Origin of the sequence: Citrobacter sp. S55_ASV_140 (assembly GCF_018919505.1) — a bacterium.
GTDB lineage: Bacteria > Pseudomonadota > Gammaproteobacteria > Enterobacterales > Enterobacteriaceae > Citrobacter > Citrobacter werkmanii.
In genome coordinates this window covers 1-41,874 of sequence record NZ_JAHLQZ010000021.1, presented here as the reverse complement: position 1 = coordinate 41,874, position 41,874 = coordinate 1, and the positions used below count along the sequence as shown (strand labels likewise).

43 protein-coding genes and 2 pseudogenes are annotated in these 41,874 nt (G+C 50.3%); 30 read left to right on the top strand and 15 right to left on the bottom strand.

Annotated features, from left to right (window positions below):
* The first annotated feature begins 140 nt into the window (after positions 1–140).
* The 4 genes from KQJ18_RS05945 (at position 141) to mtgA (ending at position 5,213) form a co-directional block, all read left to right on the top strand.
* Positions 141–1,070: a TIGR01212 family radical SAM protein gene (locus KQJ18_RS05945; protein WP_114140335.1), complete on the top strand. Its 930-nt coding sequence runs from the start codon at positions 141–143 to the stop codon at positions 1,068–1,070.
* Between the two features lie 207 nt (positions 1,071–1,277).
* Complete coding sequence (arcB, locus tag KQJ18_RS05940; protein ID WP_216421642.1) at positions 1,278–3,614, top strand: aerobic respiration two-component sensor histidine kinase ArcB; 2,337 nt, start codon at positions 1,278–1,280, stop codon at positions 3,612–3,614.
* 229 nt (positions 3,615–3,843) lie between these two features.
* Positions 3,844–4,497: an isoprenoid biosynthesis glyoxalase ElbB gene (gene elbB / locus KQJ18_RS05935; protein WP_038634284.1), complete on the top strand. Its 654-nt coding sequence runs from the start codon at positions 3,844–3,846 to the stop codon at positions 4,495–4,497.
* Positions 4,494–5,213, top strand: a complete 720-nt coding sequence (gene mtgA, locus KQJ18_RS05930; RefSeq protein WP_038634281.1) for a monofunctional biosynthetic peptidoglycan transglycosylase — start codon at positions 4,494–4,496, stop codon at positions 5,211–5,213. Before elbB ends, mtgA begins: the two co-directional genes overlap by 4 nt.
* A 66-nt stretch (positions 5,214–5,279) precedes the next feature.
* On the opposite strand, the gene npr is transcribed toward mtgA, so the two are convergent.
* The 11 genes from npr to KQJ18_RS05875 form a co-directional block, all read right to left on the bottom strand.
* Entirely contained in the window at positions 5,280–5,552 is a 273-nt protein-coding gene (gene npr, locus KQJ18_RS05925; RefSeq protein ID WP_003025086.1) for a PTS phosphocarrier protein NPr, read from the bottom strand.
* Positions 5,549–6,403: an RNase adapter RapZ gene (gene rapZ, locus KQJ18_RS05920; RefSeq protein ID WP_003025085.1), complete on the bottom strand. Its 855-nt coding sequence runs from the start codon at positions 6,401–6,403 to the stop codon at positions 5,549–5,551. The genes npr and rapZ overlap by 4 nt, the downstream gene beginning before the upstream one ends.
* Before the next feature lie 45 nt (positions 6,404–6,448).
* Complete coding sequence (gene ptsN / locus KQJ18_RS05915; protein ID WP_038634278.1) at positions 6,449–6,940, bottom strand: PTS IIA-like nitrogen regulatory protein PtsN; 492 nt, start codon at positions 6,938–6,940, stop codon at positions 6,449–6,451.
* An 83-nt stretch (positions 6,941–7,023) separates the two neighbouring features.
* Positions 7,024–7,311: a ribosome hibernation promoting factor gene (gene hpf / locus KQJ18_RS05910; protein ID WP_038634275.1), complete on the bottom strand. Its 288-nt coding sequence runs from the start codon at positions 7,309–7,311 to the stop codon at positions 7,024–7,026.
* Between the two features lie 22 nt (positions 7,312–7,333).
* Positions 7,334–8,767: an RNA polymerase factor sigma-54 gene (gene rpoN, locus KQJ18_RS05905; protein ID WP_085048639.1), complete on the bottom strand. Its 1,434-nt coding sequence runs from the start codon at positions 8,765–8,767 to the stop codon at positions 7,334–7,336.
* Positions 8,768–8,813: 46 nt separating this feature from the next.
* Complete coding sequence (gene lptB, locus KQJ18_RS05900) at positions 8,814–9,539, bottom strand: LPS export ABC transporter ATP-binding protein (RefSeq protein WP_003025073.1); 726 nt, start codon at positions 9,537–9,539, stop codon at positions 8,814–8,816.
* Positions 9,540–9,545: 6 nt separating this feature from the next.
* On the bottom strand, positions 9,546–10,094 hold the full coding sequence (gene lptA / locus KQJ18_RS05895; protein ID WP_038634270.1) for a lipopolysaccharide ABC transporter substrate-binding protein LptA: 549 nt from the start codon (positions 10,092–10,094) through the stop codon (positions 9,546–9,548).
* Positions 10,063–10,638, bottom strand: a complete 576-nt coding sequence (gene lptC / locus KQJ18_RS05890; RefSeq protein ID WP_038634267.1) for an LPS export ABC transporter periplasmic protein LptC — start codon at positions 10,636–10,638, stop codon at positions 10,063–10,065. Before lptC ends, lptA begins: the two co-directional genes overlap by 32 nt.
* A complete protein-coding gene (gene kdsC / locus KQJ18_RS05885; protein ID WP_079225927.1) occupies positions 10,635–11,201 on the bottom strand; it encodes a 3-deoxy-manno-octulosonate-8-phosphatase KdsC in 567 nt (188 codons plus the stop codon). The genes lptC and kdsC overlap by 4 nt, the downstream gene beginning before the upstream one ends.
* Before the next feature lie 20 nt (positions 11,202–11,221).
* On the bottom strand, positions 11,222–12,208 hold the full coding sequence (kdsD, locus tag KQJ18_RS05880; RefSeq protein ID WP_038634261.1) for an arabinose-5-phosphate isomerase KdsD: 987 nt from the start codon (positions 12,206–12,208) through the stop codon (positions 11,222–11,224).
* A 13-nt stretch (positions 12,209–12,221) separates the two neighbouring features.
* A complete protein-coding gene (locus tag KQJ18_RS05875; protein WP_038634258.1) occupies positions 12,222–13,199 on the bottom strand; it encodes a calcium/sodium antiporter in 978 nt (325 codons plus the stop codon).
* A 215-nt stretch (positions 13,200–13,414) separates the two neighbouring features.
* Here KQJ18_RS05875 and mlaF point away from each other — a divergent pair, with 215 nt between their 5' ends.
* The 7 genes from mlaF to murA all read left to right on the top strand — a co-directional run bounded on the left by mlaF (position 13,415) and on the right by murA (position 18,263).
* Positions 13,415–14,227: a phospholipid ABC transporter ATP-binding protein MlaF gene (gene mlaF, locus KQJ18_RS05870; protein ID WP_038634255.1), complete on the top strand. Its 813-nt coding sequence runs from the start codon at positions 13,415–13,417 to the stop codon at positions 14,225–14,227.
* A gap of 7 nt (positions 14,228–14,234) precedes the next feature.
* The gene (gene mlaE, locus KQJ18_RS05865; protein WP_085048643.1) at positions 14,235–15,017 is read left to right on the top strand and encodes a lipid asymmetry maintenance ABC transporter permease subunit MlaE; all 783 of its coding nucleotides are present in this window, start codon (positions 14,235–14,237) and stop codon (positions 15,015–15,017) included.
* Between the two features lie 4 nt (positions 15,018–15,021).
* Positions 15,022–15,579 (top strand): outer membrane lipid asymmetry maintenance protein MlaD, encoded by a 558-nt coding sequence (mlaD, locus tag KQJ18_RS05860; protein WP_038642894.1) that lies wholly within the window; start codon positions 15,022–15,024, stop codon positions 15,577–15,579.
* A gap of 18 nt (positions 15,580–15,597) precedes the next feature.
* Positions 15,598–16,233, top strand: coding sequence for a phospholipid-binding protein MlaC (gene mlaC / locus KQJ18_RS05855; RefSeq protein WP_038634253.1), 636 nt, complete (start codon positions 15,598–15,600; stop codon positions 16,231–16,233).
* Positions 16,233–16,526, top strand: coding sequence for a lipid asymmetry maintenance protein MlaB (gene mlaB / locus KQJ18_RS05850; RefSeq protein ID WP_038634251.1), 294 nt, complete (start codon positions 16,233–16,235; stop codon positions 16,524–16,526). The genes mlaC and mlaB overlap by 1 nt, the downstream gene beginning before the upstream one ends.
* 169 nt (positions 16,527–16,695) lie before the next feature.
* Entirely contained in the window at positions 16,696–16,950 is a 255-nt protein-coding gene (gene ibaG / locus KQJ18_RS05845; RefSeq protein ID WP_032940719.1) for a BolA family iron metabolism protein IbaG, read from the top strand.
* A 53-nt stretch (positions 16,951–17,003) separates the two neighbouring features.
* Positions 17,004–18,263 (top strand): UDP-N-acetylglucosamine 1-carboxyvinyltransferase, encoded by a 1,260-nt coding sequence (murA, locus tag KQJ18_RS05840; RefSeq protein ID WP_047026390.1) that lies wholly within the window; start codon positions 17,004–17,006, stop codon positions 18,261–18,263.
* Positions 18,264–18,319: 56 nt separating this feature from the next.
* On the opposite strand, the gene sfsB is transcribed toward murA, so the two are convergent.
* Entirely contained in the window at positions 18,320–18,604 is a 285-nt protein-coding gene (gene sfsB, locus KQJ18_RS05835; RefSeq protein ID WP_038634246.1) for a DNA-binding transcriptional regulator SfsB, read from the bottom strand.
* Positions 18,605–18,828: 224 nt separating this feature from the next.
* Positions 18,829–19,800: an octaprenyl diphosphate synthase gene (ispB, locus tag KQJ18_RS05830; RefSeq protein ID WP_003025033.1), complete on the bottom strand. Its 972-nt coding sequence runs from the start codon at positions 19,798–19,800 to the stop codon at positions 18,829–18,831.
* A 258-nt stretch (positions 19,801–20,058) separates the two neighbouring features.
* On the opposite strand from ispB, the gene rplU reads away from it, so the two are divergent.
* The 5 genes from rplU (at position 20,059) to opgB (ending at position 25,376) form a co-directional block, all read left to right on the top strand.
* On the top strand, positions 20,059–20,370 hold the full coding sequence (rplU, locus tag KQJ18_RS05825) for a 50S ribosomal protein L21 (protein ID WP_003025032.1): 312 nt from the start codon (positions 20,059–20,061) through the stop codon (positions 20,368–20,370).
* Between the two features lie 19 nt (positions 20,371–20,389).
* On the top strand, positions 20,390–20,647 hold the full coding sequence (gene rpmA, locus KQJ18_RS05820; RefSeq protein ID WP_003025030.1) for a 50S ribosomal protein L27: 258 nt from the start codon (positions 20,390–20,392) through the stop codon (positions 20,645–20,647).
* Positions 20,648–20,774: 127 nt separating this feature from the next.
* Complete coding sequence (locus KQJ18_RS05815) at positions 20,775–21,740, top strand: DMT family transporter (protein WP_006687874.1); 966 nt, start codon at positions 20,775–20,777, stop codon at positions 21,738–21,740.
* A gap of 15 nt (positions 21,741–21,755) precedes the next feature.
* Positions 21,756–22,928, top strand: coding sequence for an Obg family GTPase CgtA (gene cgtA / locus KQJ18_RS05810; protein ID WP_038634240.1), 1,173 nt, complete (start codon positions 21,756–21,758; stop codon positions 22,926–22,928).
* A gap of 123 nt (positions 22,929–23,051) precedes the next feature.
* Positions 23,052–25,376 carry a phosphatidylglycerol--membrane-oligosaccharide glycerophosphotransferase gene (gene opgB, locus KQJ18_RS05805; RefSeq protein ID WP_216421641.1) on the top strand — a complete coding sequence of 775 codons (2,325 nt, stop codon included), beginning with the start codon at positions 23,052–23,054 and terminating at the stop codon, positions 25,374–25,376.
* Between the two features lie 36 nt (positions 25,377–25,412).
* Here the strand turns inward: opgB and dacB are convergent.
* Positions 25,413–26,839 (bottom strand): annotated as a pseudogene (gene dacB, locus KQJ18_RS05800) (serine-type D-Ala-D-Ala carboxypeptidase).
* 248 nt (positions 26,840–27,087) lie between these two features.
* On the opposite strand from dacB, the gene greA reads away from it, so the two are divergent.
* Positions 27,088–27,564, top strand: coding sequence for a transcription elongation factor GreA (gene greA / locus KQJ18_RS05795; RefSeq protein ID WP_003025019.1), 477 nt, complete (start codon positions 27,088–27,090; stop codon positions 27,562–27,564).
* 153 nt (positions 27,565–27,717) lie between these two features.
* Here greA and yhbY read toward each other — a convergent pair whose 3' ends face one another.
* Positions 27,718–28,011 (bottom strand): ribosome assembly RNA-binding protein YhbY, encoded by a 294-nt coding sequence (gene yhbY, locus KQJ18_RS05790; RefSeq protein ID WP_003025016.1) that lies wholly within the window; start codon positions 28,009–28,011, stop codon positions 27,718–27,720.
* Between the two features lie 125 nt (positions 28,012–28,136).
* On the opposite strand from yhbY, the gene rlmE reads away from it, so the two are divergent.
* The 13 genes and pseudogenes from rlmE to KQJ18_RS05725 form a co-directional block, all read left to right on the top strand.
* On the top strand, positions 28,137–28,766 hold the full coding sequence (gene rlmE, locus KQJ18_RS05785; RefSeq protein WP_006687879.1) for a 23S rRNA (uridine(2552)-2'-O)-methyltransferase RlmE: 630 nt from the start codon (positions 28,137–28,139) through the stop codon (positions 28,764–28,766).
* A gap of 99 nt (positions 28,767–28,865) precedes the next feature.
* Positions 28,866–30,800 (top strand): ATP-dependent zinc metalloprotease FtsH, encoded by a 1,935-nt coding sequence (ftsH, locus tag KQJ18_RS05780; protein ID WP_003025013.1) that lies wholly within the window; start codon positions 28,866–28,868, stop codon positions 30,798–30,800.
* Positions 30,801–30,899: 99 nt separating this feature from the next.
* Positions 30,900–31,748 carry a dihydropteroate synthase gene (gene folP / locus KQJ18_RS05775; RefSeq protein WP_038634231.1) on the top strand — a complete coding sequence of 283 codons (849 nt, stop codon included), beginning with the start codon at positions 30,900–30,902 and terminating at the stop codon, positions 31,746–31,748.
* Positions 31,741–33,078: a phosphoglucosamine mutase gene (glmM, locus tag KQJ18_RS05770; protein WP_038634228.1), complete on the top strand. Its 1,338-nt coding sequence runs from the start codon at positions 31,741–31,743 to the stop codon at positions 33,076–33,078. The genes folP and glmM overlap by 8 nt, the downstream gene beginning before the upstream one ends.
* Before the next feature lie 444 nt (positions 33,079–33,522).
* Positions 33,523–34,239 (top strand): type IV pilus major pilin, encoded by a 717-nt coding sequence (locus tag KQJ18_RS05765; RefSeq protein ID WP_216421636.1) that lies wholly within the window; start codon positions 33,523–33,525, stop codon positions 34,237–34,239.
* A gap of 116 nt (positions 34,240–34,355) precedes the next feature.
* A complete protein-coding gene (locus KQJ18_RS05760; protein ID WP_216421633.1) occupies positions 34,356–36,239 on the top strand; it encodes a type II secretion system protein in 1,884 nt (627 codons plus the stop codon).
* 30 nt (positions 36,240–36,269) lie between these two features.
* On the top strand, positions 36,270–36,701 hold the full coding sequence (locus tag KQJ18_RS05755) for a TcpQ domain-containing protein (protein WP_085048649.1): 432 nt from the start codon (positions 36,270–36,272) through the stop codon (positions 36,699–36,701).
* 1 nt (position 36,702) lies between these two features.
* A complete protein-coding gene (locus tag KQJ18_RS05750; RefSeq protein ID WP_253297458.1) occupies positions 36,703–38,172 on the top strand; it encodes a type II and III secretion system protein in 1,470 nt (489 codons plus the stop codon).
* Positions 38,173–38,184: 12 nt separating this feature from the next.
* On the top strand, positions 38,185–38,727 hold the full coding sequence (locus tag KQJ18_RS05745; RefSeq protein ID WP_038634220.1) for a hypothetical protein: 543 nt from the start codon (positions 38,185–38,187) through the stop codon (positions 38,725–38,727).
* A 3-nt stretch (positions 38,728–38,730) separates the two neighbouring features.
* Positions 38,731–39,627: a hypothetical protein gene (locus tag KQJ18_RS05740; RefSeq protein WP_150345482.1), complete on the top strand. Its 897-nt coding sequence runs from the start codon at positions 38,731–38,733 to the stop codon at positions 39,625–39,627.
* On the top strand, positions 39,615–40,223 hold the full coding sequence (locus KQJ18_RS05735) for a hypothetical protein (RefSeq protein WP_051594486.1): 609 nt from the start codon (positions 39,615–39,617) through the stop codon (positions 40,221–40,223). The genes KQJ18_RS05740 and KQJ18_RS05735 overlap by 13 nt, the downstream gene beginning before the upstream one ends.
* On the top strand, positions 40,220–41,758 hold the full coding sequence (locus KQJ18_RS05730) for an ATPase, T2SS/T4P/T4SS family (RefSeq protein WP_137347336.1): 1,539 nt from the start codon (positions 40,220–40,222) through the stop codon (positions 41,756–41,758). The genes KQJ18_RS05735 and KQJ18_RS05730 overlap by 4 nt, the downstream gene beginning before the upstream one ends.
* A pseudogene (locus KQJ18_RS05725) lies at positions 41,742–41,874 on the top strand (type II secretion protein F); the annotation flags it as partial. The gene KQJ18_RS05730 and the pseudogene KQJ18_RS05725, both read left to right, overlap by 17 nt.

The following is a 41,874-nucleotide window of genomic DNA, read 5'->3' as shown; positions in this document are numbered from 1 at the left end:
TTTTAGTGAATGAAATTTCGATTATTTTGATTTGTTATGCAATAAATAAAGGCTCGCCAGGGCGATTGATCCAGGTCATCGCCGACTGGGGCAAAAAATGGCAGGCTTTGGCCTCTTTTCAAGGCGCGGTCTACCAGATTATGCAGTTACAGAAATTAGTCAATATGTTTGGTGGGGATCTTTCTCGCCGTTATGGACAAAAGGTTCATAAACTCACGCTGCACGGCGGCTTTAGCTGTCCAAATCGCGATGGCACCATCGGGCGCGGCGGATGTACTTTCTGTAATGTCGCCTCGTTTGCCGATGAAGCGCAGCAGCACCATTCCATAGCCGAGCAGCTTGAACATCAGGCGCACCTGGTCAATCGCGCAAAACGCTATCTGGCCTATTTCCAGGCCTACACCAGCACCTTTGCTGAAGTACAGGTGCTGCGTTCGATGTATCAACAGGCGGTCAGCCAGGCCAGTATCGTTGGGTTATGCGTTGGGACACGCCCCGACTGTGTGCCGGATGCGGTGCTTGATCTGCTTTGCGAGTATAAAGACCTGGGCTATGAAGTGTGGCTGGAGCTCGGTCTGCAAACCGCGCATGACAAAACCTTGCACCGAATTAACCGCGGCCATGATTTCGCCTGCTACCAAAACACCACGCGGCTGGCGCGCGAGCGCGGGCTGAAAGTGTGCTCGCATCTGATCGTTGGTCTGCCGGGAGAAGGGCAGGCAGAATGTCTGCAAACCATGGAACGCGTGGTGGAGACGGGCGTTGACGGTATTAAGCTGCATCCGCTGCATATTGTGAAAGGCAGTACGATGGCAAAAGCCTGGGAAGCCGGGCGGCTGAACGGGATTGAACTGGACGACTACACGATTACCGCAGGTGAGATGATCCGCCATACGCCGCCGGAGGTGATTTATCATCGTATTTCCGCCAGCGCGCGTCGCCCAACGCTGTTGGCGCCGCTATGGTGTGAAAATCGCTGGACGGGGATGGTCGAACTGGATAAGTACCTTAACGAGCACGGCGTGCAAGGCTCGGCGCTGGGTACGCCGTGGGTGCAACTGGGGAGCTAGTATGTAGGCCTGATAAGGCAAAGCCGCCATCAGGCAATCTGCGCCTGCTTGCCTGATGGCGCTTCGCTTATCAGGCCTACGATGAACTTATCCGGCCTACCGCCTACCCGGTCATTTCACCGATAACCGCCGCATTTCTTGCACAATCTTCAACGTCACGCTGAGAATTGAGTATTATTGTGCCAAGTTGTCGTGAAGGAACCCTCTATGAAGCAAATTCGTATGCTGGCGCAATATTATGTCGACCTGATGATGAAGTTAGGTCTGGTGCGCTTTTCGCTGCTATTAGCGCTGGCTTTGGTCGTGTTGGCAATTGTGGTGCAAATGGCTGTCACCATGGTGCTGCATGGCCAGGTAGAAAGCATTGATGTCATCCGCTCTATCTTTTTTGGTCTGTTAATTACCCCCTGGGCCGTCTATTTTTTGTCAGTGGTGGTGGAGCAACTGGAGGAATCCCGGCAGCGTCTGTCACGGCTGGTGCAAAAGCTGGAAGAGATGCGCGAGCGCGATCTCAAGCTCAATGTGCAGTTGAAAGATAATATCGCCCAGCTCAATCAGGAAATTGTTGAGCGCGAAAAAGCTGAAGCGGAGCGTCAGGAAACGTTTGAGCAACTGAAGGTCGAAATCAAAGAGCGCGAAGAAGCGCAGATTCAGCTTGAGCAACAGTCTTCATTTTTACGCTCTTTCCTTGATGCCTCGCCGGACCTGGTCTTTTATCGTAATGAAGATAAAGAATTTTCCGGCTGTAACCGCGCCATGGAGCTGCTTACCGGCAAGAGCGAAAAGCAACTGGTGAATTTGAAACCGGCTGACGTTTACTCCCCAGAGGCGGCTGAAAAAGTTATTGAGACCGACGAGAAGGTGTTTCGTCATAACGTCTCGCTCACCTATGAACAGTGGCTGGACTATCCGGATGGACGCAAAGCCTGCTTTGAAATTCGTAAAGTGCCTTACTACGACCGCGTTGGTAAACGTCATGGCCTGATGGGCTTTGGTCGCGATATTACCGAACGTAAGCGTTATCAGGACGCGCTTGAACGCGCCAGCCGCGATAAGACCACGTTTATTTCTACCATCAGTCACGAGCTGCGTACGCCGCTGAACGGCATCGTTGGCTTAAGCCGGATCCTGCTGGATACGGATCTGACCGCCGAGCAGGAAAAATACCTGAAAACTATCCATGTCTCTGCCGTGACGTTGGGCAATATTTTCAACGATATTATCGATATGGATAAGATGGAGCGGCGTAAAGTCCAGCTCGATAACCAGCCGATCGATTTCACCAGCTTTATGGCGGATCTGGAAAACCTCTCTGGCCTGCAGGCACAGCAAAAAGGGCTGCGTTTTGTGCTTGAGCCAACGCTACCGTTGCCGCATAAAGTGATTACCGACGGCACGCGTTTGCGCCAGATTCTGTGGAATCTGATCAGCAACGCCGTGAAGTTTACCCAGCAGGGGCAGGTGACCGTGCGGGCGCGCTATGACCAGGGGAATATGCTGCATTTCGAGGTAGAAGATTCCGGGATCGGCATTCCGCAGGATGAACAGGATAAAATCTTCGCCATGTATTATCAGGTGAAGGACAGTAACGGCGGCAAACCGGCAACAGGAACCGGGATTGGTCTGGCCGTATCAAAGCGTCTGGCGAAAAATATGGGCGGCGATATTACGGTCTCCAGCCAGGCTGGTAAAGGCTCTGTCTTTACGCTGACTGTGCATGCGCCTGCGGTAGCGGAAGAGATTGAAGACGCTTTTGAAGACGATGACATGCCGCTGCCCGCCCTGAATGTCCTGCTGGTGGAAGACATTGAACTGAACGTCATTGTCGCGCGCTCAGTGCTGGAAAAACTGGGTAATAGCGTGGATGTCGCCATGACCGGGAAAGCCGCGCTGGAAATGTTCACGCCGGGTGAATATGACCTGGTATTGCTGGATATTCAGCTACCGGATATGACCGGGCTGGATATCTCCCGCGAGCTTACGCAAAAATACGCGCGTGAAGATCTGCCGCCGCTGGTGGCCCTTACCGCCAACGTTCTGAAAGATAAAAAAGAGTATCTGGATGCGGGAATGGACGACGTGCTGAGTAAGCCGCTGTCAGTCCCGGCTTTAACCGCCATGATCAAAAAATACTGGGATACCCGAAACAAAGAGGAGAGCACTGTGACATCTGAAGAGAGCAGTAAATCGCAAGCGCTGTTAGATATTCCTATGTTGGAACAATACCTCGAGCTGGTGGGACCGAAGTTAATTACCGACGGGCTGGCGGTGTTTGAGAAGATGATGCCGGGATATTTGAGCGTGCTGGAATCCAATCTTACTGCACGTGATAAAAAAGGCGTGGTTGAGGAAGGTCATAAAATTAAAGGTGCGGCAGGTTCGGTGGGGCTGCGCCATCTGCAACAGTTAGGTCAGCAAATCCAGTCGCCAGATCTTCCAGCCTGGGAAGATAACGTTGCTGAATGGATTGAAGAGATGAAGCAGGAGTGGCAGCACGACGTGGCGGTACTAAAAGCTTGGGTGGCGAGTGCGGAAAAAAAATGACCCCGGCTTGACCGGGGTGCGCGAATACTGCGCCAACACCAGGGAAATCGTGGCTGCGCCGTAACTTATTGTCATTGTTTACAAAGGCACAGCCCTATTTTTCAGGCCGCACGCAGTTAAGATAGCAAATCTTAAATAATTTGTTACATGAATCAGTTAAATGTGTGAAGCGTAGCATTTAAATCATAATAACTAATATGTTTCAGCCAGTTGAGAAAGGAGTATCACGATGAAAAAAGTGGGAGTCGTGCTCAGCGGATGCGGTGTGTATGACGGTGCAGAGATCCATGAAACCGTACTCACGCTGCTGGCCATTGCCCGCAACGGCGCGCAGGCCGTCTGCTTCGCACCGGATAAACAACAAGCTGATGTGATTAATCATCTGACCGGCGAGCCGATGCCGGAAACACGCAATGTCCTGATTGAAGCCGCTCGTCTCACACGCGGCGAGATTCGCCCGCTTGCTCAGGCGGTTTCAACGGAACTGGATGCGTTGATCGTGCCGGGTGGGTTTGGCGCCGCCAAAAATCTGAGTAATTTTGCCAGCCAGGGCAGCGAATGTCGGGTTGACAGTGATTTAGCCGCGCTGGCAGTTGCCATGCATCAGATGGGGAAACCGTTGGGATTTATGTGTATTGCGCCCGCCATGTTACCCAAAATTTTTGATTTTCCGCTGCGTCTGACCATTGGCACGGATATCGATACGGCAGAGGTACTGGAGGAGATGGGCGCTGAACATGTGCCTTGTCCGGTTGATGACATTGTCGTTGATGAAGACAACAAAATCGTTACCACGCCCGCCTATATGCTGGCGCAGGATATCGCTCAGGCCGCGAGTGGCATCGATAAACTGGTCTCGCGTGTGCTGGTGTTGGTTGAATGAGAACAGGCGTTACCGCTTTTCTGCGGCGTATCTTTCTACGGGCGGTTATCGTCCTCGCCGTATTCTGGGGCGGGGGTATCGCCCTTTTCAGCGTGATGCCGGTGCCGTTCTCGGCGGTGATGGTCGAGCGGCAACTGGGCGCATGGTTATCCGGTGATTTCGGGTATGTGGCGCATTCGGACTGGGTGAGTATGGATGAGATCTCACCGTGGATGGGACTGGCGGTGATTGCCGCCGAGGACCAGAAGTTCCCTGACCATTGGGGATTTGATGTCTCTGCCATCGAGAAAGCGCTGGCGCATAATGAACGTAATGAAAACCGTATTCGCGGGGCGTCAACGTTATCGCAACAGACGGCAAAAAACCTCTTTCTGTGGGATGGACGTAGCTGGGTGCGTAAGGGCCTTGAAGCCGGGCTCACGCTGGGGATGGAAACGGTCTGGAGCAAGAAACGTATTCTGACCGTCTATCTGAACGTTGCGGAGTTTGGCGACGGCATTTTTGGCGTGGAGGCGGCGGCGCAGCGGTATTTTCATAAGCCTGCCAGTCGCTTGAGTATGTCTGAAGCGGCCTTGCTGGCGGCGGTCCTACCTAATCCTTTACGTTTTAAAGCGAATGCGCCTTCGGGTTATGTGCGTAGCCGTCAGGCGTGGATTATGCGCCAAATGCGCCAGTTAGGCGGTGAGTCGTTTATGCGGGAAAATAAGCTGTATTAGCGGAGTTATTTCCGGATGCGGCGTAAACGCCTTATCCGGCCTACTGGCTACGTTCTGTGTACTCGATTAATCTTCGTCAAACCCTGAATTAAACAGGGCAACCACCGCGGCCAGAGCTTCAACTTCCTGCGGGCCTGTGGCTTCAACTTCTATCTGCCGCCCCTTCGCAGAATCCAGCATCAGCAGCGCGATAACGCTGTTTGCCTCGGCTTCCGTTCCTTCATCATTACGCAGCAAAACTTCTGCTTCGAAACCCTGCATCAATTCAAAAAGTTTCATTGCTGGCCGGGCATGCATGCCCAGCTTATTAGTGATTTCAACGGTTTGCTTCACGGTCATGATTTACGTTTTTCCAGCGTACGATGGCGTGACTGCACGTTTTTACCGCGTGAGCGGAAGTAGTCTGCCAGCTGCTCTGCAATATACACCGAACGGTGTTTCCCGCCGGTACAGCCGATGGCTACAGTGAGGTAGCTGCGGTTGTTGGTCTCCAGCATGGGTAACCATAGCTCAAGATAGCTGCGGGTCTGGTAGATAAAATTGTGTACTTCTGTGTGCCTGTCGAGGAAGGCGGCGACAGGGCGGTCAAGACCGGTCATCGGGCGCAGCTTCGGATCCCAGTGTGGGTTGGGCAGGAAGCGAACGTCAAAGACGTAGTCCGCGTCAATCGGGATACCGTGTTTGAAACCAAAGGATTCGAATACCATCGTCAATTCACGTTCACGTTTGCCCAGCAGTCGGGTACGCAGCATTTCCGCCAGTTCGTGTACGGACATTTCGGAGGTATCAACAATCAGGTCTGCGCGGGAACGCAGCGGCTCCAACAAATCGCTTTCTTTATCGATAGCGCTTTCCAGCGACAAGTTTTTGCTGGAGAGGGGGTGTAAACGACGCGTGTCGCTGTAGCGGCGAATCAGCGTGTTACGGTCAGCATCAAGGAACAGCAACTGCGGTGAGAAGCCTTCAGGCAGATTGTTCATTGCCTGCTCGAAAATCTCCGGGGATTCCGGCATGTTACGCACATCAATGCTGACGGCCGCAGAAATCTGGCGATCGGCCAGTGTACGAGCCAGATCGGGCAACAGCACTACGGGAAGGTTATCCACGCAGTAAAAACCCATATCTTCCAGCGCACGCAGGGCAACGGATTTGCCTGACCCTGAACGACCGCTGACGATCATCAGTACCATGTACTGTTTCTCCTCACAACGACAAAAAAGGATGCCATTGGGTTGTTATGCTTCATCCTGTCCACCTTCGGTGTCCGTGATGATTTGATACAACTCCTGGTCACTCTGTGCGGCGCGCAGGCGACGGCAGATGGCTTTATCTGCCAGACGTTTGGCGACCAGCGATAATGTATGCAAATGCGTCTTGGTTTGGTCTGCCGGGACCAGCAGGGCGAAAAGCAGATCGACGGGCTGATTATCAATGGCGTCGAAGGCGATGGGGGTTTCGAGTTGCACAAACACGCCAACCGCGCGCATCGTGTCTTCTTCCAGCTTGCCGTGCGGGATGGCAATACCATTACCGATGCCGGTACTGCCCATTTTTTCACGCGTCAGAATGGCTTCAAATACCACCTGAGAGGGCAAGCTGAGCTGTTTTGCCGCCAGTTCACTGATGATTTCCAGTGCGCGTTTCTTGCTTTGGCAGTGAACGGCCGCGCGCGTACATTCCTGGTTAAGAACATTGCTCAGTTGTAGAGTCGTATCGTTATTTGTCATAATTTCACCTAAGCGCTAACTGTACAAATGGCCCGTTGTGCTGCACAACAGGCCGTCCTGCACCCGCTAACTGCCCGGACAAGTTAGTGCTGTTTCAGTTTATCTTTATGTTTTGTTAACTGCCGAGCCAGTTTATCAATTAAACCGTCAATGGCGGCGTACATATCCTGACCTTCCGCGCTGGCATGAATTTCGCCACCGTTTACATGCAGTGTTGCATCCGAGATATGTGTAACCTTCTCCACTTTCAACACAATATAGACCTGATTAATCCGGTCGAAATATTGTTCAAGCTTGGCGAACTTGGTATTAACAAACTCGCGCAGAGCTTCCGTGATTTCGACGTTGTTTCCAGTGATGTTGAGCTGCATAGTGTCTTCCTTATCGGTTGGGTCACACCAGTTGTTTGCGCTGGTTAGACGGCGGAATGGATAAAGACTCTCGGTACTTCGCAACGGTGCGGCGCGCCACCATGATACCCTGATCCGACAGCATAGAGGTTAACTTGCTGTCACTCAGCGGTTTCGCGGGGTTCTCCGCAGCAATTAATTTCTTCACCAGTGCGCGGATCGCTGTGGATGAGGCTTCGCCCCCGCCTTCAGTGTTAACGTGACTGGAAAAGAAATACTTCAGTTCAAATATGCCGCGCGGACTGTGCAAATACTTTTGCGTGGTCACTCGGGAAATGGTCGATTCGTGCATCTCGACGGCCTGGGCGATATCCGCCAGCACCATCGGTTTCATAAATTCTTCGCCTTGCTCAAAGAAGGCCTGCTGCTGTTCAACGATACAGCGACTGACGCGCAGCAGCGTATCATTGCGGCTTTCCAGACTTTTAATCAGCCACTTCGCATCCTGCAAATTGCTACGAATAAACTGGCTGTCGGCATCGTTGCGCGCGCTATTGCACATCGCGGCGTAGTGCTGGTTAATCTGCAAGCGTGGAATGCTGTCGCCGTTGAGTTCGACCACCCAACGATCGTTATGCTTACGCACCAGCACATCCGGGATGACGTATTCCGGCTCGCCGGTTTGGATCGACTGTCCTGGGCGGGGATCGAGCGACTGGATGAGGTTGACGGCTTCTTTCAGCACGTCTTCTTTCAGTCGGGTTACGCGCATCAGCGAGCGAAAGTCATGGTTGGCTAACAGATCGAGGTGATCGCTGATAATCAGGCGCGCTTCTTCCAGCCATGGCGTGGACTTATCAAATTGCGAAAGTTGGATCAGTAAGCAGTCACGCAGATCTTTGGCTGCCACGCCAACGGGATCAAAGCGCTGAACGCGTTTAAGCACGGCTTCGATTTCATCCATACCGACGTCGTCATCGCCCATGCTTTCGAGAATATCGTCCAGGGACACGGTGAGATAACCGGTTTCGTCAACCGCATCAACAATCGATGTTGCAATCGCGCGATCGGTATCCGAGAACGGGGTCAGCTCCACTTGCCACATCAGGTAATCCTGCAGCGATTGCGTGGTCTCCCCCTGATAAACAGGCAGTTCGTCGTCAATGTAATCTCCGCTGGTGCCTGAAGGCGTACCGGCGGTGTAGATTTCATCCCAACTGGCGTCAAGCGGCAATTCCTCAGGCATCTCTTTTTGTTCGAGTGCATCTGCGGTATCGAGGGATTCGCTGTCCTGTTTTTCCTGGGTATCAATTTCGTCGTGAAGATCGGTTTGCTCGAGCAGTGGGTTACTTTCCAGCGCTTGCTGAAGTTCTTGCTGAAGTTCCAGCGTGGACAACTGCAACAGACGGATCGCCTGTTGTAGCTGAGGCGTCATCGCCAGTTGTTGGCTAAGCCTGAGTTGCAAACCTTGCTTCATGTTCAGAGTTGTTTTCTCCTGCGGTGACGTGAAGTCTTCTACCCTATCAGAGTCTGAAGTCTTCCCCAAGGTATACGCGCTTAACGTGCTCATCCTGCAGTATTTCTGTCGGCGTGCCGTGGGCGATCAGGTGTCCCTGGCTCACGATATAGGCGCGCTCACAAACTGCCAGCGTTTCGCGGACGTTATGGTCGGTAATCAACACCCCAAGCCCGCTGTCGCGCAGGTGTTCGATGATCCGTTTGATATCGATAACGGAAATCGGGTCAACACCGGCAAACGGTTCATCAAGCAGGATAAATTTCGGATTCGCGGCCAGCGCGCGGGCGATTTCCACACGGCGTCGTTCACCACCGGAGAGCGATTGGCCCATGCTGTCACGCAGATGTTCGATATGGAATTCTTCCATCAGCTCATTGGCGCGATCTTCCCGCTGCTCACTGGTGAGATCGTCACGAATTTGCAGTACCGCCATCAGGTTATCAAACACGCTCAGGCGACGGAAAATAGACGCTTCCTGCGGTAGGTAGCCGATGCCGCGACGCGCGCGCGCATGCAGTGGCAGCAGACTGATATCTTCGTCATCAATGATAATGTTGCCCGCATCGCGCGGCACAATGCCGACCACCATGTAAAATGTCGTTGTCTTGCCCGCACCGTTAGGACCAAGCAGACCGACGATCTCCCCGGAGTTGACGGTCAGACTGACATCTTCCACCACACGGCGGCCCTTATAGGCCTTTGCAAGGTTCTTTGCAGTTAATGTTGCCATAACGAATCAGTTACCTTTTTTCTCTGCCGGAGCCTTGTTTTTGTCCTGCAACTGCGACGGAACCAGAACGGTGGTGACGCGTTTGCCTTTATCGCTGAAGGCCTGCATTTTCTGCTCTTTTACCAGATAGGTGATCTTATCACCCGTGATGTTGCTATCGAGCTGTTCCAGGTAAGCCTTACCGGTGAGCACGACGAAGTCTTTCGCCAGTTCATAGTGCATGTGTGAGGCGCGGCCTTTCACTGGCTTACCGTTGTCCTGCATCTGGTAAAAGGTGGCGGGCTCACCGTAACCATCAATCACTTCTTTACCGTCTTCACCGCCCGGGCGGGTCACAACGACTTTATCGGCATTAATTTTGATGGTGCCCTGAGTCACAATCACGTTACCAGTAAACGTCACCACGTTGCCCTGCATATCCAGGGACTGCTGGTCCGACTCGATATGAATCGGCTGCTCGGTATCGCCGGTGACGGCAAATGCCGGAATGCTGGCGGCCAGAAGTGAACTGGCAAGCACAAGATTAAGGCTGAGTTTGTTTATTTTGGATTTCATATGAGGTTCTAACCTTTTCAATCAGCTCGGCGTTCTTGTTGCGTAAGTTGCCGCGCATCTTCAGTCCGCTGGAGTTAAATGTTGTGCCATATAACGTGACAAGATCATCAGAAGTGACGTCTTGAGTCACCAGGTTAATCTGTGCGTTATCGGTCGTAATTCTGCGTAGTTGAGAGTCAGGCACCAGGGCGTTAACTTCAACATGGCCGTACAGATACAGCATTCGATCGTTGGTCAATTTGGCTTTATCGGCTTTGATTGACCAGGTCGGTACTTTATCTTTATCAAACGTGGTTAATACCGGTTGAGTAAACCACGAAACCGCTTGCTCCGAATAATATTCAACGTGTTGGGCGATCAAGTGATAGCTCAGCGCGCCTTCCGGACTATACACGACGGTATCGGTATGTTCGCTTTTATAGGTTGGCTCGTTGTTATTGACGGCGACCTGAGTGGCCTCGTCTTTGTCTGCCAGGTTAATACCAATCATCACAAGGACAGCCAGCGACAGTAGAATGATAACCCAACGTCTGGTTTTGCTCATATCGATTGCCCTTTGGCCTCGTCCAGTTTGCCCTGCGCCAGGAGTAATAAATCGCAGACTTCACGTACAGCGCCGCGTCCCCCATCGATACGGGTGACGTAGTCGGCGCGTGGAATCAGCAATGGATGGGCATCCGCCACCGCTACGCTTAATCCCACTTTTGCCATCACTGGCCAGTCGATCAGGTCATCGCCAACATAGGCCACATTTTCCGGCGCGATCGCCAGTTTTCCAAGCAGATCGTCAAAGGCGATCAGTTTGTCTGACTGCCCCTGATACAGATGCGTGATCCCCAATGTGGCACAGCGATCTTCTACAAGTTTAGCCTTTCGTCCGGTAATAATAGCAACCTCAATACCGGAAGTGAGCGCACAGCGAATTCCGTAGCCATCGCGGACGTTAAAAGCCTTCAGCTCTTCACCGTTGTTGCCCATATAAATCAGACCATCAGACAATACGCCATCCACATCCAGGATCAGCAAACGGATGTTCTCTGCCCGGGTGATAACGTCAGCGCTGACGGGTCCATAACAGGTCGCAAGCGACGCACCTGCTTTACTCATTTTCTTTATCCTTGAGTTTCTTACACTACACCTGCACGCAGCAGATCATGCATATGTAACACACCGAGTAACTGGTCGCCATCAGCAACCATTACCGAAGTGATATGGCGGGACTGCATTAAGTTCAGGGCATCAACGGCAAGAATGCCCGGACGCACGCGAATGCCTCCAGGGGTCATCACATCGGCAATGCCTAACTGGCGTACATCTACGCCCATATCAAAGACGCGACGTAAATCGCCATCCGTGAAAATACCGTCAATCTTCATTGCATCATCGCAAATGACGGTCATGCCGAGATTTTTACGTGTGATCTCAAGTAAGGCGTCACGCAGGCTGGCGCTTTTATTAACATGCGGAATCTCATCACCCGTATGCATAATATCGTTAACACGCAGCAAAAGCTTACGGCCCAGTGCGCCACCCGGATGCGATAACGCAAAATCTTCCGCGGTGAAGCCGCGTGCTTTTAATAACGCCACGGCAAGGGCATCGCCCATCACCAGCGTTGCGGTGGTGCTGCTGGTCGGCGCCAGGCCTAACGGGCAAGCTTCCTTGGGCACTTTAACACACAGATGCACATCTGCCGCACGCGCCATGCTGCTTTCCGGACGGCCGGTCATGCAGATAAGCGGGACATGAAGACGTTTTAATACCGGGATTAACGCCGCTATCTCATTGGATTCGCCGGAGTTAGAGATGGCGATCACCACATCCTGCGGCGAGACCATGCCTAAATCGCCATGCGCGGCTTCGCCCGGGTGCACGAAAAATGAGGGGGTGCCGGTGCTGGCAAAAGTGGCCGCCATCTTCCGCCCAATATGTCCGGATTTCCCCATCCCCATCACCACGACTTTGCCCGGGCAACTGAATATTTTTTCACAAGCGAGGGTAAAGTTTTGATTAATGTACTGATCAAGCTCCGCCAGGCCTTCACGTTCAATTGCCAGGACTTCCTTGCCTGCTTGCTGAAAGTCAAAACCCGGTTGCAACTCTAAGTGCGACATAATGCGTTTCCAGTTATCCAACGAGAAGTGGCGATAACCAATACAGCATCGCCAGCCATATGATAAAACCGCCGGTCAGCAGCGCACCCGCGCCGCGACCAATCTGGCGCGGACGTCGCCAGCAGAGTAGTGCAAAAATCACGCTCACCAGCAGCATGACGCTATAGTCACGGGTGAAGGCCATCGGATTGACTTCACCCGGCGTAATCAGCGCCGGTAACCCGAGGACGATAACAATATTAAAAATGTTCGCGCCGATGATGTTGCCAACGGCAATATCGTTTTCGCCTTTACGCAGACCTGCAATGGCCGTTGCCAGCTCTGGCAAACTGGTGCCAATAGCGACTACCGTCAGCCCGATAGTGAGTTCGCTCATGGCGAAATAGTTCGCCAGTACGGTGGCGTTATCCACCACCATCCGTGTTGCCATTGGCATAATAATCAACGCAATGCCCAACCACAAAAATGCGACCGGTAATCCGCCTTCGCGTGGAAGCTCCGCTATCTGCTCCCGGGTCAGCGTGTCATTGCCTTGTCGCTCAGCCAGACGGGCGATTTTAACAATGAATAGCAGCCATAGCACGGCCAGAAGCAGGAGAAAGAAACCGTCACTACGACTCAACTGGCCGTCATACAACACGGATGCGGCTAAAATACTCACCAGCAACATTAGCGGTAATTCACGGCGCAGAACATCAGAATGCACGGTAAAAGGATGAATCAGCGCCGACAGACCTAAAATAAGCAGAATGTTGGTAATGTTAGAGCCGATAGCGGTACCCACGGCCAGATCGAGTTGCCCATTTATTGATGCCGCTACAGAGACAATGATCTCGGGTAACGACGTCCCTACGCTCACAACGGTCATCCCAATAATAATGGGGGGGATACCGAAATTTCGACATAAAATGGATGCGGCAAATACCAGACGGTCGGCACCGTAGACCACCAGAAGTAAACCAATTATTAACAGCGCCGTCGCTAAAAGCATCTAAAGTCCTTTCTTCAGGTATACTCGCCGGTCCACTTGAAGGATCTTCTGGAAGCCGTAACGAAGTCTTAATTTTGACTTTATGCGGCTAAAAAGTAAAACAAATGCCAGCTTTCGCTAACCAGGACGGGCAATAATCTGTAAATATGTTGGGTTCAGGGCTAAATTGAGCGCCAAACTCTTCGATCAACGAGGCAATAGTAAAGGATGAATCAATGGGTCAGTCTGTGGCGAATCTAGTCGATATGCGCGATGTCAGCTTTTCCCGAGGCGATCGCTGCATCTTTGATAATATTTCCCTGACGGTGCCGCGTGGTAAGGTGACGGCGATCATGGGGCCATCAGGCATCGGCAAAACGACGCTATTGCGTCTGATTGGCGGACAGATACCCCCGGATAAGGGCGAGATCCTGTTCGACGGCGAGAACGTTCCGGCCATGTCCCGTTCGCGTTTATTTACCGTGCGTAAACGCATGAGTATGTTGTTTCAGTCCGGCGCGCTGTTTACCGACATGAACGTGTTTGACAACGTCGCGTATCCGCTACGCGAGCATACGACGTTGCCTGCAGCGTTGCTGAAAAGCACGGTGATGATGAAGCTTGAAGCCGTTGGTCTGCGGGGCGCGGCAAAGTTAATGCCTTCTGAATTATCCGGTGGGATGGCACGGCGTGCCGCGTTAGCACGCGCCATCGCGCTGGAGCCTGACCTCATTATGTTTGACGAACCGTTCGTCGGCCAGGATCCCATTACCATGGGTGTGCTGGTGAAACTGATTTCGGAACTGAACAGTGCGCTGGGCGTCACCTGCGTGGTGGTGTCCCATGATGTGCCTGAGGTGCTGAGTATTGCAGATTACGCCTATATTATGGCGGACAAAAAAATAGTGGCCTACGGTAGTGCTCAGGCTCTGCAAGAAAACGCCGACCCGCGCGTACGTCAGTTCCTTGACGGTATTGCTGATGGGCCGGTTCCGTTCCGTTATCCGGCGGGCGACTACCACATCGATTTACTCAAAACAGGGAGTTAAGCCACCCATGTTGTTAAATGCGCTGGCATCACTCGGACATCGAGGGATTAAAACCCTCAGGACGTTCGGGCGAGCCGGATTAATGTTGTTCAATGCGGTTGTCGGCAAGCCGGAGTTTCGCAAACATGCGCCGCTGCTGATACGCCAGCTCTATAATGTCGGTGTCTTATCGATGCTGATCATTATTGTTTCTGGTGTGTTCATCGGTATGGTGCTGGGGTTGCAGGGATACCTGGTTCTGACGACCTACAGTGCGGAAACCAGCCTTGGCATGCTGGTGGCGCTATCATTGTTACGTGAGCTGGGACCGGTTGTTGCGGCGCTACTGTTTGCCGGGCGCGCCGGATCGGCCTTAACCGCAGAGATTGGCCTGATGCGGGCGACCGAGCAACTCTCCAGTCTGGAAATGATGGCCGTCGATCCGCTGCGTCGGGTGATCTCTCCGCGTTTTTGGGCCGGTGTCATTTCATTGCCGCTGTTGACGGTTATTTTTGTCGCGGTGGGGATCTGGGGCGGTTCGCTGGTTGGCGTTAGCTGGAAAGGTATTGATGCAGGCTTTTTCTGGTCGGCGATGCAAAATGCCGTCGACTGGCGTCTGGATCTGGTCAACTGTCTGATTAAGAGCGTGGTGTTCGCCATAACGGTCACCTGGATTGCATTGTTCAATGGTTATGATGCGATCCCGACCTCAGCCGGCATTAGCCGGGCAACGACACGCACCGTTGTGCACGCCTCTCTCGCCGTTCTGGGGCTGGATTTTGTGCTCACCGCACTGATGTTTGGGAATTGAGTTCATGCAAACGAAAAAAAATGAAATTTGGGTCGGGTTATTTCTGCTGATTGCGCTGCTGGCTGCGCTGTTTGTCTGCCTGAAGGCAGCGAATGTTACCTCAATGCGTACTGAGCCGACTTACACGATTTATGCGACTTTTGATAATATTGGCGGCCTGAAAGAACGCTCTCCGGTGCGGATCGGCGGGGTGGTGGTTGGACGCGTATCGGATATCTCGCTGGATCCGAAAACGTACCTACCGCGCGTGACCCTGGAAATCGAATCGCGTTTTAACCATATTCCTGACACCAGCTCCCTGAGCATCCGTACTTCCGGCCTGCTGGGAGAGCAGTATCTGGCATTGAACGTCGGTTTTGAAGATCCTGAGCTGGGAACGTCTATCCTCAAAGATGGCGGTACGATTCAGGACACGAAATCCGCGATGGTGCTGGAAGACATGATTGGTCAGTTCCTTTACAACAGCAACAGTAAAGGTGATGACAATAAGAATTCTGGCGATGCGCCAGCCGCAACTGAAGGCAATAATGAAGCCACTACGCCTGCGGGCGCAACGAAATAATCTCAGGAGAATCGACGTATGTTTAAACGATTGATGATGGTGGCTATGCTGATCATTGCCCCCCTTAGCGCGGCAACCGCGGCGGATCAGACTAACCCGTACAAGTTGATGAATGAGGCGGCGCAGAAGACCTTTGACCGCCTGAAGAACGAGCAACCTAAAATCCGCGCAAACCCGGATTACCTGCGCGATGTTGTCGATCAGGAATTGTTGCCATACGTACAGGTTAAATATGCTGGTGCGCTGGTCCTGGGCCGCTACTACAAAGAAGCGACCCCGGCACAACGTGACGCCTATTTCGCTGCCTTTCGTGAATATCTGAAGCAGGCTTACGGTCAGGCGCTGGCAATGTATCACGGTCAGACCTATCAGATTGCCCCTGAGCAGCCGCTGGGTGATGCGACCATCGTGCCTATCCGCGTGACCATTATCGATCCGAATGGCCGTCCTCCGGTTCGTCTGGATTTCCAGTGGCGTAAAAACTCGCAAACCGGTAACTGGCAGGCGTATGACATGATCGCCGAAGGCGTCAGCATGATCACCACCAAACAGAATGAGTGGAGCGACCTGCTGCGTACCAAAGGCATCGATGGCCTGACAGCACAGCTGAAATCTATTTCTCAGCAGAAAATTACCCTGGAAGAGAAAAAATAATGACCCAGTCACTCACCTGGAAGCGTGAAGGTGACAAGCTGGTGCTGGCGGGAGAGCTGGATCAAGACGTGTTAAATCCATTATGGGATGCGCGAGTTGAGGCGATGCAAGGGGTAACCTGCATCGACCTGAACCAGGTTTCCCGGGTGGATACCGGTGGTCTGGCGTTACTGCTGCACTTGATTGATCAGGGCAAGCAGCAGGGGAACAGCGTTTCGCTCGCTGGTGTTAACGATAAAGTTTACACGCTGGCGCAGCTTTACAATCTGCCTGACGATGTCCTTCCGCGTTAATTTTTTCAGGCTGGATAAGGCCTTGTGCCTTCATCCAGCATCCCCATCATAAGGGATCTGCCATCAAAGCCTTGTCTGATTTATCAGCGAGGCTTTTTGCTTATTTATGACAGCGCCACTTTGCTCTAAGATGTTGGGCTGTTTTCACTATCTGACGAATGAAGAGCCCATGGAAAATAATGAAATTCAGAGCGTGCTGATGAATGCGCTCTCCCTCCAGGAAGTCCACGTTTCTGGCGACGGCAGTCACTTTCAGGTTATTGCCGTGGGTGAGATGTTTGAAGGCATGAGCCGGGTCAAGAAGCAGCAATCAGTCTATGGCCCGTTGATGGAGTACATTGCGGACAACCGCATTCATGCTTTGTCGATTAAAGCGTTTACCCCAGCGGAATGGGCGCGCGATCGCAAACTTAATGGTTTTTGAGCTACGGGTGATGTGCCGGTAGCGAAGATAAATTCTTAACAGAGAACAGAATAATGGATAAATTTCGTGTTCAGGGGCCAACGAAGCTCCAGGGCGAAGTCACAATTTCAGGCGCTAAAAACGCCGCACTGCCGATCCTGTTTGCGGCGCTGCTGGCGGAAGAACCTGTAGAGATCCAAAACGTCCCGAAACTGAAGGACGTTGACACTTCCATGAAGCTACTGAGCCAGTTGGGTGCGAAAGTTGAGCGTAATGGTTCCGTGCACATTGATGCGCGTGACGTTAACGTCTTCTGTGCACCGTATGATCTGGTGAAAACCATGCGTGCGTCTATCTGGGCGCTCGGACCGTTGGTTGCTCGCTTTGGCCAGGGGCAGGTTTCACTGCCGGGCGGTTGCACCATCGGCGCGCGTCCGGTTGACCTGCACATTACCGGTCTGGAGCAGTTAGGCGCGACGATCAAGCTGGAAGAAGGCTATGTGAAGGCGTCCGTTGATGGCCGTCTGAAAGGCGCGCATATCGTTATGGATAAGGTGAGCGTCGGCGCGACGGTCACTATTATGTGTGCGGCAACACTTGCTGAAGGCACCACCATCATTGAAAACGCCGCACGCGAGCCGGAGATCGTCGATACCGCTAATTTCCTGATTGCGCTGGGTGCGAAGATCAGCGGCCAGGGTACCGATCGCATTACCATCGAAGGTGTTGAACGTCTCGGCGGTGGTGTTTATCGCGTTCTGCCAGACCGTATTGAAACCGGCACTTTCCTGGTTGCAGCAGCGATTTCTCGCGGCAAAATTATCTGCCGCAATGCGCAACCTGACACGCTGGATGCCGTCCTGGCGAAGCTGCGTGATGCGGGTGCGGATATCGAAGTCGGCGACGACTGGATAAGCCTCGACATGCACGGCAAGCGTCCGAAGGCGGTCAATGTACGCACTGCGCCGCACCCGGCGTTCCCGACTGATATGCAGGCCCAGTTCACGCTGCTGAATCTGGTGGCAGAAGGAACAGGCTTCATCACGGAAACCGTGTTTGAAAACCGCTTCATGCACGTGCCTGAGCTGAGCCGTATGGGCGCTCACGCGGAAATCGAAAGCAACACTGTGATTTGCCACGGTGTGGAAACGCTCTCCGGCGCGCAAGTGATGGCGACCGATCTGCGTGCGTCAGCAAGCCTGGTGTTGGCGGGTTGTATTGCTGAAGGTACGACGGTGGTCGACCGTATTTATCACATCGATCGCGGCTATGAGCGCATCGAAGATAAACTGCGTGCGCTGGGCGCAAACATTGAGCGCGTGAAAGGCGAGTAATCGTCAACGCCTCTGGTAACCCCCTGGTCTTTGGGCCGGGGGTTACTGCTTAATGTTCATTCAGGATTCTTTTTCCCTCTCGGTCCCCTCATCATCCGTGTTCTGTCGATGAATTCATGCGTTTTTGCATCGTGGTAGCGCGACGGCCAGATCACCCAAGGGTCGGTTCCCAGCGCCCGGGCAATAATCAACTCTCCTTTCGGCCATGGCCGCGTTAACGCGTTCGCCAGCGTTGATGAACTCAAGCCATTTTTACGTGACTCAGCGGCCATTGAGGTGCCTTTTTTGCGCAGTCCGGCGATGATGTCGGCCGTATGCCAGTCAATCAGCTTGCTTTCCATAAATTCATCTCTCCTTTGGTTAATGACTTACGGTTTCACGATCGGTTGTGGCGACACTATAACTCTCCGAGAATAAATGTTCTAAAATGTTCATGTAAGGTGTGAGTATATTCAGATTATGCCAATATCTGGCTTGATAATCTGGAAAGCCGAAAGGATTTATTGGAATTTATAAGAGCATCCCGTGCGAGGCACGGGATGATGAGTGGCTGGGGGGAAGGTAATTAGCGGTCGCGCTGTACGGCGATATGCGCCAGACCAATCAGCGCTTCTCGCCATGGCGTATCAGGCAGCACCTGCAACGCGGCGATGGCTTTATCGGCCTCTTCTTCCGCACGCTGTCGGGTCCACTCCAGAGAGCCACAGGCGTTCATCGCTTCCAGAACCGGCTCCAGAAGGTGACGACCGTTACCTTGTTCAATGGCCTGACGGATCATCTGCGCCTGCTCCGGGGTGCCGTGGCGCATGGCATGCAGCAGCGGTAGCGTCGGCTTACCTTCGTTAAGGTCATCACCGACGTTTTTCCCCAACTGCTCGCCATCTGCGCTGTAATCCAGTAAATCGTCAATTAACTGGAACGCAGTCCCAAGATAACGGCCATAATCCTGCAACCCTTTCTCTTGTTCTTCGCTGCAGCCAGCCAGAATACCTGAGCATTGGGCTGCGGCTTCAAACAAACGCGCCGTCTTGCTGTAGATGACGCGCATATAGTTTTCTTCGGTGATGTCCGGGTCGTTGACGTTCATCAACTGCAGAACTTCACCTTCTGCGATGACGTTAACCGCTTTTGACATGACTTCCAGTACTTTCAGCGAGCCGAGGCTGGTCATCATCTGAAATGCGCGGGTATAGATAAAATCGCCGACCAGCACGCTGGCCGCATTACCAAACGCCGCATTCGCTGTGGCTTTCCCGCGGCGCATGTCGGACTCATCCACAACATCGTCATGCAGGAGGGTCGCAGTGTGGATAAACTCGATGAGGGCTGCAATCGTAACGTGCGCATTTTCCTGGTAACCAACAGCACGTGCTGCAAGTACTGCGATCATTGGGCGAATGCGTTTTCCGCCGCCGCTCACGATGTAGTACCCTAACTGATTGATCAACTGGACGTCGGAATTGAGCTGTTCAAGGATTGTCGCATTGACCCCCGCCATATCTTGCGCGGTTAACTCATTGATTTTTTCTAAATTCATCGCAAAAGCCGGGCTTCTCGCCCCGATTACCTCACTGTATGGCAAGGTAACGTCGGGTTCAGGTTTATAAATATATGCTGATTGTACTGAAAAAACGCCGTAGATAAACGTTACCGTACGTGTTGTGTTTTTTTTCTTCATGTATTGACGGTAGCACTTGTCAAAGGCTCGCGTTTTGCGTAATATTCGCGCCCTATTGTGAATATTTATAGCGCACTCTGAATCATCAAAAAGGTGTGCGCGGAAGCGGAGTTTTTTATGTACGCGGTTTTCCAAAGTGGTGGTAAACAACACCGAGTAAGCGAAGGTCAGACCGTTCGCCTGGAAAAGCTGGACATCGCAACTGGCGAATCTGTTGAATTCGCTGAAGTTCTGATGATCGCAAACGGTGAAGAAGTCAAAATCGGCGTTCCTTTCGTTGATGGCGGCGTTATCAAAGCTGAAGTTGTTGCTCATGGTCGTGGCGAGAAAGTTAAAATCGTTAAGTTTCGTCGTCGTAAACACTACCGTAAGCAGCAGGGCCATCGTCAGTGGTTCACTGATGTGAAAATCACTGGCATCAGCGCTTAAGTTAAGGGGAGCAGATTAAATGGCACATAAAAAGGCTGGCGGCTCGACTCGTAACGGTCGCGATTCAGAAGCTAAACGTCTGGGCGTAAAACGCTTCGGCGGTGAAACAGTTCTGGCTGGTAGCATCATCGTTCGTCAACGTGGTACTAAATTCCACGCTGGCTCCAACGTTGGTTGCGGCAAAGACCACACTCTGTTTGCTAAAGCAGACGGTAAAGTGAAATTTGAAGTGAAAGGCCCGAAAAACCGTAAATTCATCAGCATCGTTGCTGAATAAGTTTTTCGCGTCCCGGTAACGGATAAAAGCCCCGCAACACGTTGCGGGGCTTTTTACATTCGACGGCCGGTAAATATGCTCGTCGCGCCGTGATAAACCGGAAACGAGCCCTTGCAGGGAATACGGCATGAAGCAGCAGGCAGGCATTGGTATTCTGTTAGCACTCACGACTGCAATATGTTGGGGCGCTTTGCCAATAGCAATGAAGCAAGTGCTGGAGGTGATGGAGCCTCCTACCGTGGTGTTCTACCGTTTTTTAATGGCAAGTATTGGCCTTGGCGCTATCCTTGCGGTTAAAAAAAAGCTCCCCCCATTGCGCATTTTTCGCAAAGCGCGTTGGTTGGTGCTGTTGGCAATAGCCACCGGTGGGCTGTTCGGTAACTTCATTCTGTTTAGTTCATCTTTGCAGTACTTGAGCCCAACGGCCTCGCAGGTTATCGGTCAGCTGTCACCCGTTGGCATGATGATCGCCAGCGTCTTTATCCTGAAAGAAAAGATGCGCGGCACGCAGGTGATTGGCGCCATTATGCTTCTGAGCGGCCTGGTTCTGTTTTTTAATACCAGTCTGATCGAAATTTTTACCCGACTCACCGATTACACCTGGGGCGTTATCTTTGGTGTCGGTGCGGCGATGGTCTGGGTGAGCTATGGGGTCGCGCAAAAGGTGTTATTGCGCCGTCTGGCGTCACCGCAGATCCTGTTTTTACTGTACACTTTATGTACGATCGCGTTGTTGCCGCTGGCTAAACCCGGTGTCATCACGCAGCTCAGCGACTGGCAGCTGGCCTGCCTGGTATTCTGCGGCCTGAATACGCTGGTAGGATACGGCGCTCTCGCGGAAGCGATGGCGCGCTGGCAGGCGGCGCAGGTAAGCGCCATTATTACGCTTACGCCGCTGTTTACGTTGTTATTTTCAGATTTATTATCACTGGCCTGGCCCGATTTCTTCGCCAGACCGATGCTAAACCTTTTAGGTTATCTCGGTGCGTTTATCGTGGTTGCGGGCGCGATGTATTCCGCCATTGGTCATCGAATTTGGGGCGGTTTACGTAAGCATGAAACGGTGGTTTCGCAACCCCGCTCAGGCGAATGATTTACGGAGAGTAAAATGAAGTTTGTTGATGAAGCATCGATTCTGGTCGTTGCAGGTGATGGCGGTAATGGTTGCGTGAGCTTCCGCCGTGAAAAATATATTCCAAAAGGCGGCCCGGACGGCGGTGATGGCGGTGATGGCGGCGACGTATGGATGGAAGCCGACGAAAACCTGAACACGCTGATCGATTACCGTTTTGAAAAATCTTTCCGTGCGGAACGTGGTCAGAATGGCGCGAGCCGCGATTGCACAGGTAAACGCGGTAAAGACGTTACGATTAAAGTGCCTGTCGGTACGCGCGTTATCGATCAGGGCACCGGCGAAACCATGGGCGACATGACCAAGCATGGTCAGCGTCTGATGGTCGCTAAAGGCGGCTGGCACGGCCTGGGTAACACCCGTTTCAAATCCTCGGTCAACCGTACTCCGCGTCAGAAAACGATGGGGACACCGGGCGATAAGCGCGATCTGTTGCTGGAGCTGATGCTGCTGGCGGATGTAGGTATGTTGGGTATGCCAAATGCCGGTAAATCGACGTTTATCCGTGCGGTATCCGCGGCGAAGCCGAAAGTTGCCGATTATCCGTTCACCACCCTGGTACCAAGCCTGGGCGTGGTACGTATGGACAACGAAAAGAGCTTCGTAGTGGCCGACATTCCGGGGTTGATTGAAGGCGCGGCTGAAGGCGCGGGTCTGGGGATTCGCTTCCTGAAACACCTGGAACGCTGCCGCGTGTTGCTGCACCTCATCGATATCGATCCAATTGATGGCTCCGATCCGGTAGAGAACGCCCGTATCATTATTGGCGAACTGGAAAAATACAGTCAGGACCTGGCGTCTAAACCGCGCTGGTTAGTGTTCAACAAAATTGATTTGCTGGACAAGGCCGAAGCGGAAGAGAAAGCGAAAGCGATCGCCGAAGCGCTGGGCTGGGAAGGTAAATATTACCTGATCTCCGCCGCCAGCCAGTTGGGCGTGAAGGATCTGTGCTGGGATGTGATGACCTTTATCATTGAGAACCCGATTGTTCAGGCTGAAGAAGCGAAACAGCCAGAGAAAGTTGAGTTCATGTGGGATGATTATCACCGCCAGCAGCTCGCTGAAGTCGAAGACGAAGCGGAAGATGACTGGGATGACGATTGGGACGAAGACGACGAAGAAGGCGTTGAGTTCATCTATAAGCGTTGATTTTGAGGGCTGGTTTACCAGCCCTTTTATTTATATATTCTGAAAAAAATATTAATGATGTTCCCGCATTAAACGACCAATTATAATTCCTCCTCATTTAGCGTGCATGTATGAGACGAGGTAATGCAATACTCATTTGTAGCAATTATTATATCACTGGCCTCAATGGTTTTGGCCGCCCTGATTTATAAAAGTAAAGGCTATAGGGCAATCTATTACGCGTTTCTTATTTTACTTGCTCAGTGCATTTCTTTATTTTTAAGCCTGTTTTGGTTAGGCTGTTATTACTTTACGGGCGAAGGGGTTAATGACGCTGTTATTTATACTTTGACCCGCTCGCTTTATGGCGCGGATTTTAAAGATTACGTCGCGCCTTTTGTCGTTACTGTCTTGCTGATTGGACTGCTACTCTTTCTGAGCTGGCGATTCATGCAAGGTAAAAATGTTCAAAAAGAGAGAAAACAGTACGCTTCGATAACCGCCGTATTGCTGACATTTTTTGCTGTTGGCATCTCTCCGGCATTATTACAATTCACTAATTATAACAAGCCGCCAGCAGAAGTAGATGGTTCCGATTTTTCGCGCTACTATATTACGCCAGATACCAGGATTAATAATCCAAAATATAATCTGGTATATATTTATGCAGAAAGCCTGGAAAGAACCTACTTTGATAAAGACACATTTCCTCAGTTGCTGCCTGATTTAACGGCGCTGAAACAAGATGGCCTGGATTTTAGCGGCACAGAACAGTATCCGGCGACGGATTTTACAATAGCAGGGATCGTGGCATCGCAGTGTGGTCTTCCGCTGTTTGCACCGACCGATTTAAGTGGCAAGAAAGCAAGTCTGGGCTTCTTTTCCTCTTCAGTCTGCCTTGGGGATATTTTGAAAAATTCAGGTTATGAAACCTGGTTTATGCAGGGCGCTGATTTACGTTTCGCCGATAAGGATGTGTTTTTTAAAACGCACGGCATTGACCATGCCTGGGGACTGGCGGAGTCTGGCCTGGAGAAGGATTTTTCCGCCCAGAATGCCTGGGGGCTATATGATGATATGCTGCTGGAAAAGGTCTGGCGCAAGTTTGAGCATTTGTCCCGGCAAAAAACGCCTTTTGCGTTATTCACGTTGACGCTGGATACCCATCCTCCTGAAGGTTATATCCCCACGAGCTGTCCTGTCAGCTATAAAAAAAATGGTAGTGAAGTCGATGCGTTAACCTCTGTGCTTTGTAGCCAAAGGGAAATCGCTAAATTCATTAGACGGATACAGGCTTCGCCCTGGGCCAGTAATACAATTATTGTTCTCTCATCCGATCATCTGGTAATGCAAAATATGACGGCTGCTGTGGATTATTTAAATAAAATGCCTCGTCGCAATTTATTTGTGGTTTTCAGAAATGGTGTGACGCCGAAAGTTATCGCCGATAAGCGAAGCACGTTAGATAATGGGGCAACGGTGCTTGAGCTGATGGGGGGCGATAATGCAATAGGCTTAGGGAGAAGTTCATTAAGTCAGCCTTCACTGGCAGCGGTTTTTGACGACTTTAAAAATAAGTTGTTAGCCTGGGGGCCTGCTATCCGCTCCCGTTGGGGAATTCCCGAGTCCATTAAAAATTTTACCGTTGATACCAGAAGAAAGTTGCTGCGTTTTGATAGTTTTGAATACCCTATTCCCGCCTTACTGGAAGTATCTCCGGGACGAGTCTGGCCGGTTGTCGATGACGGGAATGACGTGGGAATGTCTTTAAGGAATACCCTGGGATTTCTGCCTGAAGGCCATAAATTTATCTGGATAGATCAATGCCTGAGCATTGGCCCCGTATGGCAACCGGATTCTGCCGTCAATACTGGGTGGTGTGTTGCCTCTGGGAAAGCCGGTAGCGAGACTCACATCGAGAAAATAACCGCTGAAGATTATTCAGGCGGGATGAGTGAATTTCCGGGCGAAACGAATCATGAACGCTTTCAGCGTATCCAGGCGCGGTTATTACTTTCCGCAAAGGTTGTCCGCTATCAGTCCGATCGCATACTGTTTGCGGCGGAAGGACTGCCTGCATTTGTGAAATCAATAACAGGAGTGGGGCATCCAGAATACTGGGGACGGTGGTCAGATGCGAACCTGTCACCCGCGGTGGCTATCACCTATAACCAACCACTGCCCGCGAAATTTGACGTTGAGATCAAGGCAAAAGCCTTTGGCAAAAATATTGGTGCACCGCTTCCCGTTTCCATCGGTTCCTGTACCCACTATCTCACCCTGCACGCAGAGGCGGAAACGGTGATATTACATATGACGAATCCTGACAGACTCGATACGCTAACGATTGTCCCCCCTTATCCGGAGTTGAGTAACGAGGGAAATTATATCGGTTTTCCTAAATCCGCTCCGCCAAGGAAGCTGGGGATTGGGTTAACCGAGCTGCGGATAATCCCGGTAAACGATTAGAAACGACGAGGGAGCGTTACCGCTCCCTGCATCCGCTTAGTTAGACTGATAAATATCTTTGTACAACCGACTCTCGAAGCGTACCAGCGGAATACGCCGATTACGTTGGTCAGCCGGCTGTACCGCATAGCCCGACAGATACTGCACAAATGCCATACGCTGACCGCTTGCCGTGGTGATGAAGCCTGCGAGGTTGTAGACGCCCTGTAGTGAGCCTGTCTTCGCCGATACTTTGCCATCCACGCCAGCCTGATGCAGGCCCGCACGGTATTGCAGGGAGCCGTCATGGCCCGCCAGCGGTAGCATAGTAATAAAGTTCAGCTCGTTATCGTGCTGAGCGATATATTGCAGCACCTGCATCATGGTCGCCGGGGAAATCAGGTTATGGCGGGAGAGACCAGAACCGTCGGCAATAATGGTGTTGCCAATATCGATGCCCGCCTGCTGGCGCAAAATTTGGCGTACGGCATCGGAACCTGCCCGCCAGGTGCCCGGGACGTTAAATCGTGCATGGCCAATCATGCGGAAAACGGTATCGGCAATCATGTTGTCCGATTTTTTCAGCATAATCTTAAGCAGGTCATGCAGCGGCGCTGACTGTTTGCTGGCAACCACGGTTCCCGGCTCGTTGACCTGCGTCTGGCGCAGCAGCGTGCCGCTGTAAGTGATACCCGCTTGTTTTAACTCATCTTTGATAATCGCCCCGGCATAGCTGGCGCCATCCTGAATGGCGAACGCCAGCGGCAGCGGGTCGGCGCGTTGGGGTAGGCATCCGGTCAGCGTGAAGCGGTTGAGATCGCCTGGAACCACGTCCAGTTCACAATATTGCGCTTCGGCAGAGCCACGCGCCAGGGTTCGCACCTGGCTGAACATGGTGACCGGGTAGTAGGATGCCACGCGAATAAATGCCAGATCGTTCGGTTTTTGCGCGCTGTAGAGCGAAATCGAGAAACAGTTGCGATCGACAATGGCTGCGGCAGGCGGGGCGCTAAAACATTGCGTCATGTCGTTCCAGGGCCAACCGGGGGCTTTATCATGACTGGCGAAAATAGAGGTGTCGATCAGAACATTTCCGGCAATTTGCGTCACACCAGATTTTTTCAGAGTCGCTACCATATTGCGAATATCCTGGCGTTTTAGCGTCGGATCGGCGCCAAATCGCGCCACTAAGTCACCTTTCAAAACGCCGCCTTCCACGTTGCCTTTCGTCTCAAGCGTGGTGGTAAAACGGAAATCAGGCCCGAGCTGAATCAACGCCGCCAGCGCGGTGATCACTTTCTGGGTACTGGCGGGGAGCGCCATCTGCTGGCTATGAAAATCAATAGCGGGTGCAGATGCGCCAACCTTCTGTACCATAAGGGCGAGGTTGGCCCCGGCAGGAAGCTGGTTGATGTATTCGTCGACATTCGCAGCCTGAACGCTATACTGGCAGTCAATCCAATGGTAAATCTGGGAAATCGCATAATCTCGCGCTAACAACCTGGAAACAGGCCGTCATACTACGGCGCAACGCCCCAAAAAGTAAACGATGACCCATAGGGAACTCCAGGGTAAAATGATCATCAAATAGAGAATTGTAGCTGACCTGGGACCTTGAGCCCCGGGTCGGTATTTTTTTGCTTCTGACTCTGGCATGGCGTATGCCAGGGTGGGCTTAGCAGCCGGGGTGAGAAGCATCGCCCCCTACAGGAATGTTCAAGAGGTATAACAAATGCAAGCTATCCCGATGACCTTACGTGGTGCTGAAAAACTGCGCGAAGAGCTGGATTTTCTGAAATCTGTGCGCCGTCCTGAAATTATCGCCGCTATCGCGGAAGCGCGTGAGCACGGTGACCTGAAAGAGAACGCGGAGTATCACGCGGCTCGCGAACAGCAGGGATTCTGCGAAGGACGCATTAAAGATATCGAAGCTAAACTGTCCAATGCGCAGGTGATTGACGTCACTAAAATGCCGAACAATGGCCGTGTTGTTTTCGGCGCGACGGTTACCGTTCTGAATCTCGATAATGACGAAGAGCAGACCTGGCGTATTGTCGGCGATGATGAAGCTGATTTTAAACAGAACCTGATTTCAGTGAACTCGCCTATTGCTCGTGGCCTGATTGGCAAAGAGCAGGATGACGTTGTCGTTATCAAAACGCCGGGCGGTGAAGTTGAATATGAAGTAACGAAGGTCGAATACCTGTAATTCGCATCTTGGTTAAGATGTTGATACATTGTAAAGAAAGGAAAAAGGCCGCATAGCGGCCTTTTATCAACGAAGAGAGCGTGGCATTTTGCTCTCCTGCTAGCGGAAAACCCCGCGTTTTACACAAACTTCGTGTGCGACTTTGGGATATTCTTAGCGTGGCAGCGAGATTTTACGTTCTTTAGTCGGGCGATACAGTACCAGCGTTTTGCCGATGACCTGTACATTGCAGGCGCCGGTTTCGCGTACGATAGCTTCCACGATCAAGGTTTTGGTATCGCGATCTTCCGAGGCGATTTTCACCTTGATAAGTTCATGGTGCTCTAACGCTTGTTCAATCTCGGCCAGTACCCCTTCGGTCAAACCATTATTGCCAAGCATAACTACCGGCTTGAGCGGATGTGCCAGACCTTTCAGGTGCTGTTTTTGTTTAGTACTCAGATTCATCGTATATTTTTGCTTACGTTGGGATTGAAAACGGGTCATTCTACCGCCATCTCCCATATATCACCAAATAGCTGTGTAGAAATTTACACCATTGGTTACGATGAACTGCCCTTTGGGAATGTGAAATGACAGGTAAAAAGCGTTCTGCCAGCTCAAGTCGCTGGCTTCAGGAACACTTTAGCGATAAATATGTTCAACAGGCGCAGAAAAAGGGGTTACGTTCCCGTGCCTGGTTTAAACTTGATGAAATACAGCAAAGTGACAAAATTTTTAAACCGGGGATGACGATTGTTGATCTCGGCGCTGCACCGGGTGGCTGGTCGCAATATGCGGTTACGCAGATCGGCAACAGCGGCCGCATTATCGCTTGCGATCTTTTACCTATGGATCCAATCGTTGGTGTGGACTTCCTTCAGGGCGACTTTCGTGATGAATTAGTCCTGCAAGCGTTACTTGAACGCGTAGGTGACAGTAAAGTACAAGTTGTCATGTCTGATATGGCACCAAATATGTGTGGAACACCGGCGGTGGATATTCCCCGGGCCATGTATCTGGTAGAGCTGGCGCTTGGAATGGCTCGAGATGTTTTAGCGCCAGGTGGTAGTTTTGTAGTGAAGGTGTTCCAGGGCGAAGGCTTCGATGAGTATCTAAGAGAGATTCGCTCCCTGTTTACGAAGGTCAAAGTTCGTAAGCCGGACTCTTCTCGCGCCCGTTCGCGTGAAGTGTATATTGTAGCGACCGGGCGTAAACCATAACCGGTAGATTTCAAACGAAAGTTTGAAAGAAACTGGATATAGAGTATCCTGACGCTGTTTTTAACACAGTTGTAATATGAGGTTAATCCCTTGAGTGACATGGCGAAAAACCTAATTCTCTGGCTGGTCATTGCCGTTGTGCTGATGTCAGTATTCCAGAGCTTTGGGCCCAGCGAGTCTAATGGCCGTAAGGTTGATTACTCTACCTTCCTGCAAGAGGTCAATCAGGACCAGGTTCGTGAAGCGAAGATCAACGGACGTGAGATTAACGTTACCAAGAAAGATAGTAACCGTTACACGACCTACATTCCGGTTAACGATCCGAAGCTGCTTGATAACCTGCTGACCAAAAACGTCAAGGTTGTCGGCGAGCCGCCTGAAGAGCCGAGCCTGCTGGCTTCTATCTTCATTTCCTGGTTCCCAATGCTGCTGCTGATTGGTGTCTGGATCTTCTTCATGCGTCAAATGCAGGGCGGTGGTGGCAAAGGCGCCATGTCGTTCGGTAAGAGCAAAGCGCGCATGCTGACGGAAGATCAGATCAAAACCACGTTTGCTGACGTTGCGGGTTGTGACGAAGCGAAGGAAGAGGTTGCTGAGCTGGTTGAATACCTGCGCGAACCGAGCCGTTTCCAGAAGTTGGGCGGTAAAATCCCGAAAGGCGTCCTGATGGTCGGTCCTCCGGGTACCGGTAAAACCCTGCTGGCGAAAGCTATCGCCGGTGAAGCGAAGGTTCCATTCTTTACAATTTCCGGTTCTGATTTCGTGGAAATGTTCGTGGGTGTGGGTGCATCTCGTGTGCGTGACATGTTCGAACAGGCCAAGAAAGCGGCACCGTGCATCATCTTCATCGATGAAATCGACGCCGTAGGCCGTCAGCGTGGCGCTGGTCTGGGCGGTGGTCACGATGAACGTGAGCAGACCCTGAACCAGATGCTGGTTGAGATGGACGGCTTCGAAGGTAACGAAGGTATTATCGTTATCGCGGCAACTAACCGTCCGGACGTTCTTGACCCTGCGCTGCTGCGTCCAGGCCGTTTCGACCGTCAGGTTGTGGTTGGTCTGCCGGACGTTCGCGGTCGTGAACAGATCCTGAAAGTGCATATGCGTCGCGTACCGCTGTCTCCGGATATCGATGCGGCAATCATTGCACGTGGTACGCCTGGCTTCTCTGGTGCTGACCTCGCGAACCTGGTGAACGAAGCGGCGCTGTTTGCTGCTCGCGGCAACAAGCGCGTCGTGTCGATGGTTGAGTTCGAGAAAGCGAAAGACAAAATCATGATGGGTGCGGAACGTCGCTCCATGGTGATGACGGAAGCGCAGAAAGAATCTACCGCGTATCACGAAGCAGGCCACGCGATTATCGGTCGCCTGGTACCGGAACACGATCCGGTACACAAAGTAACGATTATCCCGCGCGGTCGTGCGCTGGGTGTGACCTTCTTCCTGCCTGAAGGCGACGCAATCAGCGCCAGCCGTCAGAAGCTGGAAAGCCAGATCTCCACGCTGTACGGCGGTCGTCTGGCGGAAGAGATCATCTACGGTGCTGAACATGTTTCTACCGGTGCGTCGAACGACATCAAAGTCGCGACCAACCTGGCGCGTAACATGGTTACTCAGTGGGGCTTCTCCGATAAACTCGGTCCGCTGCTGTACGCTGAAGAAGAAGGCGAAGTATTCCTGGGACGTTCTGTTGCGAAAGCTAAACATATGTCCGATGAAACGGCTCGCATCATCGATCAGGAAGTTAAGCTGTTGATTGAGCGTAACTATGACCGTGCGCGTCGTCTGCTGAACGAAAACATGGACATTCTGCACTCGATGAAAGATGCGCTCATGAAATATGAGACCATCGATGCGCCGCAGATTGATGATCTGATGGCTCGCCGCGATGTGCGTCCGCCAGCGGGTTGGGAAGAACCGGGTTCTTCTAACAACAACTCTGGCAGCACCGGCAAGCCGAGCGCGCCGCGTCCGGTTGATGAACCGCGTGCGCCGGACTCTGGCACCATGTCAGAGCAACTGGGCGACAAATAAGTTATCGTTGATGATGACCGTGTTTTAATTGAAAACCCTGGGGCTTGCTCCGGGGTTTTTCTTATCTGCATACTCAAGATTTTTACCAGGGATAAAACTATGAAACTCTTTGCTCAGGGTTCTTCACTGGATCTCAGCCATCCTCACGTCATGGGGATTTTAAACGTTACGCCAGATTCATTTTCCGATGGTGGGGCGCACAACTCTCTGGTTGAGGCGGTAAAACACGCAAATCTGATGATTAACGCTGGGGCGACTATCATTGATGTGGGGGGGGAGTCCACGCGTCCTGGCGCTGCTGATGTGAGCGTGGAAGAAGAGCTGCAGCGAGTGATCCCTGTGGTGGAGGCGATTGCTCAACGTTTTGAAGTATGGATTTCCGTCGATACCTCAAAACCCGAAGTGATTCGCGAATGCGCGCGGGTCGGCGCACATATCATTAATGACATTCGTTCACTCTCGGAGCCCGGGGCGTTGGAAGCCGCCGCGGAAACCGGACTGCCGGTTTGTTTGATGCATATGCAGGGGCAACCGAAAACTATGCAGGAAGCGCCAAAGTACGAGGATGTGTTCGCTGAGGTAAATCGTTACTTTGTTGAGCAAATAGCACGTTGTGAACGAGCCGGAATCACAAAAGATAAATTGTTGCTCGACCCGGGATTCGGATTCGGTAAAAATCTCACCCACAACTACACATTACTGGCACGCCTGGCTGAGTTTCATCATTTTGAGCTGCCGCTGCTGGTTGGAATGTCACGAAAATCAATGGTTGGTCAACTGCTGAATGTGGGGCCATCCGAACGCCTGAACGGTAGTCTTGCGTGCGCGGTGATTGCCGCAATGCAGGGGGCGCAGATCGTTCGTGTCCATGACGTCAAAGAAACTGTAGAAGCGATGCGTGTGGTGGAAGCCACATTGTCTGCAAAGGAAAACAAACGCTATGAGTAATCGTAAATATTTTGGCACTGATGGGATCCGTGGCCGCGTAGGCGACTCCCCAATTACCCCTGACTTTGTGCTCAAACTGGGGTGGGCGGCAGGAAAAGTGCTGGCACGTCATGGTTCACGAAAAATTATCATCGGTAAAGATACGCGTATTTCTGGCTATATGCTGGAGTCTGCGCTGGAAGCGGGCCTGGCTGCCGCAGGTCTTTCTGCCTCTTTCACTGGCCCAATGCCAACACCTGCCGTTGCTTATCTGACGCGTGCTTTCCGTGCGGAAGCCGGGATTGTCATCTCCGCTTCGCACAACCCGTACTATGACAACGGGATCAAATTTTTCTCTATCGACGGCACCAAACTGCCGGATGCGGTTGAAGAAGCCATAGAAGCCGAGATGGAAAAAGCGATCACCTGTGTGGACTCGGCTGAGCTGGGTAAAGCCACCCGTATCGTCGATGCCGCCGGTCGCTATATCGAGTTTTGCAAAGGCACCTTCCCGAATGAACTGAGCCTGAGCGAGCTTAAGATTGTGGTCGATTGCGCTAACGGTGCGACGTATCACATTGCGCCAAACGTACTGCGTGAGCTGGGCGCCAATGTTATTGCCATTGGTTGTGAGCCAAACGGCGTTAACATCAATGAAGAAGTCGGCGCTACCGACGTCCGTGCCCTGCAGGCGCGCGTGATCGCGGAAAAAGCCGATCTGGGTATCGCGTTGGACGGTGACGGCGACCGCGTGATCATGGTCGACCACGAAGGCAATAAGGTCGACGGTGACCAAATCATGTATATCATCGCCCGTGAAGCGCTGCGTCAGGGGCAACTACGCGGTGGCGCGGTAGGTACGCTGATGAGCAACATGGGCCTTGAGTTGGCGTTGAAACAGTTGGGCATTCCGTTTGCCCGTGCGAAAGTCGGTGACCGCTATGTCCTGGAAAAAATGCAGGAAAAAGGCTGGAGTATCGGTGCGGAAAACTCAGGCCATGTGATCCTGCTGGATAAAACCACCACCGGTGACGGTATCGTGGCGGGTCTGCAGGTGTTGACCGCGATGGTGCGCAATCATATGAGTTTGCACGACCTGTGCAGCGGCATGAAAATGTTCCCGCAGCTGCTGGTTAACGTACGTTACACCGCAGGTAGCGGCGATCCGCTGGAAAATGACAATGTGAAAGCGGTGATGGCAGATGTTGAAGCGGCGCTGGGTAATCGTGGACGCGTCCTGCTGCGTAAGTCTGGCACTGAACCATTAATTCGTGTGATGGTTGAAGGTGAAGACGAGGCACAGGTATCTGAGTTCGCCCATCGTATTGCAGATGCAGTGAAAGCGGTTTAATACATAGCTATAGGGGTTAGTTTTACCTCTATTAAAGAACGTTATAATTTGTTATCAGACGCCCGGTTAATTTAACCGGGCATTTTTTTCATTCTCATGCCAGAGTAACAGGAATGACAGTATTATCGGTATTGTTTTATCGATAAGGGCTTAATAAATAAGGAAGAAGAGAAATTTATCAAGATTGACATTTAATTATTGAAAATATTCCGCATCTCATGTAAAAGTACAGCTATAAAGTACGTTTTGTTTTATTGGTTTAACTAATTCATAATAATTATACTTTCCTATAAATTTTATAAAAATAATGTATGAAATGTGTTTGCTGAATATAAATGTATTCTTAGTTTTTTTTCGTTCTGTTGCATTCTTATTTTTCCATATTAATAATATTCGAACAGGTGGCTAAGCCTGAATTTAACGGAATTAATAAGGGTGTATAACATGAGTACAATGGTTTTAAACATAAAAGGGAATATGACCAAAAAGGTCTCTAAGTTAAAAGAGATGAAGAAACAGCGAGGTGTTACGCTGTTGGAAATAATTATTGTCTTAGGGATTATCGGTGTTATTGCCGCTGGTGTGGTTATTTTAGCCCAGCGGGCTTTTACGGCTCAGGACTTGTCTGCTGTACAGGATGACTTGACCAGTGTACGTACTGCAATGAATGAAGCTTATAAAGATCAGGCTCAATATCCGGCGCAAAGCGATTCTATTAAAGGTTTGTCTAAATCCGATATCAACGATACTTCTGTATCCAATGACTCGCCAATCGCCACTCTGTTACGTATGGGTAAAATCTCTGCTGATGAAGCGTTTAACGGCTTCTCTAACGATGCGTTCCAGATGGATAACGCGTTAACGGATAGCTCAAGTTCTCAGAGAAAAGGCTTTGTTGTGGTGGTGAATGGTCTGGCGTCTGAAGAGTGTCGTAACCTGATTTCCCAGATGGGTAACCAGTGGGACTATGTTGAAGCGCTCAATACCGGTGCCGCTGCCGGGTCTGAACCAAGTATCGCTGACCGAGACTTCAGTGTGGGTAAAAGTGGTGCAATTCTTAAGACGCTGACCTCGAGTGATATTTCGCCTTCTGATATTGTTGCAACTGGCGTCTGTGACGGTCAGGGTTCTATTAACGGTGTTATCTTCGGTAGTAAATAATACTTTGTGCTCTAAATTAGAATCTGTTCTTTTTTAGAATAAAAACAAGTGGCTATTTACTGTGAATAGCCACTTATTATTTATATAAAAATGATTCATGTTCTTCAGGAATTAGTATGCGGTCCCGAAACCATCAGGCTGGATTTTCACTACTGGAAGTTATTGTTGTACTGGCAATCATTGGTGGCGCGCTAGCTATGTATACCAATTATGCCCGTAAACAAGCAGCGAAAGAAATGCGCCAGACCATCGCGAACGCGCTTGTCCAGGAGATGAAGGGCGTGATGAATTATTTGCGTGATGAAACTCTGCAAACAAAAGACGGTGAAAAAGATAACCCACTGTATGAAGCCACGCAAGGCAGCAGTACCGATTCCCAATATCGTTACCGGATAACTAATAACGTTACGGACATTGATACCGGGACCGGGACGAACTATTTTTTGTGGGGAGAGGGGGCGAATCAGCAAAAGCAACAACGTTATTTGTTCATCAGCAAAAGCTGTAACGTCTCACTTAAATCAACATTTGAACTGACACAAGAATATTTACCCTGCTCACTTGTGACGGCGGCTAAAAATCCCGCGGCGAAAATTGAACGGATTGGGTTTGCTTCTGACGATCTTAAAACCCCCTCCAGCACAATTGCGCGTATGGATGCTATTGTTGCGTTCAACTACACGGAGAGTAACGACAAGTATAGTTTTGCCAATTATGCCTCCGCGTTTAACAATGCGTTAAATAACTCAGGCCTGATTGCTTCGCATATCATGCTTGTTCGCCGGGTCAGGACGGCGGACGCCTGGCAACTGATAACGAAATCTGACGGCAGTACGCCAGTCGAGTTTTCCGATATGGCGTCTAACCTGGAGCGACTGGAAACGCAGGGAAAGGGTCAGCAACTGGGTATTCGCATCACCTTTGACATGAATGATAACGATCAGGGGAGCAATGGCGGCGGCTCAGGCACGGCATGCTGGAACACCCAGACAAGTAAAGTTGAACTGTGTTACAACCAGGAGGCAGGCACAGGTGCCCATGGCGAAGATCAGATCCTTTCGCTGGATATGACCGATCCGGAGAATTATGGTGATGAGACCAAAACGGGTACGCTAAAAGCCAATCTGGTGATGGAAAATACGTCACGGCCAGTTTTTTTATTCAAGCGTAATTATGGCGGTGATTTAATGCTTTCCGCCGACGGTAGCCCTGAGCGCTTTACATACAAAAATAACAATAATGAAGAAATTGAGGGTGATTTTTATCTGGATGATAATACCTCTTATCGTCCTTGGGATGGCAGCAGCATGGCTGGATTTGATGTTATTTCGAATTATTATCCTTCCAGTGCATATGATGCATTTGAACTTGTGACTCCGTCAGTGAGTGAATATTCTGGCTATGAACTTTTATCTGCGGATATTACAGATAAGAAAGATTATGTAGCAGCATATGATGACAGTTCAATAAACTCTGGCTTGCATCGATTTGCAGTGCAGACCTGCCCTGTTATCGAACAGGAAATTATTTTGCGTGACGCCAACGGTGACGCAATTCTGGATGAAGATGGCAATAAGGAAAAAACAAAAGTTACGCGGGCGTTATATCCGCGGTTGTCTGCCAGTATATCTTCTGTCTCAGCTTACAACGATGGCGGCATATCTGGTAGCTATGTCAAACAAAACGAGACTCGCGCCAAATTAGATGATAGCAAGAAAGTAGATTTGCTTGGCGGCGTTACTGTGCAGGTAGAGTTGGCTGAGATGGACGTTTCAAGTGGGGTTCGTCCCGATCATAACTCAGCGCAAAAATATAAATTCCCGGGCAGTAAGTATGTATGGGCAGTGACCGCAACGATGGGCCTGTATGATTCAGAAACGGGAGCAGGGTTTAGCATAGTAAACCCGCAGACAATATCTTATGTTATTACCAAATGGTGCAGTACGATACCGCAATCAGGTACGCCATATGATTTATTGACGACGACAGAATACAAATAATAGCAATCTGATAAACAGAGGGAAGATAATATGATTATCAGGAAATACTGCCTGCTTTTATTGTCGGTAATGCTTTTGCCGCAGGCTATGGCAAGTAATAATAGTTCATCAGAGATCCATATGACGGCATCTCCAGTGTCTTCTGGTGCGGTTGTTCAACATACCGGCAGAAACCCGTTTACTGGTGACACTTATCACGCGGATGCGCCTTCAGCGCCGCCACTGGTAATTCAGGAAGATAAATTATTAAGCCAGGAAATCAGAAAATGGGTGGAGGCTAATGGCTATAAGCTTTTCTGGAACAGTGCAAAAGATTACCTGGTTTATAACAATATTACGCTGGCAGGGAAATCGGATGACGAGATCCTGCAAGAACTTGGCGAGCTGTTTTTTTCTGAGAATTATGGCCTGGTAGTCAAGAAATATCAAAAAAATCGCGTTATTGTTATTGATGAAATGTAAAATGGGTGCAGGGATGAAGATTAAGACAGGGTTGTTAATATTAGCCATTTTTCTTCAGGGGTGTGTCAGCGATTTTGAAGAAAAATATGACTCAGAAAGCCAGATTCAGAAGCATTTTAAAGATGCGACCACCCAGGATGAATCAAAAGCGAAGCCGTATATTAAGTACGATCGCGCATACATAGGGAAAAAGGTGGATTATAGCGTTGAGCAGCAGCGAATCATGGGAAAACATGTCAAAATTTCATCCTATGAACCCGCCACGCTGGCAGTCATTATGGACGCTGTCTCTGCACAAACGGGAATCAGTTACCGGATCAACGAGAGTGCGATAGGCGCAAAAGCAGGTGCGTCAAATAACAGCGGTAGCTGGAATACGGCGCGTAGCGTAAAATTTGATGGCACCTTTGAGGCGTTTATCCAGTATATCGCTTCTCTTTATGACGTAAGCCCAAAACTTGATAATCATAACGTTCTTAAAATAAACGTTTATGAAACGTATGTCATTAAGCTGGACTTTTATGGTGAAAACAATAAGACAGAAACGAACCTCGATCTTTCTGGTAACGAGGCGACTTCCAGCGGCGGGTTGACCGGAAAGACCGAAACCAAATTCGAATCATCTTTCTGGGATGATGTGGAGGATATGGCGAAGAATTATATTTCTTCAGGAAACTACAACCTATTCAAAGATTCTTCTGTCTTAATGGTTAACTCAAGACCGTCAGAGTATGAGGCGCTCAATCGTGCGTTAGATAAATATAAAGCGGATAACAGCCGTCAGTTTATTGTTACCTATAAAATTTTCACGCTCGATAAATCGAAAGTGAAACAGCTTTCTGCCGGCGTTAACTTCTCTCTGGATGATGGGCAAAACACCATGAAGATCAGTTCAAGTTTGCTGGACTCATTAACGGGTGGCATATCGGCAGGCTGGAAAAACAGCAATGTTGATATCAGCAGCGGGCTGGATGCGTTATATAAGTTAACGGGTGACCGGACGTTACAAAGCGGTTCCTTTATCACGCGTAACAATATGGCGATACCGCTGAATATGACGAAGTCGCAAAATTACGTCTCCAGCAAAACCCGTACCGTCGATGACAATGGTGAGGTTAACGTCGCGGTCGAAACATCATCCATTATTACAGGGACCAGTTTTATCATCACCCCCCGCGTGCTTTCAGATGGTCGAATTGAGGTAGTGAGTGGTTTCACAAAACGGTATCTGGAAGGTATTGAAACTTATGATGATGTGCAGTTACCGAACGTAAGCACCACGGAATCATTTAATTCGTCAATTATTATGCCGGGCGATCTGCTAATGGTAGGCAAGTATGATGTGAAAGGTGAAAATGGTGGTCTGGAATATCAGGTCTTGGGTATCGGTGACAAAAATGAAGATGAATCTGCGACGATCGTCATGGTAATTGGCGTCGATTATTATCGTCAGCCTATTACTTCCCGATAGGAATAAATGGTTATGGATAAACTGTTACAGGATAATAATATCCTTACCGGTCTGCTCTGGGAACCGGACAGTATGTCTCACCTTGACCCTGGCGCGCAGGCAGCTTTTCGCGGAATGGTAAAGGCTAATCGTCGGGTAATCTATAAAGATTCTGACGGGCGTTTAGCAGTGGGTTATTGTGAGAAAATTTCTACCCTTTATGAGCCTTTTGCGATTTATATTAAAGAGTTATTTGGGGATGGCATCTATTTCTCACATGGTGATGATAATTTCACTTATCTGCTCATTATTAATGGTGGCCGGATTGTCAGTGGAACCGATTGCTTTATAGAGCGCAGCCTGTTTGATGAGCTCATGCGGCACCCGGAACAATATGAACACCTGGAAGTGACGTCGCTGACCGAAGTCCAGCTTTCTGTGGTGATAGAGAAATGCGCGGCGCATCAGCTCTCTCTGAAGCGACGTCGCAGATTCATTATTAGCTCCATTCTGGCTGGTGGTCTGATATTTTTGGCGCTGCTTGCTTTAGCACTTCATTTTCTGGTGGCGGGGTAATTTATGCTGGAAGGTCTCTATTTCTGGAAAGGTAAGAGCGGAACATTTTCTACAAGTCGAATTATAATTATTATTCTGGCTATTGCTTTACTGTTGTGTGGTGCTGGTGCAGGCTATTGGTATTATTTTATAAAGATGCCGCAAGACGAAATGCTTGCTCAGCAACACCAGGCTGCGCAGAAACTGCTTAACGATAAGGCTTCTGTACATGACTGGTATGAGAAATCATTAGAGGGAATGAGCATTGATTTCGGTATTCGCCTGATTGATGAAATTCATCGCAGCGTTATTCCGTTCGCATTGATTAAACTTCCTGTTGAGGGACGAAGCTATGGCTGTTCGCTAAAGGCGTGTCACATGACTTTTGAAATCGATCCCGCTGCTATTTTGACACAACCAGAGTTAACTTTCTTTGGTAAAACCTACGCAGCATCATTTCCTGTAAAAAAAGGAAAGAACAGGTCGAATGGGGTTTCACTTGAATACAATGACATGAAAATTGCCCGCAAAGAAAACGGCTTATTAAGCGCGTATAAGAAGAACAAACCTTTGTCGTTATATTCCTGTAATGAGGTTATCTCTTATATCAAAAGCTATAACTCAACGTTGACGGGCGGAAAGGGTAAAAAGAAAAATGGCGAGATTGTATTTAAGACCCTGCCTAAATCGACAGTCGCAGCGCTGGAAAAAACATTAGCGGGGGACGTTAAGGCTTACGGTATGCTTTCAGCAGAGTGGAACATGACGCTGACAAAACCACACTCCACATCAGTGAACGAAGGGATATTATTACAGGTTGCCTTGTATAAACAGGCGTATCGGGATGCCTTTCTTATCAGGAAGATTGAAACAATTAACGATGGAATAAAAGTATCCGGAGGATTAGTATGCAAAGCGTAAAAAATATCATCATATTTGCAGTATTAATGGTGGGATCCGGACTGGTACAGGCCGCTCCGACTACTGACTTGCCGCCTGCCCCCAAAAACCAGACCGGTAAACCAGCGCTGGTAGGCAATGGCGAGAAAGCTGCGTCTCCTGAGGTAAAAAATGTCGATGAGAAAGCCCTGAATGAACAGTCAGCGGAACTGACGATGCAGGATCATATTCAGGCTCTCGTTGAGCAGGATTATCTATATCAGTCAGAATATCGCAAGCTACAGCAACAGGTTGAACTAGAAAAAATGTTGAGCGAAATTCGTAAGCTGCGCGGTGAAGATAAAATAAAAGCGAGGGCAACTCCAACTCCCGTAATCGAAGCGAAGATCAAGACTGAAAAGAGCGCGCCTGCGGTAAATACAGGTAATAATATTGCGAAGCCGCACGTAGTACTGGAATCAGTCATTGGCGGTCTTTCTCGGGTTGCTATTGCTAATCAACGCGGTGATACATTGTTATACGTCACTCCAGGAAATGTATTTTCCATGGACGGCGCACAATACATTTTAACCAAAGATCGTAAAAACGGGTTGCAAATTAAGGAAGCTAACCCGTGAATATAGATTTTAAACGAATAACGACTGAAGATATATTTTCCGGTCTTTGGGAATATCATGAATTTGAAGGAATAGGCATTAATGCTATTCATGATGGTTATGAGTATTTATTAGTACACACTATCAATATCGATAAGCTATTTGAATACAAGCTCCAGATAAGCCGGCTGAAATCAATGCATAAACGGCCAGTCATTGGCCTGGCGATAGTAACGGAAGAAGATTATTTTCATATACTGGAATTTATCTCTCTTAAAGCCCTTAACGCTGCGCATAATGATATTGATATCACAGACACGCAAAAACAGTTGGTCAATATCTTACAGCGCGTTGTAAATATGGGGGCCAGCGACCTTCATATTACACGGAATGATGTGTTGGCGTTACTCGAGGCGCGCGTAAATGGCGTATTGATGCCGTTTATGCAGATTAAATCACAGCAGTGTGATGAACTGGTATTTGTTTTGTACAACGTAGAGGCTACAACCAGAGATACAACATGGAACCGGGCAATTCCGCAGAATGCGAATATTCTCTACAGTCTTAACGGTAAACCGTACCGCTTCCGTTATGCCCATTTTCCCATTTTTGGCGAAACGGCGGATTGTTACCATGCTGTGCTGCGTATTATTCCTTCCGGTTTGCAAAAAGATAACCTGGGCTCGCTGGATAAAATAGGCGTTTCGTCTGCCGAAATTGCCGATTTGAAAAAGATCCTTAGCAACCCTTATGGCGCGTATGTCATTGCGGGAACGACAGGTTCGGGCAAATCCACCACGCTGAAAAACCTGATGGAATGGCTACAAATTAACCGCTATGACGATCGCGGCTGCTTTTTGACGGTCGAAGATCCCGTGGAATATCAGATATACGGTGCCAAGCAAAGCTCCGTTGTCAGCGTCGAGGGGGGAGGCTTCCACGCCGCAATTAAATCTGCGTTACGCCGCGACCCGGATGTACTGATGGTGGGGGAGATTCGTGACAATGTTTCAGCTAACGCTCTGGCGGGCGCCGTTGAGAGTGGACATTACTGTTTTACCACCGTGCATGCGGGCAATATCGTTTCACTCCTGCAGCGTATGTCCGCATTAGGTATCAGCAGTGACAAGCTCTCCACGCCAGGCTTCGTTGCTGGGTTGCAGTGTCAGAAACTGGTGCCGGTGCTTTGCGATACCTGTAAGCAAGTCCATGAAGAGATTACCCTTTCCGACCGCACTTTTACTCTGTTCCGGGCAAGCGAGAAGGGGTGTGTAAAGTGTAAGAAGAGCGGTATCAAAGGACGGCAGCTGGCGATGGAGTATTTTTTGCCAACCTATGACGAACTGGCGGCTATCTCCCGTCAGGAGTGGCTTAATGTTTACACCCTGTGGCGGGAAAAAAGAAAGACAGCGGTAGGACTTGCTGAAGGGTTTGAGATCCGTGAAAAAGTCATGGCGCATGTGCTGCTTGGTCGTGTGGATGCGCGCTGGTACGCAATGGAATTTGGCGTATTGCCAACAGAAGATCTGGAGATGATCGTTGAAAAAATTCAGTAAGAAACAGCGCATCTATATCTACCAGTTTTGCGCAGACATGATTAAGGCCGGTCTGCCTTTGTATGATTCGATGCAAAAACTGCAAAAAGAAGGTCAATCTTTACTGGGGAAAGCCT

Coding starts and splice junctions, on each gene's coding strand:
- greA (WP_003025019.1), top strand. CDS start 27,088: ATGCAAGCTATCCCGATGACCTTACGTGGTGCTGAAAAACTGCGCGAA.
- ftsH (WP_003025013.1), top strand. CDS start 28,866: ATGGCGAAAAACCTAATTCTCTGGCTGGTCATTGCCGTTGTGCTGATG.
- KQJ18_RS05750 (WP_253297458.1), top strand. CDS start 36,703: ATGGGTGCAGGGATGAAGATTAAGACAGGGTTGTTAATATTAGCCATT.
- lptA (WP_038634270.1), bottom strand. CDS start 10,094: ATGAAATCCAAAATAAACAAACTCAGCCTTAATCTTGTGCTTGCCAGT.
- KQJ18_RS05755 (WP_085048649.1), top strand. CDS start 36,270: ATGATTATCAGGAAATACTGCCTGCTTTTATTGTCGGTAATGCTTTTG.
- mlaF (WP_038634255.1), top strand. CDS start 13,415: ATGGGTCAGTCTGTGGCGAATCTAGTCGATATGCGCGATGTCAGCTTT.
- ptsN (WP_038634278.1), bottom strand. CDS start 6,940: ATGACAAATAACGATACGACTCTACAACTGAGCAATGTTCTTAACCAG.
- lptC (WP_038634267.1), bottom strand. CDS start 10,638: ATGAGCAAAACCAGACGTTGGGTTATCATTCTACTGTCGCTGGCTGTC.
- KQJ18_RS05765 (WP_216421636.1), top strand. CDS start 33,523: ATGAGTACAATGGTTTTAAACATAAAAGGGAATATGACCAAAAAGGTC.
- hpf (WP_038634275.1), bottom strand. CDS start 7,311: ATGCAGCTCAACATCACTGGAAACAACGTCGAAATCACGGAAGCTCTG.
- mlaD (WP_038642894.1), top strand. CDS start 15,022: ATGCAAACGAAAAAAAATGAAATTTGGGTCGGGTTATTTCTGCTGATT.
- rplU (WP_003025032.1), top strand. CDS start 20,059: ATGTACGCGGTTTTCCAAAGTGGTGGTAAACAACACCGAGTAAGCGAA.
- rapZ (WP_003025085.1), bottom strand. CDS start 6,403: ATGGTACTGATGATCGTCAGCGGTCGTTCAGGGTCAGGCAAATCCGTT.
- lptB (WP_003025073.1), bottom strand. CDS start 9,539: ATGGCAACATTAACTGCAAAGAACCTTGCAAAGGCCTATAAGGGCCGC.
- KQJ18_RS05760 (WP_216421633.1), top strand. CDS start 34,356: ATGCGGTCCCGAAACCATCAGGCTGGATTTTCACTACTGGAAGTTATT.
- ispB (WP_003025033.1), bottom strand. CDS start 19,800: ATGAATTTAGAAAAAATCAATGAGTTAACCGCGCAAGATATGGCGGGG.
- mlaC (WP_038634253.1), top strand. CDS start 15,598: ATGTTTAAACGATTGATGATGGTGGCTATGCTGATCATTGCCCCCCTT.
- folP (WP_038634231.1), top strand. CDS start 30,900: ATGAAACTCTTTGCTCAGGGTTCTTCACTGGATCTCAGCCATCCTCAC.
- kdsC (WP_079225927.1), bottom strand. CDS start 11,201: ATGAGTAAAGCAGGTGCGTCGCTTGCGACCTGTTATGGACCCGTCAGC.
- yhbY (WP_003025016.1), bottom strand. CDS start 28,011: ATGAATCTGAGTACTAAACAAAAACAGCACCTGAAAGGTCTGGCACAT.
- KQJ18_RS05740 (WP_150345482.1), top strand. CDS start 38,731: ATGCTGGAAGGTCTCTATTTCTGGAAAGGTAAGAGCGGAACATTTTCT.
- murA (WP_047026390.1), top strand. CDS start 17,004: ATGGATAAATTTCGTGTTCAGGGGCCAACGAAGCTCCAGGGCGAAGTC.
- mtgA (WP_038634281.1), top strand. CDS start 4,494: ATGAGAACAGGCGTTACCGCTTTTCTGCGGCGTATCTTTCTACGGGCG.
- cgtA (WP_038634240.1), top strand. CDS start 21,756: ATGAAGTTTGTTGATGAAGCATCGATTCTGGTCGTTGCAGGTGATGGC.
- glmM (WP_038634228.1), top strand. CDS start 31,741: ATGAGTAATCGTAAATATTTTGGCACTGATGGGATCCGTGGCCGCGTA.
- mlaE (WP_085048643.1), top strand. CDS start 14,235: ATGTTGTTAAATGCGCTGGCATCACTCGGACATCGAGGGATTAAAACC.
- KQJ18_RS05815 (WP_006687874.1), top strand. CDS start 20,775: ATGAAGCAGCAGGCAGGCATTGGTATTCTGTTAGCACTCACGACTGCA.
- elbB (WP_038634284.1), top strand. CDS start 3,844: ATGAAAAAAGTGGGAGTCGTGCTCAGCGGATGCGGTGTGTATGACGGT.
- rpoN (WP_085048639.1), bottom strand. CDS start 8,767: ATGAAGCAAGGTTTGCAACTCAGGCTTAGCCAACAACTGGCGATGACG.
- kdsD (WP_038634261.1), bottom strand. CDS start 12,208: ATGTCGCACTTAGAGTTGCAACCGGGTTTTGACTTTCAGCAAGCAGGC.
- opgB (WP_216421641.1), top strand. CDS start 23,052: ATGCAATACTCATTTGTAGCAATTATTATATCACTGGCCTCAATGGTT.
- KQJ18_RS05945 (WP_114140335.1), top strand. CDS start 141: ATGCAGTTACAGAAATTAGTCAATATGTTTGGTGGGGATCTTTCTCGC.
- rlmE (WP_006687879.1), top strand. CDS start 28,137: ATGACAGGTAAAAAGCGTTCTGCCAGCTCAAGTCGCTGGCTTCAGGAA.
- KQJ18_RS05745 (WP_038634220.1), top strand. CDS start 38,185: ATGGATAAACTGTTACAGGATAATAATATCCTTACCGGTCTGCTCTGG.
- ibaG (WP_032940719.1), top strand. CDS start 16,696: ATGGAAAATAATGAAATTCAGAGCGTGCTGATGAATGCGCTCTCCCTC.
- sfsB (WP_038634246.1), bottom strand. CDS start 18,604: ATGGAAAGCAAGCTGATTGACTGGCATACGGCCGACATCATCGCCGGA.
- mlaB (WP_038634251.1), top strand. CDS start 16,233: ATGACCCAGTCACTCACCTGGAAGCGTGAAGGTGACAAGCTGGTGCTG.
- KQJ18_RS05875 (WP_038634258.1), bottom strand. CDS start 13,199: ATGCTTTTAGCGACGGCGCTGTTAATAATTGGTTTACTTCTGGTGGTC.
- KQJ18_RS05735 (WP_051594486.1), top strand. CDS start 39,615: ATGCAAAGCGTAAAAAATATCATCATATTTGCAGTATTAATGGTGGGA.
- rpmA (WP_003025030.1), top strand. CDS start 20,390: ATGGCACATAAAAAGGCTGGCGGCTCGACTCGTAACGGTCGCGATTCA.
- npr (WP_003025086.1), bottom strand. CDS start 5,552: ATGACCGTGAAGCAAACCGTTGAAATCACTAATAAGCTGGGCATGCAT.
- arcB (WP_216421642.1), top strand. CDS start 1,278: ATGAAGCAAATTCGTATGCTGGCGCAATATTATGTCGACCTGATGATG.